This is a genomic window from Pseudomonas sp. NPDC089407 (assembly GCF_044900445.1).
GTDB lineage: Bacteria > Pseudomonadota > Gammaproteobacteria > Pseudomonadales > Pseudomonadaceae > Aquipseudomonas.
Genome location: NZ_JBJDNB010000037.1, coordinates 1 through 56009 on the forward strand (window position 1 = coordinate 1; position 56009 = coordinate 56009).

Annotated in this window: 55 protein-coding genes (1 of these 55 running past the window's edge); 40 read left to right on the top strand and 15 right to left on the bottom strand. The window is 62.9% G+C overall.

All coding sequences use genetic code 11. The features are described from left to right. The 14 genes from bamA to ispD all read left to right on the top strand — a co-directional run. Positions 1 to 1061, top strand: a 1061-nt coding sequence (bamA, locus tag ACI2KG_RS23700) for an outer membrane protein assembly factor BamA (RefSeq protein ID WP_404663504.1), incomplete at its 5' end; no start/stop codon positions are given. Positions 1062 to 1105: 44 nt separating this feature from the next. Continuing rightward, positions 1106 to 1609 carry an OmpH family outer membrane protein gene (locus tag ACI2KG_RS23705; protein ID WP_012270843.1) on the top strand — a complete coding sequence of 168 codons (504 nt, stop codon included), beginning with the start codon at positions 1106 to 1108 and terminating at the stop codon, positions 1607 to 1609. A 1-nt stretch (position 1610) separates the two neighbouring features. Beyond that, positions 1611 to 2666, top strand: a complete 1056-nt coding sequence (gene lpxD / locus ACI2KG_RS23710) for a UDP-3-O-(3-hydroxymyristoyl)glucosamine N-acyltransferase (protein ID WP_404663505.1) — start codon at positions 1611 to 1613, stop codon at positions 2664 to 2666. A 113-nt stretch (positions 2667 to 2779) separates the two neighbouring features. Then, positions 2780 to 3220, top strand: coding sequence for a 3-hydroxyacyl-ACP dehydratase FabZ (gene fabZ / locus ACI2KG_RS23715; protein ID WP_201203065.1), 441 nt, complete (start codon positions 2780 to 2782; stop codon positions 3218 to 3220). Then, positions 3217 to 3993 (top strand): acyl-ACP--UDP-N-acetylglucosamine O-acyltransferase, encoded by a 777-nt coding sequence (gene lpxA, locus ACI2KG_RS23720; protein ID WP_404663506.1) that lies wholly within the window; start codon positions 3217 to 3219, stop codon positions 3991 to 3993. The genes fabZ and lpxA overlap by 4 nt, the downstream gene beginning before the upstream one ends. Position 3994: 1 nt before the next feature. Then, entirely contained in the window at positions 3995 to 5122 is a 1128-nt protein-coding gene (gene lpxB, locus ACI2KG_RS23725) for a lipid-A-disaccharide synthase (RefSeq protein WP_404663507.1), read from the top strand. A 1-nt stretch (position 5123) separates the two neighbouring features. Continuing rightward, positions 5124 to 5747, top strand: a complete 624-nt coding sequence (rnhB, locus tag ACI2KG_RS23730) for a ribonuclease HII (protein ID WP_404663508.1) — start codon at positions 5124 to 5126, stop codon at positions 5745 to 5747. A gap of 190 nt (positions 5748 to 5937) precedes the next feature. Further along, positions 5938 to 9462: a DNA polymerase III subunit alpha gene (gene dnaE / locus ACI2KG_RS23735; RefSeq protein WP_400622014.1), complete on the top strand. Its 3525-nt coding sequence runs from the start codon at positions 5938 to 5940 to the stop codon at positions 9460 to 9462. A 106-nt stretch (positions 9463 to 9568) separates the two neighbouring features. Continuing rightward, complete coding sequence (locus tag ACI2KG_RS23740) at positions 9569 to 10516, top strand: acetyl-CoA carboxylase carboxyltransferase subunit alpha (protein ID WP_404663509.1); 948 nt, start codon at positions 9569 to 9571, stop codon at positions 10514 to 10516. 145 nt (positions 10517 to 10661) lie between these two features. Further along, positions 10662 to 11945 (top strand): tRNA lysidine(34) synthetase TilS, encoded by a 1284-nt coding sequence (gene tilS / locus ACI2KG_RS23745; protein ID WP_404663510.1) that lies wholly within the window; start codon positions 10662 to 10664, stop codon positions 11943 to 11945. Positions 11946 to 12214: 269 nt separating this feature from the next. Beyond that, positions 12215 to 13843, top strand: coding sequence for a CTP synthase (locus ACI2KG_RS23750; protein WP_400622006.1), 1629 nt, complete (start codon positions 12215 to 12217; stop codon positions 13841 to 13843). A gap of 199 nt (positions 13844 to 14042) precedes the next feature. After that, positions 14043 to 15332 (top strand): phosphopyruvate hydratase, encoded by a 1290-nt coding sequence (gene eno / locus ACI2KG_RS23755; protein ID WP_404663511.1) that lies wholly within the window; start codon positions 14043 to 14045, stop codon positions 15330 to 15332. A 165-nt stretch (positions 15333 to 15497) separates the two neighbouring features. After that, positions 15498 to 15779: a cell division protein FtsB gene (ftsB, locus tag ACI2KG_RS23760; protein ID WP_201203038.1), complete on the top strand. Its 282-nt coding sequence runs from the start codon at positions 15498 to 15500 to the stop codon at positions 15777 to 15779. Then, the gene (gene ispD / locus ACI2KG_RS23765; RefSeq protein ID WP_404663512.1) at positions 15776 to 16483 is read left to right on the top strand and encodes a 2-C-methyl-D-erythritol 4-phosphate cytidylyltransferase; all 708 of its coding nucleotides are present in this window, start codon (positions 15776 to 15778) and stop codon (positions 16481 to 16483) included. Before ftsB ends, ispD begins: the two co-directional genes overlap by 4 nt. Positions 16484 to 16603: 120 nt before the next feature. Here the strand turns inward: ispD and ACI2KG_RS23770 are convergent, their stop codons facing one another. Continuing rightward, positions 16604 to 17500 carry a LysR substrate-binding domain-containing protein gene (locus ACI2KG_RS23770; RefSeq protein WP_404663513.1) on the bottom strand — a complete coding sequence of 299 codons (897 nt, stop codon included), beginning with the start codon at positions 17498 to 17500 and terminating at the stop codon, positions 16604 to 16606. A 107-nt stretch (positions 17501 to 17607) separates the two neighbouring features. Here ACI2KG_RS23770 and ACI2KG_RS23775 point away from each other — a divergent pair, with 107 nt between their 5' ends. The 8 genes from ACI2KG_RS23775 to rpoS all read left to right on the top strand — a co-directional run bounded on the left by ACI2KG_RS23775 (position 17608) and on the right by rpoS (position 24921). After that, a complete protein-coding gene (locus ACI2KG_RS23775; protein ID WP_016485227.1) occupies positions 17608 to 18720 on the top strand; it encodes an S-(hydroxymethyl)glutathione dehydrogenase/class III alcohol dehydrogenase in 1113 nt (370 codons plus the stop codon). An 8-nt stretch (positions 18721 to 18728) separates the two neighbouring features. Then, entirely contained in the window at positions 18729 to 19583 is an 855-nt protein-coding gene (gene fghA / locus ACI2KG_RS23780) for an S-formylglutathione hydrolase (protein WP_172219562.1), read from the top strand. A 202-nt stretch (positions 19584 to 19785) separates the two neighbouring features. Then, on the top strand, positions 19786 to 20259 hold the full coding sequence (gene ispF / locus ACI2KG_RS23785; RefSeq protein ID WP_404663514.1) for a 2-C-methyl-D-erythritol 2,4-cyclodiphosphate synthase: 474 nt from the start codon (positions 19786 to 19788) through the stop codon (positions 20257 to 20259). Further along, a complete protein-coding gene (gene truD / locus ACI2KG_RS23790; protein WP_400621988.1) occupies positions 20256 to 21314 on the top strand; it encodes a tRNA pseudouridine(13) synthase TruD in 1059 nt (352 codons plus the stop codon). Before ispF ends, truD begins: the two co-directional genes overlap by 4 nt. Further along, complete coding sequence (gene surE / locus ACI2KG_RS23795) at positions 21302 to 22051, top strand: 5'/3'-nucleotidase SurE (RefSeq protein ID WP_201207329.1); 750 nt, start codon at positions 21302 to 21304, stop codon at positions 22049 to 22051. The genes truD and surE overlap by 13 nt, the downstream gene beginning before the upstream one ends. Before the next feature lie 35 nt (positions 22052 to 22086). After that, positions 22087 to 22725: a protein-L-isoaspartate(D-aspartate) O-methyltransferase gene (locus tag ACI2KG_RS23800; protein ID WP_404663542.1), complete on the top strand. Its 639-nt coding sequence runs from the start codon at positions 22087 to 22089 to the stop codon at positions 22723 to 22725. Positions 22726 to 22947: 222 nt separating this feature from the next. Continuing rightward, positions 22948 to 23805, top strand: a complete 858-nt coding sequence (locus ACI2KG_RS23805) for a peptidoglycan DD-metalloendopeptidase family protein (protein ID WP_201207334.1) — start codon at positions 22948 to 22950, stop codon at positions 23803 to 23805. 108 nt (positions 23806 to 23913) lie between these two features. Next, entirely contained in the window at positions 23914 to 24921 is a 1008-nt protein-coding gene (gene rpoS, locus ACI2KG_RS23810; protein ID WP_003252351.1) for an RNA polymerase sigma factor RpoS, read from the top strand. A gap of 624 nt (positions 24922 to 25545) precedes the next feature. Here rpoS and fdxA read toward each other — a convergent pair. Both fdxA and mutS read right to left on the bottom strand, forming a co-directional pair. Continuing rightward, positions 25546 to 25869 carry a ferredoxin FdxA gene (gene fdxA / locus ACI2KG_RS23815; protein ID WP_400621980.1) on the bottom strand — a complete coding sequence of 108 codons (324 nt, stop codon included), beginning with the start codon at positions 25867 to 25869 and terminating at the stop codon, positions 25546 to 25548. A gap of 140 nt (positions 25870 to 26009) precedes the next feature. Beyond that, entirely contained in the window at positions 26010 to 28583 is a 2574-nt protein-coding gene (gene mutS / locus ACI2KG_RS23820) for a DNA mismatch repair protein MutS (protein WP_400621977.1), read from the bottom strand. A 187-nt stretch (positions 28584 to 28770) separates the two neighbouring features. On the opposite strand from mutS, the gene ACI2KG_RS23825 reads away from it, so the two are divergent. The 4 genes from ACI2KG_RS23825 to recX all read left to right on the top strand — a co-directional run bounded on the left by ACI2KG_RS23825 (position 28771) and on the right by recX (position 32039). After that, complete coding sequence (locus tag ACI2KG_RS23825) at positions 28771 to 29838, top strand: hypothetical protein (protein ID WP_404663515.1); 1068 nt, start codon at positions 28771 to 28773, stop codon at positions 29836 to 29838. Positions 29839 to 29893: 55 nt separating this feature from the next. Beyond that, the gene (locus ACI2KG_RS23830; RefSeq protein ID WP_404663516.1) at positions 29894 to 30376 is read left to right on the top strand and encodes a CinA family protein; all 483 of its coding nucleotides are present in this window, start codon (positions 29894 to 29896) and stop codon (positions 30374 to 30376) included. A gap of 103 nt (positions 30377 to 30479) precedes the next feature. Next, a complete protein-coding gene (gene recA, locus ACI2KG_RS23835) occupies positions 30480 to 31547 on the top strand; it encodes a recombinase RecA (protein ID WP_201207324.1) in 1068 nt (355 codons plus the stop codon). A gap of 21 nt (positions 31548 to 31568) precedes the next feature. After that, entirely contained in the window at positions 31569 to 32039 is a 471-nt protein-coding gene (gene recX / locus ACI2KG_RS23840) for a recombination regulator RecX (protein WP_404663517.1), read from the top strand. A 327-nt stretch (positions 32040 to 32366) separates the two neighbouring features. On the opposite strand, the gene ACI2KG_RS23845 is transcribed toward recX, so the two are convergent. Continuing rightward, positions 32367 to 33485, bottom strand: a complete 1119-nt coding sequence (locus ACI2KG_RS23845) for an LOG family protein (protein WP_400621964.1) — start codon at positions 33483 to 33485, stop codon at positions 32367 to 32369. 160 nt (positions 33486 to 33645) lie between these two features. Here ACI2KG_RS23845 and ACI2KG_RS23850 point away from each other — a divergent pair, with 160 nt between their 5' ends. Then, a complete protein-coding gene (locus tag ACI2KG_RS23850) occupies positions 33646 to 33855 on the top strand; it encodes a hypothetical protein (protein ID WP_404663518.1) in 210 nt (69 codons plus the stop codon). A gap of 18 nt (positions 33856 to 33873) precedes the next feature. Here ACI2KG_RS23850 and ACI2KG_RS23855 read toward each other — a convergent pair whose 3' ends face one another. Then, positions 33874 to 34290, bottom strand: a complete 417-nt coding sequence (locus ACI2KG_RS23855; RefSeq protein WP_404663519.1) for a quorum-sensing-regulated virulence factor family protein — start codon at positions 34288 to 34290, stop codon at positions 33874 to 33876. Between the two features lie 217 nt (positions 34291 to 34507). Here ACI2KG_RS23855 and ACI2KG_RS23860 point away from each other — a divergent pair, with 217 nt between their 5' ends. The 3 genes from ACI2KG_RS23860 (at position 34508) to ACI2KG_RS23870 (ending at position 36487) form a co-directional block, all read left to right on the top strand. Then, positions 34508 to 35218 carry a tRNA-uridine aminocarboxypropyltransferase gene (locus ACI2KG_RS23860; protein ID WP_404663520.1) on the top strand — a complete coding sequence of 237 codons (711 nt, stop codon included), beginning with the start codon at positions 34508 to 34510 and terminating at the stop codon, positions 35216 to 35218. 179 nt (positions 35219 to 35397) lie between these two features. Continuing rightward, the gene (erdR, locus tag ACI2KG_RS23865) at positions 35398 to 36048 is read left to right on the top strand and encodes a response regulator transcription factor ErdR (RefSeq protein ID WP_404663521.1); all 651 of its coding nucleotides are present in this window, start codon (positions 35398 to 35400) and stop codon (positions 36046 to 36048) included. Between the two features lie 73 nt (positions 36049 to 36121). Further along, a complete protein-coding gene (locus ACI2KG_RS23870; protein WP_010952700.1) occupies positions 36122 to 36487 on the top strand; it encodes a diacylglycerol kinase in 366 nt (121 codons plus the stop codon). On the opposite strand, the gene finR is transcribed toward ACI2KG_RS23870, so the two are convergent. Further along, positions 36484 to 37410, bottom strand: coding sequence for a LysR family transcriptional regulator FinR (gene finR / locus ACI2KG_RS23875; protein WP_404663522.1), 927 nt, complete (start codon positions 37408 to 37410; stop codon positions 36484 to 36486). The two genes, ACI2KG_RS23870 and finR, sit on opposite strands and share 4 nt — an antisense overlap. Positions 37411 to 37530: 120 nt before the next feature. On the opposite strand from finR, the gene fpr reads away from it, so the two are divergent. After that, positions 37531 to 38310 (top strand): ferredoxin-NADP reductase, encoded by a 780-nt coding sequence (gene fpr, locus ACI2KG_RS23880; protein ID WP_016501130.1) that lies wholly within the window; start codon positions 37531 to 37533, stop codon positions 38308 to 38310. Positions 38311 to 38499: 189 nt separating this feature from the next. Here the strand turns inward: fpr and ACI2KG_RS23885 are convergent, their stop codons facing one another. After that, complete coding sequence (locus tag ACI2KG_RS23885) at positions 38500 to 38994, bottom strand: SprT family zinc-dependent metalloprotease (protein ID WP_404663523.1); 495 nt, start codon at positions 38992 to 38994, stop codon at positions 38500 to 38502. A gap of 131 nt (positions 38995 to 39125) precedes the next feature. Then, positions 39126 to 39725: a Yip1 family protein gene (locus tag ACI2KG_RS23890; protein ID WP_012270925.1), complete on the bottom strand. Its 600-nt coding sequence runs from the start codon at positions 39723 to 39725 to the stop codon at positions 39126 to 39128. A gap of 261 nt (positions 39726 to 39986) precedes the next feature. Between ACI2KG_RS23890 and ttcA the strand changes: the two genes are divergently transcribed. Both ttcA and ACI2KG_RS23900 read left to right on the top strand, forming a co-directional pair. Then, positions 39987 to 40811 carry a tRNA 2-thiocytidine(32) synthetase TtcA gene (gene ttcA / locus ACI2KG_RS23895; RefSeq protein WP_201207511.1) on the top strand — a complete coding sequence of 275 codons (825 nt, stop codon included), beginning with the start codon at positions 39987 to 39989 and terminating at the stop codon, positions 40809 to 40811. A gap of 4 nt (positions 40812 to 40815) precedes the next feature. Then, entirely contained in the window at positions 40816 to 41487 is a 672-nt protein-coding gene (locus ACI2KG_RS23900) for a DNA-3-methyladenine glycosylase I (RefSeq protein ID WP_404663524.1), read from the top strand. A gap of 116 nt (positions 41488 to 41603) precedes the next feature. Here the strand turns inward: ACI2KG_RS23900 and ACI2KG_RS23905 are convergent, their stop codons facing one another. From ACI2KG_RS23905 to arsC, 3 genes are read right to left on the bottom strand one after another with little or no spacing between them, the layout of a single operon-like run. After that, a complete protein-coding gene (locus ACI2KG_RS23905) occupies positions 41604 to 42017 on the bottom strand; it encodes a DUF2069 domain-containing protein (RefSeq protein ID WP_404663525.1) in 414 nt (137 codons plus the stop codon). Next, positions 42010 to 42615: an NAD(P)H:quinone oxidoreductase gene (wrbA, locus tag ACI2KG_RS23910; protein WP_025338005.1), complete on the bottom strand. Its 606-nt coding sequence runs from the start codon at positions 42613 to 42615 to the stop codon at positions 42010 to 42012. Before wrbA ends, ACI2KG_RS23905 begins: the two co-directional genes overlap by 8 nt. Further along, positions 42612 to 42965, bottom strand: coding sequence for an arsenate reductase (glutaredoxin) (gene arsC, locus ACI2KG_RS23915; RefSeq protein WP_404663526.1), 354 nt, complete (start codon positions 42963 to 42965; stop codon positions 42612 to 42614). The genes wrbA and arsC overlap by 4 nt, the downstream gene beginning before the upstream one ends. An 85-nt stretch (positions 42966 to 43050) precedes the next feature. Between arsC and ACI2KG_RS23920 the strand changes: the two genes are divergently transcribed. Continuing rightward, positions 43051 to 43515 (top strand): TlpA disulfide reductase family protein, encoded by a 465-nt coding sequence (locus tag ACI2KG_RS23920; RefSeq protein ID WP_404663527.1) that lies wholly within the window; start codon positions 43051 to 43053, stop codon positions 43513 to 43515. A gap of 118 nt (positions 43516 to 43633) precedes the next feature. On the opposite strand, the gene ACI2KG_RS23925 is transcribed toward ACI2KG_RS23920, so the two are convergent. The 4 genes from ACI2KG_RS23925 to ACI2KG_RS23940 all read right to left on the bottom strand — a co-directional run bounded on the left by ACI2KG_RS23925 (position 43634) and on the right by ACI2KG_RS23940 (position 48578). Then, positions 43634 to 44038, bottom strand: coding sequence for an META domain-containing protein (locus tag ACI2KG_RS23925; protein ID WP_400621931.1), 405 nt, complete (start codon positions 44036 to 44038; stop codon positions 43634 to 43636). Next, the gene (locus ACI2KG_RS23930; RefSeq protein ID WP_060501873.1) at positions 44035 to 44472 is read right to left on the bottom strand and encodes a hypothetical protein; all 438 of its coding nucleotides are present in this window, start codon (positions 44470 to 44472) and stop codon (positions 44035 to 44037) included. Before ACI2KG_RS23930 ends, ACI2KG_RS23925 begins: the two co-directional genes overlap by 4 nt. A gap of 31 nt (positions 44473 to 44503) precedes the next feature. Then, positions 44504 to 45493: a 2-hydroxyacid dehydrogenase gene (locus tag ACI2KG_RS23935; protein ID WP_404663528.1), complete on the bottom strand. Its 990-nt coding sequence runs from the start codon at positions 45491 to 45493 to the stop codon at positions 44504 to 44506. A gap of 331 nt (positions 45494 to 45824) precedes the next feature. Further along, positions 45825 to 48578 carry a response regulator gene (locus ACI2KG_RS23940; protein ID WP_404663529.1) on the bottom strand — a complete coding sequence of 918 codons (2754 nt, stop codon included), beginning with the start codon at positions 48576 to 48578 and terminating at the stop codon, positions 45825 to 45827. Positions 48579 to 48771: 193 nt separating this feature from the next. On the opposite strand from ACI2KG_RS23940, the gene ACI2KG_RS23945 reads away from it, so the two are divergent. The 6 genes from ACI2KG_RS23945 to mazG all read left to right on the top strand — a co-directional run. Then, entirely contained in the window at positions 48772 to 49491 is a 720-nt protein-coding gene (locus ACI2KG_RS23945; protein WP_404663530.1) for a response regulator transcription factor, read from the top strand. Between the two features lie 2 nt (positions 49492 to 49493). Beyond that, positions 49494 to 50876, top strand: coding sequence for a sensor histidine kinase (locus tag ACI2KG_RS23950; RefSeq protein WP_404663531.1), 1383 nt, complete (start codon positions 49494 to 49496; stop codon positions 50874 to 50876). A gap of 238 nt (positions 50877 to 51114) precedes the next feature. Beyond that, positions 51115 to 52014, top strand: a complete 900-nt coding sequence (gene cysM / locus ACI2KG_RS23955) for a cysteine synthase CysM (RefSeq protein ID WP_201205394.1) — start codon at positions 51115 to 51117, stop codon at positions 52012 to 52014. Next, entirely contained in the window at positions 52015 to 53373 is a 1359-nt protein-coding gene (rlmD, locus tag ACI2KG_RS23960) for a 23S rRNA (uracil(1939)-C(5))-methyltransferase RlmD (protein WP_404663532.1), read from the top strand. It abuts the gene before it with no gap. Positions 53374 to 53469: 96 nt separating this feature from the next. Beyond that, positions 53470 to 55710 carry a GTP diphosphokinase gene (gene relA / locus ACI2KG_RS23965; protein ID WP_400621913.1) on the top strand — a complete coding sequence of 747 codons (2241 nt, stop codon included), beginning with the start codon at positions 53470 to 53472 and terminating at the stop codon, positions 55708 to 55710. Positions 55711 to 55855: 145 nt separating this feature from the next. Then, positions 55856 to 56009, top strand: the 5' end (the start) of a protein-coding gene (mazG, locus tag ACI2KG_RS23970; RefSeq protein ID WP_404663533.1) for a nucleoside triphosphate pyrophosphohydrolase. 680 nt of this gene lie beyond the right edge of the window; only the first 154 of its 834 coding nucleotides appear in the window; its start codon is at positions 55856 to 55858; the stop codon falls past the right edge of the window.

Here is a 56009-nt window from a genome sequence, read left to right on the forward strand (position 1 = left end):
CCGGCCTGATCCTGGGTGGTTCGATCAGCCAGAGCAACTTCCTCGGTACCGGTAACAAGGTGTCGGTCGGCCTGACCCGTTCGGAATACCAGACCCGCTACAACTTCGGCTTCGTGGACCCCTACTTCACTGCCGACGGCGTGAGCCTGGGCTACAACGCCTTCTACCGCAGCACCGACTACGACGACCTCGACGTCGACGTGGCCAGCTATGCGGTCGACAGCTACGGTGCCGGCGTGAGCCTGGGTTACCCGATCAGCGAAACCTCGCGCCTGACCTACGGCCTGAGCGTGCAGCAGGACAAGATCAAGACCGGCAAGTACACCGTTGACGAGATCTTCGACTTCCTCGACCAGGAAGGCGACAACTTCCTCAACTTCAAGGCCTCGATCGGCTGGTCCGAGTCGACCCTGAACAAGGGTGTGCTGGCGACCCGTGGTCACTCGCAAAGCCTGACCCTGGAGTCGACCATTCCGGGTAGCGACCTGTCGTTCTTCAAGCTCGACTACCGTGGTCAGCTGTTCCAGCCGATCAACAACGATTACACCCTGCGCCTGCACACTGAGCTGGGCTATGGTGATGGTTACGGCAGCACCTCTGGCCTGCCGTTCTACGAGAACTACTTCGCAGGTGGCTTCAACTCCGTGCGTGGCTTCAAGGACAGCAGCCTGGGCCCACGCAGTACCCCGAGCCGTGGTGAAGGCAACCCGGGTGGCAAGCCCGGAACCATCGCCGACCCGGACCAGGATCCGCTGCCGTTCGGTGGTAACGTGTTGGTCCAGGGTGGTGTCGAGCTGTTGTTCCCGCTGCCGTTCGTCAAGGACCAGCGCTCGCTGCGCACCTCCGTGTTCTGGGACGTGGGTAACGTGTTCGACACCAACTGCGGCAACAAGCCTGATTGCGAAAAGGTCGGCTTCTCTGGCATGGCCAGCTCGGTCGGTCTGGGCGTGACCTGGATTACCGCACTGGGCCCGCTGAGCTTCAGCCTGGCAATGCCGGTCAAGAAGCCGGACGATGCCGATACCCAGGTGTTCCAATTCTCTCTGGGCCAGACCTTCTAAGGTCGGCCCCTGCTTAATGACAACGGTTTATCCAGGAGTGCATCGTGCGTAAATTGGCTCAACTGGCCGTAGTGGCCGCGGCGCTGGTCGCCACCCCGGCTTTCGCCGAAATGAAGGTTGCCGTCCTGAACTATCAGATGGCCCTGCTTGAATCGGATGCCGCCAAGAAGTACGCGGTCGATGCCGAGAAAAAATTCGGCCCGCAGTTGACCAAGCTGAAAAGCCTGGAAAGCAGCGCCAAGGGCATCCAGGACCGCCTGATCAAGGGCGGCGACAAAATGCAGCAGCAGGAGCGTGAGCGCCTGGAGCTCGAGTTCAAGCAAAAGGCCCGTGACTTCCAGTTCCAGTCCAAGGAGCTGAACGAAGCCAAGGCCGTTGCTGACCGTGACATGCTCAAGCAACTGAAGCCGAAGCTGGATGGCGCTGTCGAAGAAGTGATCAAGAAGGGCGGTTTCGACCTGGTCCTCGAGCGTGGCGCGGTCATCGATGTCAAACCTCAGTACGACATCACCCGCCAGGTCATCGAGCGCATGAACCAAGCCCGTTGATATGAGTGTGACCATGACGTTAGGCCAGTTGGCCGAGGCCCTCGGCGCTACCCTCAAGGGGCCCGAGGCGCTGCAGATTACCGGGCTGGCCACCTTGCAAGAGGCTGGCCCCGGTCAGTTGAGCTTCCTCGCCAACCCGCAGTACCGCAAATACCTGGATAACTGCCAGGCGGGTGCGGTATTGCTCAAGGCTGCGGATGCCGAAAGCTTCGCCGGCAATGCCCTGATCGTGGCCGACCCGTACCAGGCGTATGCGCGTATTTCCCATCTGTTCGACCCCAAACCCAAGGCTGTGGCGGGAATCCATCCCAGCGCCGTGGTGGCTGAGGACGCGCAGGTGGACGCCAGCGCCAGTATCGGGCCGTTCGCGGTTATCGAAAGCGGTGCGCGCATCGAGGCAGGCGTCAGTATCGGCGCACAGTGCTTCATCGGTGCGCGTTGCGTTGTCGGTGAGGGCGGCTGGCTGGCGCCGCGGGTGACGTTGTATCACGACGTCACCATTGGCAAGCGTGTGGTCATACAGTCGGGTGCGGTGATCGGTGGCGAAGGCTTCGGTTTTGCCAACGAGAAGGGCATCTGGCGCAAGATCGCCCAGATTGGCGGCGTCACCATTGGTGATGACGTGGAAATCGGCGTCAATACAGCTGTTGACCGTGGTGCGCTGTCCGACACGCGGATTGGCGACGGGGTCAAGCTCGACAACCAGATCCAGATCGCCCACAACGTTCAGATCGGTGACCACACCGCCATGGCCGCTTGCGTGGGCATCTCGGGCAGTACACGCATCGGCAAGCACTGCATGCTGGCCGGCGGCGTGGGCCTGGTGGGGCATATTGATGTTTGCGACAACGTATTTATTTCCGGCATGACCATGGTAACCCGTTCGATCACCGAACCCGGTTCCTATTCATCCGGCACAGCCATGCAGCCGTTGGCTGACTGGCGCAAGAGCGCTGCGCGCATTCGCCAGCTCGATGACATGGCCAAGCGCCTTCAGCAGCTGGAAAAACGCGTCGATACCGTGACCTCAGGTGGCCTGCCGACATCAGAAGGCTGATACCATTCCCTGAGCAAGAGTGAACAGTCGCTAGCTGGCTCCTCTTTGGATTGCAAAAGGAGCGTACGGTCAGCACCTGCGCTCCCTATTCTTATTACAGGCTTCCCCCCGAAATGATGGACATCAACGAGATTCGCGAATACCTGCCTCACCGTTACCCGTTCCTGCTGGTGGACCGTGTGACGGATCTGGACTTCGAGGCCCAGAGCATTCGTGCCTACAAGAATGTCAGCATCAATGAGCCGTTCTTCAATGGCCACTTCCCGGGTCATCCAATCATGCCGGGCGTCCTGATCATCGAAGCCATGGCCCAGGCGGCCGGTATTCTTGGTTTCAAAATTCTTGATGCCAAGCCGGCCGATGGCACCCTGTATTACTTCGTCGGTTCCGACAAGCTGCGTTTCCGTCAGCCGGTACTGCCGGGTGACCAGTTGGTGCTGGAAGCCAAGTTCCTCAGCCGCAAACGCATGGTATGGAAGTTTGAATGCCGCGCCCTGGTGGACGGCAAGCCGGTGTGCTCGGCAGAAATCACCTGCGCGGAACAGACCCTATGAATTCGATTGATCCTCGGGCCATTATCGATCCGTCGGCCAAGCTAGCCGATGGCGTCGAGGTCGGCCCTTGGTCGATCGTTGGCCCTGATGTAGAGGTCGGGGAGGGCACCGTCATCGGCCCGCATGTTGTGCTCAAGGGGCCGACCCGTATCGGCAAGCACAACCGCATCTTTCAGTTTTCCTCGATTGGCGAAGACACCCCTGACCTCAAGTACAAGGGTGAGCCAACACGCCTGGTGATTGGCGACCACAATGTGATCCGTGAAGGGGTGACCATTCACCGCGGAACCGTTCAGGACCGCGCCGAAACCACCGTGGGCGACCATAACCTGATCATGGCCTATGCCCACATCGGCCACGACAGCGTCATCGGCGACCACTGCATCCTGGTCAACAACACCGCATTGGCCGGCCATGTGCATGTGGGTGACTGGGCAATCCTCTCCGGTTATACCCTGGTGCACCAGTATTGCCATATCGGTGCTCACGCGTTTTCCGGTATGGGCACGGCTATCGGCAAGGATGTTCCGGCGTTCGTTACCGTGTTCGGTAGCCCGGCCGAAGCCCGCAGCATGAACTTCGAAGGCATGCGCCGCCGCGGTTTCAGCGACGAGGTGATCCATGTGCTGCGCCGTTGCTACAAGATTGTCTATCGTCAGGGCCTGACCGTCGAAGACGCGCTCAAGGAACTGGCCGAGCCTGCCGCGCAACACCCTGAGGTCGAGCTGTTCCGCCAGTCGATCGTGAACTCTGCACGCGGCATTACCCGCTGATATGGCCCAGCTTTGCGTAGCGCTGGTCGCCGGTGAGGCCAGCGGCGACATTCTGGGTTCAGGTTTGATGCGTGCCCTCAAGGCACGCCACCCTGATGTACGGTTTATCGGCGTTGGCGGCCCCCTGATGGAAGCCGAAGGCCTGCACTCTTATTTCCCGATGGAACGCCTGGCGGTCATGGGCCTGGTCGAAGTGCTGGGTCGCCTGCGCGAACTGCTCAAGCGGCGCAAGTTGCTGATCCAGACCCTGATCGACGAAAAGCCGGATGTATTCATCGGTATCGACGCCCCTGACTTTACCCTCAACATCGAGCTGAAACTGCGCCAGGCGGGGATCAAGACCGTGCATTACGTCAGCCCGTCGGTCTGGGCCTGGCGGCAGAAGCGTGTGCTGAAGATTCGTGAAGGCTGCGACCTGATGCTGACACTGCTGCCGTTCGAGGCGCGGTTCTATGAAGAGCAAGGCGTGCCGGTGCGTTTTGTCGGCCACCCGCTGGCTGACACCATCCCGCTGCAAGCTGACCGCCCGAGCGCGCGTGCCGCGCTGGGGCTTGGCGAAGGGCCGGTGGTGGCACTGATGCCGGGCAGCCGGGGTGGCGAAGTAGGGCGCCTGGGTGCGTTGTTCCTCGATGCTGCCGAGCGTTTGAGCCAGCAGGTGCCGGGCGTGCGCTTCGTGCTGCCCTGCGCCAACGCTGCGCGGCGCGCCCAGGTTGAACAGATGCTCGAAGGCCGGCAATTGCCGCTGACCCTGCTCGATGGCCAGTCGCACCAGGCGCTGGCAGCCTGTGACGCGGTGTTGATCGCCTCGGGTACCGCCACCCTCGAAGCGTTGCTGTACAAGCGGCCGATGGTGGTGGCCTACCGCCTGGCGCCGCTGACCTACTGGATTCTCAAACGCCTGGTAAAAAGCCCCTACGTATCGTTGCCGAACCTGCTGGCCCAGCGTGAACTGGTGCCCGAGCTGCTGCAGGACGACGCCACCAGCGAAGCCTTGGCCAATACCCTGGCACCGCTGGTGCGTGATGGTAGCCAGCAAACCGAGCGTTTCGACGAAATTCACCGCACCCTGCGCCGCGACGCCTCCAACCAGGCGGCCGAGGCGGTACTGGCGCTGCTCAAGGACCGCTGACATGCAAATTGGACTGGACTTCAACCTGGTCGAAGACCTGGTCGCCGGTGTCGACGAAGTGGGCCGTGGCCCGCTGTGCGGCGCGGTGGTGACGGCGGCGGTAATCCTGGACCCGGCGCGGCCAATCCTCGGCCTGAACGACTCGAAAAAACTCACTGAAGCCAAGCGTGAGGCCTTGTTCGACGAGATCTGCGAAAAGGCCCTGAGCTTCTGCATCGCCCGCGCCGAGGTTGATGAAATCGACCGCCTGAACATCCTGCAGGCCACCATGCTGGCCATGCAGCGCGCGGTCGAAGGCCTGCACGTTACGCCAAAGCTGGCCCTGATAGACGGTAACCGCTGCCCGAAACTGGCGGTACCGGCAGCGCCGGTGGTCAAAGGGGATAGCCAAGTGCCGGCCATTGCAGCCGCTTCGATCCTGGCCAAGGTAACCCGTGACCGCGAGATGAGCGCTTTCGAGCTGATCTACCCGGGGTATGGCATGGGTGGGCACAAGGGTTACCCGACGCCGGTGCACCTTGAGGCACTGGCGCGGCTTGGGCCTACGCCCATTCATCGGCGTTCCTTCGCCCCGGTGCGGGCGGCCTGGGAAGCACGTGAAGGTGTCATCGAGTCCCTGATCTGAATCCCCGGGGCCGCTTTGCGGCCCAATCGCCGGCAAGCCAGCTCCCACAGGGTCCCTACTGTCCCTGACGCCTGCGCGGTCCTTGTGGGAGCTGGCTTGCCGGCGATTGGGCTGCAAAGCAGCCCCAAAGTCCCCCCTCATTTAAGCTACAATCCCGCCCTTGTCGTTCAGCACTGCTACAGGATCTTCCATGTCGGTTCCCTTCGTTCACCTGCGCGTCCACTCCGAATTCTCGCTGGTCGACGGCCTGGTGCGGATCAAACCGCTGGCCAAGGCGCTGGCCGGGATGAACATGCCGGCGGTGGCCATCACCGACCAGAGCAACATGTGCTCGCTGGTCAAGTTCTACAAGACCGCCATGGGCGCCGGCATCAAGCCGATCTGCGGTGCCGACCTGTGGCTGGCCGGTGCCGACCCGGAAGCGCCGCTGTCGCGAATCTGCTTCTTGGCCATGGACCCCCAGGGCTACCGCAACCTCACCGAACTGATTTCGCGTGGTTGGACCGACGGCCAACGCAACGGCCTGGTGATCCTGCAGCGTGAATGGATTGCGCCTGCCAGCGAGGGCCTGATTGCCCTGTCTGCCGGTAAAGAGGGCGATATTGGCATGGCCCTGCTGTCGGGGCGTGACGATGAAGCGGCAGCGCTGTTGCAAGACTGGATGGGCATGTTCCCCGAGCGCTTCTACGTCGAAGTGCAGCGCACCAACCGCGCCCGCGACGAGGAGTACGTGCACGCTGCCGTGGCCCTGGCCGACAAGTTTGGCGCGCCACTGGTAGCCACCAACGATGTGCGCTTCCTCAAGCAGGCCGACTTCGACGCCCACGAAACCCGCGTGTGCATTGGTGAAGGTTGGACCCTCGACGACCCGCGCCGCCCGCGTGGCTACAGCGACCAACAGTACCTGAAGTCGGCCGAGGAAATGGCCGAGCTGTTCAGCGACCTGCCCGATGCCATTGCCAACACCGTCGAGATCGCCAAGCGTTGCAACATCCAGGTACAGCTGGGCAAGTACTTCCTGCCCGACTTCCCCACGCCCAACGGCATGGGCATCGACGATTACCTGCGGCATGTGTCCCACGAAGGCCTGGAAGAGCGCTTGGCGGTGCTGTGGCCGAAAGACACCACACCCAACTACGAAGAAAAGCGTCAGGTATATCTGGACCGCCTGAAGTTCGAGCTGGACATCATCATCCAGATGGGCTTCCCCGGTTACTTCCTGATCGTTATGGACTTTATCAAGTGGGCCAAGAACAACGACGTGCCGGTAGGCCCGGGCCGAGGTTCGGGTGCCGGCTCGCTGGTGGCCTACGTCCTGAAGATCACCGACCTCGACCCGCTGGCCTATGACCTGCTGTTCGAGCGCTTCCTCAACCCTGAACGGGTATCCATGCCCGACTTCGACGTCGACTTCTGCATGGACGGCCGTGACCGGGTGATCGACTACGTGGCCGAGGCTTATGGCCGCAACGCGGTCAGCCAGATCATCACCTTCGGTACCATGGCTGCGAAGGCGGTGGTGCGTGACGTGGCGCGGGTGCAGGGCAAGTCCTACGGCTTGGCTGACCGCCTGTCGAAGATGATCCCGTTTGAAGTGGGCATGACCCTGGAGAAGGCTTACGAGCAGGAAGAAATCCTGCGCGACTTCCTTAAAGGCGATGAAGACGCCCGTGAAATCTGGGACATGGCCCTGAAGCTGGAAGGCGTGACCCGGGGTACCGGCAAGCACGCCGGTGGTGTGGTCATCGCCCCGACCAAGCTCACCGACTTTTCGCCGATCGCCTGTGACGAAGAAGGCGGCGGCCTGGTAACCCAGTTCGACAAGGACGACGTCGAGGCCGCCGGCCTGGTGAAGTTCGACTTCCTTGGCCTGCGTACCCTGACCATCATCAAGTGGGCGATGGAGATCATCAACCGCGAGCAGGCCAAGCAAAACCTGCCCGACCTGAACATCGACTTCATCCCGCTGGACGACCGCAAGACCTACGAGCTGCTGCAGAAGGCCGAAACCACGGCAGTTTTCCAGCTTGAATCGCGCGGCATGAAGGAGCTGATCAAGAAGCTCAAGCCCGACTGCCTGGAAGACCTCATCGCACTGGTGGCATTGTTCCGCCCGGGCCCGCTGCAATCGGGCATGGTGGACGACTTCATCAACCGCAAGCACGGCCGCGCCGAACTGGCCTACCCGCATGCCGACTACCAGTACGAAGGCCTCAAGCCGGTACTGGCACCGACCTACGGCATCATCCTGTACCAGGAACAGGTGATGCAGATTGCCCAGGTCATGGCCGGCTATACCCTGGGCGGCGCCGACATGCTGCGCCGGGCAATGGGTAAGAAAAAACCCGAGGAAATGGCCAAGCAGCGCGGTGGTTTCATCGAAGGTTGCGTTGCCAACAATATCGATGCGGACCTGGCCGGTAACATCTTCGACCTGGTAGAAAAGTTCGCCGGTTACGGCTTCAACAAATCCCACTCCGCCGCCTACGGCCTGGTGTCGTACCAGACCGCCTGGCTGAAAACCCACTACCCGGCGCCGTTCATGGCGGCGGTACTGTCGGCGGACATGCACAACACCGACAAGGTGGTGGTGCTGGTCGAGGAAGTGCGCAGCATGAAGCTGCGCCTCGACGCGCCGGACGTGAACTTCTCCGACTTCAAGTTCACTGTCAACAACGACGGCCGGATCGTCTACGGCCTGGGCGCCATCAAGGGCGTCGGTGAAGGCCCGGTCGAGGCAATTGTCGAGGCCCGCGCCCAGGGCGGCCCGTTCAAGGACCTGTTCGACTTCTGTGAGCGCATCGATCTCAAACGGGTCAACAAGCGTACCCTCGATGCGCTGGTGCGCAGCGGCGCGCTGGACCGCCTGGGCCCGCACTTCCATGATGAGATCAAGGCCTACCAGGCCAACATCGACATCAACCGGGCGACCCTGCTCTCGGCGCTGGGCGAAGCCATCAAGGCCGCCGAGCAGGCCGCGCATACCGCTGATAGCGGCCACGTCGACCTGTTCGGTAGCATGTTCGACGCCGTGGATGTGGATGTTTACGCCAACCACCGCAAGGTGCGCGAGCTGACCCTGAAGGAGCGCCTGAAGGGCGAAAAGGACACCTTGGGCCTGTACCTCACCGGTCACCCGATCGACGAGTACGAGACCGAGATCCGCCGCTTTGCCCGCCAGCGCATCATCGACCTAAAGCCGTCACGCGAAACCCAGACCATCGCCGGCATGATCATTGCCCTGCGGGTAATGAAGAACAAGAAGGGCGACAAGATGGGCTTTGTCACCCTGGATGACCGCTCCGGGCGTATCGAGGCATCGCTGTTTGCCGACGCCTACATCGCGGCACAGTCCTTGCTGCAGAACGACGCCATGGTGGTGGTCGAGGGCGAAGTCAGCAATGACGACTTCTCCGGTGGCCTGCGCCTGCGGGTGAAGCAGGTAATGACCATGGAGGACGCACGCACCAAGCTGGCCGAGAGCCTGCGCCTGAAGGTGGCGCACGAAGCGCTGAAGGGCGACCGTCTCAAGTGGCTGGGTGAGCTGATCACCCGCCATCGCGGTGCGTGCCCGATCACCCTGGAGTACACCGGCAGCGACGCCAAGGCCATGCTGCAGTTCGGTGAGCAGTGGGCGATCGACCCGGCGGACGGGTTGATTCAGGCGCTGCGTGACCAGTTCGGGCGTGAGAACGTCTTCCTGCAATATCGTTGAACCGACAAAAATTTAATCTCGACCTGAATGCGCCTGATCCCTTAAGGTAGGGCGCCAAACGGATCAACCGGCCGGCCGCCTGGCCGTAGACCCAAGACGGATGACTATGAACCCGAATTTTCTCGATTTCGAACAGCCGATTGCCGACCTGCAAGCCAAGATCGAAGGCCTGCGCCTGGTGGGCAACGACAATTCGCTGAACATCAGCGATGAAATTGCCCGTCTGCAAGACAAGAGCAACACCCTGACCGAAAGCATCTTCGGCAACCTGACCAGCTGGCAGATCGCCCGTCTGGCCCGCCACCCACGTCGTCCTTACACCCTGGACTACCTGGAGCACATCTTCACCGAGTTCGAAGAGCTGCACGGCGACCGCCACTTCTCTGACGACGCCGCCATCGTGGGCGGTACCGCACGCCTGGACGGCAAGGCGGTCATGGTCATCGGCCACCAGAAGGGCCGCGAAGTGCGCGAAAAGGTACGCCGCAACTTCGGTATGCCGCGCCCTGAAGGCTACCGCAAGGCCTGCCGCCTGATGGAAATGGCCGAGCGCTTCAAGATGCCGATCCTGACCTTCATCGATACCCCGGGCGCCTACCCGGGTATCGACGCCGAAGAGCGCAACCAGAGCGAGGCGATTGCCTGGAACCTGCGTGTGATGGCGCGCCTGAAAACCCCGATCATCGCCACCGTGATCGGTGAGGGTGGTTCCGGCGGTGCGCTGGCCATCGGCGTGTGCGACCAGCTGAACATGCTGCAGTATTCGACCTACTCGGTGATCTCGCCGGAAGGCTGTGCTTCGATCCTGTGGAAGACGGCCGACAAGGCGGCTGACGCGGCCGAAGCCATGGGCATCACCGCCGAGCGCCTGAAGAGCCTGAACATCGTCGACAAGGTCATCCAGGAGCCGCTGGGCGGCGCCCACCGTGACCCGGCCACGATGTCGGAAAGCATCCGCGCCGACCTGGTGCAGCAACTGGACATGCTCGGCAAGTTCGACAACGACGCGCTGCTGGCCCGCCGTTACGAGCGCCTGATGAGCTACGGCCTCTGATACATCCACGGGGCCGCTGTGCGGCCCATTCGCCGGCAAGCCAGCGCCCACAAGAGTCAGCGTCAACGCGGACAATGTGGGAGCTGGCTTGCCGGCGAATGGGGTGCAAAGCACCCCCGGCCATCTCAAGCCAAGTGAGGAACAGATGATCAACCTCACCCCCTGGCTCAACGCCCCCACCTGGTACATCGCCTTCTCCGGTGGCCTCGACTCCACCGTCCTCCTGCACCTGCTGGCCGACTACGCCCGCCACCACACAGCCCCCCCGCTGCACGCCATCCACGTCCACCACGGCCTGCAAACCGCCGCCGACGCCTGGCCCGCCCATTGCCAGGCCATCTGCGCCAACCTCGGCATCCAACTGCAGGTCATCCACGTCCAGGTCACCCCCGGCGCCAGCCTCGAACAGGCCGCCCGTGACGCCCGCTATGCCGCCTTCAAACAAACCCTCGGCCCAGGCGACATCCTGTTCACCGGCCAGCACCGCGACGACCAGGCCGAGACCCTGCTGTTTCGTTTGCTACGTGGCGCCGGCCTGCGTGGCCTGGCGGCGATGCCGGGGCAACGGGTGCTAGGGCAGGGTAGCCTGGTCAGACCATTGCTGGCTTGTTCCCGCCAGCAACTGCAGGGGTACGGCGCGGCCCATGGCTTGGCCTGGATCGAAGACCCGTCAAACGCTGACACACAGTTCGCCCGTAACTATTTGCGCGGTGAAGTGCTCCCGCAATTGCAGCAACGTTGGCCGCAGGCCAGCCAGAACCTCGCCCGTGCCGCAGGGCACCTGGGCGAGGCGCTGGGCTTGCTGGACGAAGTTGCCCGAGACGACCTGGCGCTCGCGGAGGAGGGGGCACCCGTGGCTTGGGCTGGGCTGGATTCTCTCGACCTGGCCACGCTCACGGCACTGTCGCCGGCCCGTCAGCGCAATGCCCTGCAATACTGGCTGAGCCAACGCACCCGCCTGCCCGACACCCGGCATTGGGCCGGTTGGGCGGACCTGCGCGATGCCGCCGTCGATGCCCAGCCGGTCTGGCGCTTGGCCGATGGGCAACTGCTGCGCAGCCATGGGCGCATCTGGTGGTTGAGTGGCGACTGGCTGCAGCCGCCCGCTGGTCAGTTGGCCTGGGTCGATCCCACCCAGCCTTTGCCGCTGCCCGGTAACGGTACCGTGCGTCTTGATGGCGCAGCACCGCTGGGCGGGTTGCGCATTGCCTACCGCCAGGGCGGCGAAATTGTCGAGCTTGCCGGCCGTGGCCGGCGCGACCTCAAGCGCCTGCTCAATGAGCTGCACGTGCCGCATTTCCTGCGCGCGCGCCTGCCGCTGCTGTATCACGGCGAGCGCCTGCTGGCGGTGGCCAACCTGCCGGGCCTGGTGCAGGCGGATTGCCAGCTACATTGGCAGTTACCGACGAACGCGCAAGGTTTGAGCTGAAGGGTACATTCCGGTAGACTACCCTCCCTTCTTGATACAACTTCTGTGGGTTCCTCGAAAACACAGCAGTTGCCGATTACCAAGCAGTTTTTTGCTGGGCTGATTCTGGAAATGACGAGCGAGCTCCATGCCGGGGATACCCCTGGTCTGTACAGACGCGGCAGTTTTTCGAGATGCACTGTGATTGACGCAGGTGATCGGGGGCTTCGGCCTTCCTTCGCTTTCTCCGGCGGCGCTGGCCGCCTTAACGCAGACTTCTAGGGTTTTTCATGACGCGCTACATATTCGTCACGGGCGGTGTTGTTTCTTCATTGGGGAAAGGCATTGCCTCGGCTTCCCTGGCGGCCATCCTGGAAGCGCGGGGCCTGAAGGTCACCATGCTCAAGCTGGATCCGTACATCAACGTCGATCCGGGCACCATGAGCCCGTTCCAGCATGGTGAAGTGTTCGTCACCCACGATGGTGCCGAGACCGACCTCGACCTGGGCCACTACGAGCGGTTCATCCGCACCACCATGACCCAGAACAACAACTTCACCACTGGCCGTATCTACGAGCACGTGCTGCGCAAGGAGCGCCGTGGTGATTACCTGGGCGCGACCATCCAGGTCATCCCGCACATCACCGACGAAATCAAGCGTCGCATCATCAAGGGCGCCGGCGATGCCGACGTGGCCCTGGTGGAAATCGGCGGTACCGTGGGTGACATCGAGTCGCAGCCGTTCCTCGAGGCAATTCGCCAGCTGCGTGTCGAAGTGGGCTCCAAGCGCGCCATGCTGATGCACCTGACCCTGGTCCCGTACATCGCCACCGCTGGCGAAACCAAGACCAAGCCGACCCAGCACTCGGTCAAGGAGCTGCGCTCCATCGGCCTGCAGCCAGACGTGCTGATCTGCCGCTCCGACCACCCGGTCGATGCCTCGTCGCGTCGTAAGATCGCGCTGTTCACCAACGTTGAAGAGCGTGCGGTGATTTCGCTGGAAGACGTCGACACCATCTACAAGATCCCGGGCGTGCTGCATGCACAGGGCCTGGACGACTTCGTCGTCGAGCGCTTCGGCCTGCAGTGCAATGGTGCCGACCTGTCCGAGTGGGACAAGGTCGTCGATGCCAAGCTCAACCCTGAGCAGGAAGTGACCATCGCCATGGTCGGCAAGTACATGGAGCTGCTGGATGCGTACAAGTCGCTGATCGAAGCGATGAGCCACGCCGGCATCACCAACCGTACCAAGGTCAACCTGCGTTACATCGACTCGGAAGACATCGAGAACCAGGGCACCAGCCTGCTCGAAGGCGCCGATGCCATCCTGGTGCCAGGCGGTTTCGGCCTGCGTGGCGTGGAAGGCAAGATCACTGCGGTGCAATACGCCCGTGAGAACAAGGTGCCCTACCTGGGTATCTGCCTGGGCATGCAGGTCGCGGTCATCGAATTCGCCCGCAACGTGGTGGGCTGGAAAGACGCCAACTCCACCGAGTTCGACCGCAACAGCGGCCACCCGGTCGTTGGCCTGATCACCGAGTGGGCCGATGCCACCGGTGCTGTGGAAACCCGCGACGAGGCTTCCGACCTGGGCGGCACCATGCGCCTGGGCGCACAGGACTGCCAACTGGCTGCCGGTTCCAAGGTGCACGACTGCTACGGCAAGGATGTGATCACCGAGCGTCACCGTCACCGTTACGAGGTCAACAACAACCTGCTGCCGCAGCTGGTTGAGGCTGGCCTGGTAATCTCGGGCCGTTCCGAAGACGGCGCGCTGGTCGAAGTGGTCGAGTCCAAGGACCACCCATGGTTCGTCGCCTGCCAGTTCCACCCGGAGTTCACCTCCACCCCGCGTGACGGTCACCCGCTGTTCAGCGGCTTCGTCAAGGCGGCCCTGGCCCAGAAGAACAAGGCCTGATTATTTCAGGTCTTTGATGAGTTTTCCGACGGTTAAGTCCGCGCAAGGCTCATTTCTCGGGTAAAGTACGCCCCGATCTACCCCTGACCGCTCGGTCAGGGGTTGCTTTTGCCAGGCCTGCCTGCTGCGTCCCTGCCTGGTGAAAGGCAAGAATTCCCTAAGCTGCGTTGTTTTCGTCAATTCTGGAGTGCTTACAACAATGGCAAAAATCGTCGACATCAAAGGTCGTGAAGTTCTCGACTCGCGTGGCAACCCCACCGTGGAAGCCGATGTACTGCTCGACAACGGCATCATCGGCAGCGCTTGCGCGCCGTCCGGTGCTTCCACCGGCTCGCGCGAAGCGCTGGAGCTGCGTGATGGCGACAAGAGCCGTTACATGGGCAAGGGCGTGCTGAAGGCCGTTGGCAACATCAATGGCCCGATCCGTGAGCTGCTGCTGGGCAAGGACCCTTCCGACCAGAAGGCCCTGGACCGCGCCATGATCGAACTGGACGGTACCGAGAACAAGGCCAAGCTGGGCGCCAACGCCATCCTGGCTGTTTCCCTGGCTGCCGCCAAGGCTGCTGCCCAGGATCAGGACCTGCCGCTGTACGCACACATCGCCAACCTGAACGGCACCCCGGGCCAGTACTCGATGCCCGTGCCGATGATGAACATCATCAACGGTGGCGAGCACGCCGACAACAACGTCGACATCCAGGAGTTCATGGTGCAGCCGGTTGGCGCCAAGACCTTCTCCGATGGCCTGCGCATGGGTACCGAAATCTTCCACCACCTCAAAGCCGTGCTGAAGGCCCGTGGCCTGAACACTGCCGTTGGTGACGAAGGTGGCTTTGCCCCGAACCTGGCTTCCAACGAAGACGCCCTGGGCGCCATCGCCGAAGCCGTTGAAAAAGCCGGCTACAAGCTGGGCACCGACGTGACCCTGGCCTTGGACTGCGCGGCTTCCGAATTCTACGAAGACGGCAAGTACAACCTGTCCGGCGAAGGCAAGTCGTTCGACGCCGAAGGCTTCGCTGACTACCTGAAAGGCCTGACCGAGCGCTTCCCGATCATCTCGATCGAAGACGGCCTGGACGAGTCCGACTGGGCTGGCTGGAAGATCCTCACCGACAAGATCGGTGAAAAAGTCCAGCTGGTTGGCGACGACCTGTTCGTGACCAACACCAAGATCCTCAAAGAAGGCATCGAGAAGGGCATCGGTAACTCGATCCTGATCAAGTTCAACCAGATCGGCTCGCTGACCGAAACCCTGGAAGCCATCCAGATGGCCAAGGCTGCCGGCTACACCGCAGTGATCTCGCACCGCTCCGGTGAAACCGAAGACTCGACCATTGCCGACCTGGCCGTGGGTACCGCTGCTGGCCAGATCAAGACCGGTTCGCTGTGCCGTTCCGACCGCGTTTCCAAGTACAACCAGCTGCTGCGTATCGAAGAGCAGCTGGGCGCCAAAGCGGTTTACCGTGGTCGTGCCGAGTTTCGCGGCTAAGCAAGAGATGGTAAAAAGGCAGCAGCCGGAGTTGTAGGAACGTTCTTACTGAACTTTCCTACATTCCAACGGGTTTCTGTCAACGAAGCCTGGCCTCGGCCAGGCTTCGTGCTATTCGAGGCCCCGTAAAATGTGCACGGCAGCCTTTTTAACCTGGATAACGTGATGCGCAGTCCCTATTGGGTGTTCCTTATTCTGCTCCTGTTGCTGGGGGGCCTGCAGTACCGCCTGTGGGTGGGCAACGGCAGCCTGGCGCAAGTGACCGAGCTGAAGCAGCAGATTGCTGACCAGCACGCCGAAAACGAGCGCTTGCTCGAGCGCAATCGCGTGCTCGATGCCGAAGTGCTGGAGCTGAAAAAAGGCATGGAGACCGTTGAAGAGCGGGCTCGCCATGAATTGGGGATGGTCAAAGAGGGTGAAACCCTCTTCCAGTTGCCACAGAAATGATCGATACCTTGCCGGCCTTCTGGGCCGTGATTCCTGCGGCGGGCGTTGGTGCCCGCATGGCTGCCGACCGCCCCAAGCAGTATCTGGAGCTGGCCGGGCAGACCCTTCTCGAGCACAGCCTCGACTGTTTTCTTGGCCACCCGGCGCTAAAAGGCATGGTGGTCAGCATTGCCGAAGACGACCCGTACTGGCCCGGCCTGCGCTGCGCCAGCGACCCGCGCATCCAGCGCGCGGCGGGTGGGCGCGAGCGCGCCGACTCGGTACTTAACGCCTTGTTGCTGCTGCATGCCCAAGGGGCGGCAGACAGCGACTGGGTGTTGGTGCACGATGCCGCGCGGCCGAACCTGGCGCGTAGCGACCTGGACAAGTTGTTGGCTGAACTGGCGGACGACCCGGTGGGGGGGCTGCTGGCCGTGCCGGCGCGTGACACGCTCAAGCGTGCCGACAGCAAGGGCCGGGTCAGCGCTACTGTGGACCGCAGTACCATCTGGCAGGCCTATACGCCGCAGATGTTCCGCCTTGGGGCCCTGCACCGGGCACTGGCTGAATGCCTGGTGTCGGATGTGCGGGTGACCGATGAAGCATCGGCCATCGAATGGTCCGGTCAGGCGCCACGGCTGGTCGAAGGGCGTAGCGACAACATCAAGGTGACCCGGCCGGAAGACCTGGAGTGGTTGCGTCAGCGTTGGTCTGGTAGACGCTGAAATCGCCGGGACCGCTACGCGGTCCTTTCGCGACACAAGGCCGCTCCTACAGGGGATCGCGGTCTCATGTAGGAGCGGCCTTGTGTCGCGATCGGGCCGCAGAGCGGCCCCAGCTTTCCTTCAGGCCAACCGATACTCCGGCAACCCCGCCAACCCTTCCTTCAGGTAATCCACCAGGCGCCTCACCTTCGGCGACAAATGCCGCTGCTGCGGATACAGCGCCCAAACCGCAGTATTCGGCGGTTGATGCCCTTCCAGCAGCGACACCAGCGCACCGCTGTGCAGGTGCTCCAGCACGTAATAGTCCGGCAACTGGCACAAGCCGATCCCCAGCAGCGCCGCATCCAGCACCGCCTGCCCGCTGTTACAGCGCCAGTTGCCTTGCACCCGCTGGCTGATCTCGCGGCCGTCCTGCTGCAGCGCCCACACGTCCGAACTGCCTACCAGGCAATTGTGCCGGGCCAGTTCCGACAGGCTGTGTGGCCTGCCATAACGCTCCAGGTAGGCCGGCGAGGCGCACAGGTGCATGCGCCGTGGCGCCAGGCGCGTGGCCACCAGCCGCGAGTCGGCCAGCCGGCCGAGGCGGATGGCCAGGTCCATGCCTTCATGCAGCAGGTCGAGGGTGTGGTTGCTCAGTTCCACATCCACCCGCAACTGCGGGTACAAGGCCATGAACCGCGTTACCAGTGGCACGATGAAACGCTCGCCATAAGCCACCGCACAGGTCATGCGCAGCAGGCCCTTGGGCTCGCTGGCCAGGTCGCCCATGGCACGCAAGGCTTCCTCGCGGCCATCCTGCAGGCGCTGGCAATGCTGCAGAAAAGTCTGCCCGGCCTCGCTCAGTGTCACCCGGCGAGTACTGCGATAAAGCAGGCGCGTTTGCAGGCGCTCCTCCAGTCGGGCGATCTGCCGGCTGATATGCGACGAAGAAACCCCCAGGCGTTCAGCGGCAGCGGTGAACTGGCCCGACTCGGCAACGGCGACGAATTCATCAATGCCTTCCCAGCGGCTGCTCATTGATTATCCCTGTGTAGCAATAATGTTTTGTCTTTGCCCTGATTATTCACCAAAAGGTACTGAATTACACTGTCAGCCTGAATCGACACTCTGTCTGGAGACCTTTGATGATCAAGTCCCGTGCTGCTGTAGCCTTCGAAGCCAAGAAACCCCTGGAAATCGTCGAAGTCGACGTGGCCATGCCCAAGGCAGGTGAAGTGCTGCTGCGCGTGGTCGCCAGCGGTGTCTGCCACACCGACGCCTACACCCTGTCCGGTGCCGACCCGGAAGGCATCTTCCCGTCGATTCTCGGCCACGAGGGCGGTGCAATCGTCGAAGCGGTAGGCGAGGGCGTGACTTCGGTTGCCGTGGGTGACCACGTGATTCCGCTGTACACCCCGGAATGCGGCAAGTGCAAATTCTGCCTGTCGGGCAAGACCAACCTGTGCCAGGCCATCCGCGCCACCCAGGGCAAGGGCCTGATGCCGGACGGCACCACGCGCTTCTCCTACAAGGGCCAGCAGCTGTTCCACTACATGGGTACCTCGACGTTCTCCGAGTACACTGTGCTGCCGGAAATCTCGGTGGCCAAGATCCAGAAAGAAGCACCGCTGGAAAAGGTCTGCCTGCTGGGCTGCGGCGTTACCACCGGCATCGGTGCGGTGCTCAACACCGCCAAGGTCAAGCCGGGTGACACCGTGGCCATCTTCGGCCTCGGCGGCATCGGCCTGTCGGCCGTGATTGGTGCGGTCAAGGCCAAGGCCGCGCGCATCATCGCCATCGACATCAACCCGGCCAAGTTCGAGATCGCCCGCCAGCTGGGTGCCACCGACTGCATCAACCCGAAAGACTACGACCGCCCGATTCAGGAAGTGATCGTTGACCTCACCGACGGTGGCGTGGACTTTTCTTTCGAGTGCATCGGCAACGTGCAACTGATGCGCGCCGCCCTGGAATGCTGCCACAAGGGCTGGGGTGAGTCGGTGATCATCGGTGTGGCCGGTGCCGGCCAGGAAATCGCTACCCGTCCGTTCCAGTTGGTGACTGGCCGCGTCTGGCGCGGTTCGGCGTTCGGCGGCGTGCGTGGCCGCAGCGAGCTGCCAAGCTACGTGGAAATGTCCGAGAAGGGCGAGATTCCGCTGGATACCTTCATCACCCACACCATGGGCCTGGAGGACATCAACAAGGCTTTCGACCTGATGCATGAAGGCAAGAGCATCCGCAGCGTAATCCACTTCTGAGGTACGCCATGAGCCTGGATAACATCTCCTGCCAGAAAAGCTTCGGCGGCTGGCACAAGCGTTACCGGCATCACTCCAAGGTGCTGGGTTGCGACATGGTATTTGCCGTGTACTTGCCGCCGCAGGCCGAGCAGGGCGAGAAGCTGCCGGTACTGTACTGGCTGAGCGGCCTGACCTGCACCGATGAGAACTTCATGCAGAAGGCCGGCGCTCAGCGCCTGGCCGCCGAGCTGGGGCTGATCATCGTTGCCCCCGACACCAGCCCGCGTGGCGAGCAGGTGCCGGGCGACCCTGATGGCGCCTGGGACTTTGGCCTGGGTGCCGGCTTCTACCTTAATGCCACCCAGCAACCCTGGGCCCAGCACTACCGCATGCACGACTATGTGGTGCAGGAGTTGCCGGCGCTGATCGAGGCGCACTTTCCGGCCTCGGCCGAGCGCAGCATCAGCGGCCATTCCATGGGTGGGCATGGTGCGTTGGTGTGCGCCTTGCGCAACCCGGGGCGTTATCGCTCGGTGTCGGCGTTCTCGCCGATCAGCAACCCGATGGATTGCCCGTGGGGCGAAAAAGCCTTCAGCCGTTACCTGGGTGAAGACCGTGCACGCTGGCGTGAGTGGGATGCCAGCGTGCTGCTGGCCGAGACACCGGCTGGCGAGTGCCCACCGTTGCTGGTGGACCAGGGCGACCGTGATGACTTCCTCGAAAAGCAGCTCAAGCCTGAAGCGCTGGAGCAGGCGGCACGCAAAGGCGGCCATGAGCTGACCCTGCGCCTGCAGCCTGGCTATGACCACAGCTACTACTTCATCGCCAGCTTCATTGAAGAGCACCTGCGCCACCATGCGGTGGCGCTGGGGCGGGTATAACGCATCGCTGCGTTATCGCCATGTAGGAGTGGCCTTGTGTCGCGATCGGGCCGCGCAGCGGCCCCGGCAATATCTGCGTTGACGCTGAATTCCGGGGGCTGCTGCGCACCCCGATCGCGACGCAAGGCCGCTCCTACATGGCGGCCCCAATGGCGGCTAAAGCAGGTAGAATCACGCCCTGACAAATTCAGGGCGTTTTCTTATGCGTATTGGCCACGGCTACGATGTGCACCGTTTCTGCGACGGTGATTTCATTACCTTGGGCGGGGTGCGTATCCCGCACAAATTCGGCCTGCTGGCCCATTCCGATGGCGATGTGCTGCTGCACGCCCTGAGCGATGCCTTGCTTGGCGCAGCTGCGCTGGGTGACATCGGCAAGCATTTCCCCGACACCGACCCGCAATTCAAGGGCGCCGACAGCCGCGTGCTGCTGCGTCACGTGGTCGCTGTCGTCAAGGCCAAGGGCTGGAAGGTCGGCAACGTCGATGCCACCATCGTCGCCCAGGCGCCGAAAATGGCACCGCACATCGAAACCATGCGCCAGCTGATCGCCGAAGACCTGCAGGTCGAGCTCGACCAGGTCAACGTCAAGGCCACCACCACCGAGAAACTGGGCTTCTGTGGCCGCGAGGAGGGTATTGCCGTGCATGCGGTCACCCTGCTGCTGCCAGCATGACCGAACTGGAACTGCTGGGCCCGCGCGCATCGGGCGAAGCACTGGGCACCGCCGTCCTCAAGGCAGTGGCTGAAGACTTCCAGGTCGACGAAGTGCTCGACATCCCGCTGTCGGGCCAGGGTGAGCACCTGTGGCTGTGGGTCGAGAAGCGTGACCTGAACACCGAAGAGGCTGCACGCCGCCTGGCCCGCGCCGCTGGCGTGCCGGTGCGCAGCATCAGCTACGCCGGGCTCAAGGACCGCCAGGCGCTGACCCGCCAGTGGTTCAGCCTGCACCTGCCAGGCAAGGCCGACCCGGACCTGTCGCGTGCCGAGGACGCCACCCTGCGAGTGCTCAAGCAGGTGCGTCACCAGCGCAAGCTGCAACGTGGCGCGCATTCGGCCAATGGCTTCACCCTGCGCCTGACTGCCCTGGCCGCCGATCACCAGGCCCTGGATGCGCGCCTGGCGCAGCTCAAGCAAGAGGGTGTGCCCAACTATTTCGGCACCCAGCGTTTCGGCCACGGCGGTGGCAACGTCCACGACGCCCTTGATTGGGCCGCGCGCAAGGCGTTGCCCGAACAGCGCAACGTACGTTCGCGGCTGCTGTCGGCCGGGCGCAGCTACCTGTTCAACCAAGTGCTGGCGGCACGTGTCGCCGAAGGCAGCTGGAACCAGGCCCAGGTCGGCGACCTGCTGGCATTTACTGACAGCCGCAGCTTCTTCCCGGCCGGCGAGGCGGAATGTGCCGACCCGCGCCTGGCGATTCTCGACCTGCACCCGACTGGCCCGATGTGGGGCGAGGGTGCATCGCCTGCCGCCGGTGCCACGGCGCAGCTGGAAAACACCGTCGGCGCACGCCAGCCGGCACTTTGCCAGTGGTTGGCCCAGGCGGGCATGGATCACGAACGGCGCATTCTGCGGCTCCCTATTGGCGGCCTGACGTGGCATTATCCCGAGCCTGATATCCTGCAACTGGAATTCGTCCTGCCGGCCGGATGCTTCGCCACCGTGGTGGTGCGTGAAGTCGTGGATCTGGTGTCGGCAGGGCAGACGGACAGCCCATGCGTATTCTGATTTCGAACGACGACGGTGTTACCGCACCCGGCCTCGCCGCGCTGCACGCTGCGCTGGCGGATTACGCCGAGTGCGCGGTAATTGCCCCGGAACAAGACAAGAGCGGCGCCAGCAGTTCGCTGACGCTGGACCGGCCACTGCACCCGCAGACCCTGGCCAATGGCTTCATCAGCCTCAACGGCACGCCGACCGATTGCGTGCACCTGGGGCTCAATGGGCTGTTGCCGCATACGCCGGACATGGTCGTGTCGGGGATCAACCTTGGCGCCAACCTGGGTGACGACGTGCTGTATTCGGGCACGGTTGCCGCAGCGCTGGAAGGCCGCTTCCTCGGTGGCACCTCGCTGGCGTTTTCGTTGTTGTCGCGCCTGCCGGACAACCTGCCGACGGCGGCCCATATCGCCCGTCGCCTGGTCGAGGCACAGTCGCGCCTGGCGTTGCCGCCACGCACCGTACTCAACGTCAACATCCCCAACCTGCCCCTGGAGCACATCCGCGGCATCCAGCTTACCCGCCTCGGGCACCGGGCGCGGGCGGCGGCGCCGACCAAGGTGGTCAACCCGCGTGGCAAGGAAGGCTACTGGATCGCGGTGGCCGGTGATGCCGAGGATGGCGGCCCGGGTACCGACTTCCATGCGGTGATGCAAGGTTACGTCTCGATCACCCCGCTGCAGCTCGACCGCACCTTCAGTGATGCCTTCGAGCAGCTCGACGGTTGGCTGGAGGGCCTGCTCTGATGCGCGAGGACGATATGCTGCGGCGCGGCATCGGCATGACCTCCCAGCGTACCCGGGAGCGTCTGATCCAGCGCCTGTGCGAAGAGGGCGTGTCGAACACCAAGGTGCTCGACGTGATCCGTCGCACGCCGCGCCACCTGTTCGTCGACGAGGCACTGGCACACCGCGCCTATGAAGACACCGCGCTGCCGATCGGCCACAACCAGACCATCTCGCAGCCGTTCATGGTTGCCCACATGAGCGAGCTGCTGCTTGAGGCCGGGCCATTGGACAAGGTGCTGGAGATCGGTACCGGCTCCGGCTACCAGACGGCGATCCTGGCCCAGCTGGTCGAGCGGGTGTTTTCGGTGGAGCGTATCAAGGTGCTGCAGGACCGGGCCAAGGAGCGCCTGGTGGAGCTGAACCTGCGCAACGTGGTGTTCCGCTGGGGCGACGGTTGCGAGGGCTGGCCGGCGCTGGCGCCTTACAACGGCATCATCGTCACTGCCGTGGCGCCAGAAGTACCACAGGCCCTGCTCGACCAGTTGGCCCCCGGTGGCCGCATGGTTATCCCGGTGGGGCAGGCGGGCGAAGCGCAGCAACTGATGCTGATCGTGCGTGAGGAGCATGGATTCTCCCGTCGCGTGCTGGGTGCCGTGCGCTTCGTGCCGTTGCTCAATGGGCCGTTGGCCTGAACTGCGCCGATTTGAGCCGGGCGCTATTTTTGCGCCGCCGGCGAATTCTTGCTGCATGGCCCTGTCTATCTGGCGGGGCGAAGTGTTAGCCCACGGCGTGCATCGCGGCTTTGCAACCGCCTTTTGCATCAGCCTGCCAATACCGGCTGGCTTGGTTATAATTGCAACAATATTGCATTTCTTGTCTTCATATCGTTTTTCGGCACCATGAGGGGAGCGCGGGTGGGTCACACAGTCATTCGGCAGCGCAAGGACGGGTCGGGTTTCAAGCTTCTGGTGATTGCATTGGCCATGGGCACGCTTCTGGTGGGTTGCTCGAGCACCAGCAGCACCAGCGCGCGGGTGGTCGACCGCAACAACAGCGCACCCAAGCGCCCGGCAGTGACGTCGGGGCAATACATCGTCAAGCCTGGCGATACCCTGTTCTCCATCGCCTTCCGCTATGGCTGGGACTACAAGGAGCTGGCCGCACGCAACGGCATCGCGGCGCCTTATACCATCCGCCCGGGCCAAGCGATTCGTTTCAGCAGCGGCTCTGGCAGCAGTACCACGGTGGTGTCCAGCCCGTCCTCTTCAAGCCGCACCACGGTCACGCGGCGGCCTGTGGGCAGCACGGTCACCACGCCTGCCAGCACCAGCAAACCGGCTACACCGGCTGCGTCCACCAGCGCCCCGGTGGCTGCGACCGTGCCGGCTGCAGAGCGCGCGGTAGGCGGCTGGACCTGGCCCGCCAACGGCGTGCTGATTGGAAAATTTGCTTCAAACGGTAGTTTGAATAAAGGCATTGATATCGCCGGTGATTTGGGACAGCCTGTTTTTGCTGCGTCTGATGGTGCGGTGGTTTACGCCGGGAGTGGTTTAAGGGGCTACGGCGAGCTGATCATCATCAAGCACAGCGACACCTACGTCAGTGCCTACGGCCACAACCGCAGGCTGTTGGTTCGGGAGGGGCAGCAGGTCAAGGCAGGGCAGTCGATTGCTGAAATGGGGTCTACGGGCACTGATCGGGTGAAGCTGCATTTCGAGATTCGCCGCCAGGGTAAACCCGTCGATCCGCTCCAGTTCCTGCCACGTCGTTGACCGTTGTGCCTTGCCTGTTCCTGTGACGTAGAGGGGACAGGCTCAAGCGCTGCCAGGGATAAAGGTGCCGCTCGAGTCTGAGTTCGAACTCAGCAAAGGACTATAACAATGGCTCTCAGTAAAGAAGTGCCGGAGTTTGACATCGACGATGACGTCCTCCTGATGGAGACGGGTATCGTTTTGGAAACGGATGTGGTGTCAGACGAACCTGCTGTATCTTCGGTTCGGACGAGGGCCAAGTCGGGCTCTTCGCTCAAGCAACACAAGTACATCGATTACAGCCGGGCGCTCGATGCCACCCAGCTGTATCTCAACGAGATCGGCTTCTCGCCGCTGCTGTCGCCGGAAGAGGAAGTGCACTTTGCGCGCCTGTCGCAAAAAGGCGACCCTGCCGGCCGCAAGCGCATGATCGAAAGCAACCTGCGCCTGGTTGTAAAAATTGCCCGTCGTTACGTGAACCGTGGCCTGTCGCTGCTCGACCTGATCGAGGAGGGCAACCTGGGGCTGATCCGTGCGGTCGAGAAGTTCGACCCGGAGCGTGGTTTCCGTTTTTCGACCTATGCGACCTGGTGGATTCGCCAGACCATCGAACGGGCGATCATGAACCAGACCCGCACCATTCGCCTGCCGATTCACGTGGTCAAGGAACTGAACGTCTACTTGCGCGCTGCCCGCGAGCTGACCCAGAAGCTGGACCACGAACCCTCCCCAGAAGAAATCGCCACCCTGCTGGAGAAGCCAGTCGCCGAGGTCAAGCGCATGCTCGGCCTGAACGAGCGGGTGTCTTCGGTGGACGTGTCGCTCGGCCCGGATTCGGACAAGACCCTGCTCGACACCCTGACCGACGACCGCCCGACCGACCCGTGCGAGCTGCTGCAGGACGACGACCTGTCGCAGAGCATCGACCAGTGGTTGGGTGAGTTGACCGACAAACAGCGTGAAGTGGTGGTGCGCCGCTTTGGCCTGCGCGGGCATGAGAGCAGCACCCTGGAGGATGTTGGCCTGGAGATCGGCCTGACCCGTGAACGGGTGCGGCAGATCCAGGTGGAAGGGCTCAAGCGCTTGCGCGAGATCCTGGAGAAGAACGGCCTGTCCAGTGAGTCGTTGTTCCAGTAGCGAAGGCTGTAATGCAAAACGCCCCGATGACCTCGGGGCGTTCTTGTATGTGTCTTTTGAGATTGCTGGGGGCGCTGTGCGCCCCGATCGCGACACAAGGCCGCTCCTACAGGGGATCGCGACCATGCAGGCAATCGCGGCCCCTGTAGGAGCGGCCTTGCGTCGCGATGGGCTGCAAAGCAGCCCCAAAAATCTGCCCGGCAACACACATGTCGAATGTGTACCGCGCTACCCCAGTAACATCGCGTGTAAGCCTTTGCTTACTTGTTTTGTAAGCTATCTATGCAATCTTCAGTAAATCAATGCCGTTTCCAGATGCTGCATTTTCACAACTCATTGAAAAGCATGGTGTATTCAGCCGTGTGCAAATGTGTCCCTGGCAATACCTTGTAAGGTCCGGCGCTTGCCCGCCCGGCTGAACCCGCTAGTATTCGAACTGTGCACAGGGACATGCACAGGCTTTCAGGATGAACGCCAGGGACATCGCAAGAAGCGATTTCATCAGGATGATGTTTGGGACAAGCAGGGACTACGGAAAAAAATGTGGGCGGGTCAAACCGCCCCTTTTTTTGCCCGCAGAAAAACAAAAAAGGCCCCGAGGGGCCTTTTCGCGTCTGGGCGCTATCAGCGCTCCAGGTCGGCAATCTTGCCCGTCTTGCCATCCCACTCTGCAGCGTCCGGCAGGGCATCTTTACGCTCGGTGATGTTCGGCCAGACTTCCGCCAGTTCGGCGTTCAGCTCGATGAAGTTCTCCATGCCCGAAGGCACTTCGTCTTCCGAGAAGATGGCTTGCGCTGGGCACTCCGGCTCGCACAGGGCGCAGTCGATGCACTCGTCCGGGTGGATGACCAGGAAGTTCGGGCCTTCGTAGAAGCAGTCCACCGGACAGACTTCCACGCAGTCGGTGTATTTGCATTTGATGCAGTTGTCGGTGACGACGAAGGTCATTTCTAATTCTCTCCTCAGGCGACGGCGGCGGCCCTTCCTCTCGGGGCCGCGCGGTTTACGGGTATGTGGCTGCAGGCCAGGCTAATAACCTGCAGCACCAGCAAACCGCGGCGGATTCTACCAGCTTGTAATGGGCGCCGTTATAACAGGTTCTTTAGTTGATATAGCATTTCGATAGCTTGGCGCGGGGTCATGTCGTCCAGCTGCAATTTGCCCAGCTTCTCGATGGCCGGGTGTGGCAGGCTGGCGAACAAGTCGCTCTGGTGCGGCACCTGTGGCGCGTCCTTGGCCTTTTGGGCCGGGGGTTGCTCATGGGGCAGGCTGTTGGTTTCCAGTCGCCCCAGGTGTTCGCGGGCACGCTGGATCACCACGGTCGGCACGCCGGCCAGTTGTGCCACGGCCAGGCCGTAGCTCTGGCTGGCAGGGCCAGGCAGTACGTGGTGCAGGAACACGATGCGTTCATTGTGCTCGGTGGCGTTCAGGTGCACGTTGGCCACCAGCGGCTCGCTTTCCGGCAGTACGGTAAGCTCAAAGTAGTGGGTGGCGAACAGCGTGTAGGCGCGCAATTGGGCCAGGCGCTCGGCGGCGGCCCAGGCCAGCGACAGGCCGTCGAAGGTACTGGTGCCACGCCCCACTTCGTCCATCAGCACCAGGCTGCGGTCGGTGGCGTTGTGCAGGATGTTTGCGGTTTCGCTCATCTCGACCATGAAGGTCGAGCGCCCGCCGGCCAGGTCATCGCTGGAGCCGATACGGGTGAAAATGCGGTCGACCAGTGACAGCTCGCAACTGGCTGCCGGCACGAAGCTGCCGATATGGGCCAGCAGCACGATCAGGGCCGTCTGGCGCATATAGGTGGACTTACCACCCATGTTCGGGCCGGTGATGATCAGCATGCGCGTGCTGTTGTCCAGGCCCAGGTCATTGGCCACGAAGGGCGTGGTCAGTACCTGTTCCACCACCGGGTGGCGGCCCTGCTCGATACGCAGGCAGGGCTCGTCGACGAAACGCGGGCAGTTCAGGTCGAGGTTCAGCGCGCGCTCGGCCAGGTTGCTGAGCACGTCCAGTTCGGCCAGGGCGGCGGCGCTGTCCTGCAGCGGCGCCAAGTGGCTGATCAGGGTTTCCAGCAGGGCGTCGTAGAGCATTTTCTCGCGGGCCAGGGCGCGGCTCTTGGCCGACAGCGCCTTGTCCTCGAACGCCTTCAGCTCCGGGGTGATGAAGCGCTCGGCGCCTTTCAGGGTCTGGCGGCGGATGTAGTCACCCGGCGCCTGTTCGGCCTGCTTGGTCGGCAGTTCGATGAAGTAGCCATGCACGCGGTTGTAGCCGACCTTGAGGTTGGCCAGGCCGGTGCGGGCCTTCTCGCGGGCTTCCAGGTCGATCAGGAACTGGCCGGCGTTTTCGCTGATCGCCAGCAGGTCGTCCAGTTCGTTGTCGTAACCGGCCTTGAGCACGCCGCCATCGCGGATCACTGCCGGCGGGTTGTCGATGATCGCCCGCTCCAGCAGGCTGGCCAGCTCCGGATAGGTGCCGGTGATGGCCGCCAGGCGCGCGAGGTGTGGCGCCTCCAGCTCGGTCATGGCGTTTTGCAGTTCCGGCAGCGCACCCAAGGCATCGCGCAGGCGCGCCAGGTCACGTGGGCGGGCGTTGCGCAGGCCGATACGGGCGAGGATACGCTCGATGTCGCCAATTTCTTTCAACTGCGGCTGCAGCTTTTCAAAACGGTAGCCGTCGAGCAGGCAGCGGATCGAGTCCTGACGTGCCTGCAGTACCTTGAGGTCGCGCAGCGGGCGGTTCAGCCAGCGGCTCAGCAGGCGGCTGGCCATGGCGGTCTGGCAGCGGTCGACCACCGATTGCAGAGTGTTGTCGCGCCCGCCGGCCAGGTTCACGTCCAGTTCCAGGTTGCGCCGGCTGGCGCCATCAAGGATCACCGTGTCGTCCAGCCGCTCATGGCGCAGGCTGCGCAGGTGCGGCAGGGCGGTGCGCTGGGTTTCCTTGGCGTAGGTCAGCAGGCAGCCGGCGGCGCCGATGGCCAGGGTCAGCTTGTCGCAGCCGAAGCCCTTGAGGTCTTTGGTCGCAAACTGCTGGCACAGGGCCTTGCGCGCCGAATCGCGGTCGAAGTCCCACGGCGCGCGGCGGCGGGCGCCCGGGCGCTTCTCGGCCGGGAGGTCGCGTGGCCAGTCGTCGGGTATCAACAGTTCTACCGGGTTCAGGCGCTCGAGTTCGGCCAGCAGGTTTTCCCAGCCCTTGATCTCCTGCACGCTGAAGTTGCCGCTGGTGATGTCCAGCACGGCCAGGCCGAACAGGCGCTCGTCACCAAGCAGCGCGGCAATCAGGTTGTCGCGGCGTTCGTCGAGCAGCGCCTCGTCACTGACCGTACCGGGGGTGATGATGCGCACCACCTGGCGTTCCACCGGGCCCTTGCTGGTGGCAGGGTCGCCAATCTGCTCGCAGATCACTACCGACTCGCCGAGCTTGACCAGCTTGGCCAGGTAGCCTTCCAGCGAATGGAACGGAATCCCGCACATGGGGATGGACTGGCCGGCCGACTGGCCGCGCGCGGTCAGGGTGATGTCCAGCAGTTTCGCGGCTTTTTTTGCATCTTCGTAGAAGATTTCGTAGAAGTCGCCCATGCGGTAGAACATCAGCTGGTCCGGGTGCTGGTTCTTCAGCTTCCAGTACTGCTGCATCATCGGGGTGTGTGCGGAGAGATCAGACATTCAGGGCCTTACAGCGGGTGATCTGGTTGGCGAGGGTAAACCGGCAATGGTACAGGCTTTTTCCGCGAGATGCAGGCGCCGGCAATGGGGCATGTGTGCGCAGCCCGGCGGGCAATGGTGGAGCTGAATCGTGTTACCCACTAGAATGCGCGGCCCTCGACGAACGCCACCAGCCGTGACCCGCACGATGAATGTGTCCAGCCCAGTTCCCCATGTAAAGCAACAGCTGATCTACCTCCTTTATGGCGAGCGCCGGATCTATCAACTGGAGGCCAAACTCAGCATCCTCACTGCCCTTGCGCGCTGCAAACCGGCGGAGTTGCCGGTGATCCGTGTGCTCACCGACCAGCCACAGGCCTTTGTCGGTTGGCCAGTGGAGGTGATCACCCTGGACCAACAAACCCTGCAGACCTGGACCGGTGACGGTGGCTACACCCATCGACGCAAGGCCTGCGCCATTGCCCAGGCGGGGCAGTGGGCCGACAAGACGGTGTTTATCGATACCGACACAGTGTTCTTGCAGTCGCCGCTTAAGCTGTTCAGCCAAGTCGATGCCGGGCAGTTTCTGGTCGACGAGGTGGAGGCGAACTGGGCCGAGGCTTCGTGCAGCAACGACTACCTGCGTTTCAGTGCCGGGCTGGCCGAGTCGGGCAATGCCCCGGCCGATGATTTGCGGTTGTGCAACAGCGGTGTCATGGGCTTTACCCGCTGTAATGTGGGTATTGCCGAGCGCGCCATCCCCCGTATCGATGCCTGGGCTCCCTACGCCGGTGGCCTGCACACCATCGAGCAGATCGCCTTTTCCTTCGAACTGCACGGGGCGAAGGTCAATGAAGCGCGTGGCATGATCAGCCATTATTTTGCGATGAAGCAATACGTGCATGCCGTGTTGGAGATTTTCTTTGCCCGGCATGGCGAGCATTTTCATTCGAAAATGCCGGGCCTGGCCCTGCAGGTGCCGGCGCATCGCCCAGTGCCGTCATGGCTGGCCCGGCTTTCGGTGAAATGGAGGCTCAAGCGGGTGCCGCGCGAGCTGCGGGGTATCGGCCGCAAGCTGTTGTACGGCAGCGTGATGAGCAGTGACGACTACCAGCGCGCGTGCAAGGTGATCTGGTGGCGTTCGGCAATCGAAGACATGCGCAAGCTGGAGGGTTTCGACTGGAACGAGGAATGGCCTGAAGGGCTGCCGCGCCTGGGCCGGCGCGACGAGCGCGCGTTCAGCGAAATTGCCCGGGGCAGCCTGCAGGTTTCCTGAGCCAGGGCGTGGGGCAGGGTGATAGGGTAGAGGGCCGCCTTCAAGGAGCCCCGACATGGACCCGATCACCACGCTTGCCACCCGCCTGGGTGAGCACCTGCGCCGCTTCAATGCGCAGGTGACCACTGCCGAATCCTGCACGGGCGGTGGCATTGCCGAAGCCATCACCCGCATACCCGGCAGCTCGGCCTGGTTCGAGGCCGGTTACATTACCTACTCCAACGCCCAGAAAACCCGCCAGCTGGCGGTGCCCGAGGCGTTGTTCGGCCAGGTGGGGGCGGTTAGCCAGGAAGTGGTCGAGGCCATGGTCCGCGGTGCCCAGGCGGCCAGCGGGGCGCGCTTTGCCGTGGCAGTGAGCGGCGTGGCCGGGCCGGACGGTGGTTCGCCGGCCAAGCCGGTGGGCACCGTATGGCTGGCCTGGGGCGACGGCAACCGGGTGTTCAGCGAGCGGCGGCAGTTCGACGGTGACCGCGAGGCGGTGCGCCGACAGACGGTGATCGCCGCGTTAGACGGCTTGTTACAGCTTGGTGCCGAGTAAATCGACGACAGGGGTTTGCGCGAGCGCTTGCCTGTGGAATAATACTGGCTACTTATACAGGTATTGCGGCCGTCAGGGCCACGTCGAACACGTGAGGATTTCAATGGACGACAACAAGAAGCGCGCCTTGGCTGCGGCCCTGGGTCAGATCGAACGTCAATTCGGTAAAGGCGCGGTCATGCGCATGGGGGATCAAGAGCGTCAAGGCATCCCGGCCATCTCCACCGGCTCCCTGGGCCTGGACATCGCCCTGGGCATTGGCGGCCTGCCAAAAGGCCGTATCGTCGAGATCTACGGCCCGGAATCATCGGGTAAGACCACGCTGACCCTGTCGGTCATCGCCGAAGCCCAGAAAAACGGCGCCACCTGCGCCTTCGTCGACGCCGAGCACGCCCTCGATCCTGAGTACGCCGGCAAGCTGGGCGTGAACGTCGACGACCTGCTGGTTTCGCAGCCGGATACCGGCGAACAGGCCCTGGAAATCACCGACATGCTGGTGCGTTCCAACGCGGTTGACGTGATCATCGTCGACTCCGTGGCTGCCCTGGTACCCAAGGCCGAGATCGAAGGTGAAATGGGTGACATGCACGTGGGCCTGCAGGCTCGCCTGATGTCCCAGGCGCTGCGCAAGATCACCGGTAACATCAAGAACGCCAACTGCCTGGTCATCTTCATCAACCAGATCCGTATGAAGATCGGCGTGATGTTCGGTAGCCCGGAAACCACCACCGGTGGTAACGCCCTCAAGTTCTACGCCTCGGTACGTCTGGATATCCGCCGTACTGGCGCAGTCAAGGAAGGCGACGAGGTGGTCGGTAGCGAAACCCGCGTCAAGATCGTCAAGAACAAGGTCTCGCCTCCGTTCCGCCAGGCCGAGTTCCAGATTCTCTACGGCAAGGGTATCTACCGTAACGGCGAGATCATCGACCTGGGTGTATCGCAAGGTCTGGTCGAGAAGTCCGGTGCCTGGTACGCCTATCAGGGCAACAAGATCGGCCAAGGTAAAGCCAACGCTGCCAAGTACCTGGCTGAAAACCCGGCTATTGGTGCCGAGATCGAGAAGCAGATCCGTGACAAGCTGTTGAAGTCCGGTGCTGTTGCTGAAGCCGGTAAGGCTGCTGCGGCCGAGGCCAATGCTGACGACGTGGCTGACGCTGAAGCCGGTTATTGATTGCGCGGTAGATAGCTGAACATGTCCGCCGTACTCGACACCCCCGTCGCCATCCGGCGGACAGCCATGGACCTGCTTGCGCGACGTGAGCATGGTCGCGTCGAGCTGACGCGCAAGTTGCGTCAGCGAGGCGCTTCGGATGAGCTGATCGAGCCTGAGCTTGACCGGCTGACCGAAGAAGGGCTGCTGAGTGAAGCCCGCTACCTGGAAAGCTTCATCCGCTACCGTTCCGGCTCTGGCTATGGCCCTGCGCGCATTCGCGAAGAGCTTGGTCAGCGCGGCTTGGCGCGTGCTGACATTGAGCAGGCACTGCGCGAGAGTGAGGTGGACTGGGGCGAACGTCTGTGTGATGTATGGCAGCGCAAGTTTGCCGGGCAACGCCCGCACGACCCGCGCAGCCGTGCCCAGCAGACCCGCTTCCTGGCTTACCGGGGCTTCCCCATGGATATGATCGGCCGCTTGCTCAGTGGGCGAGATCTGGACGATTACTGAAGCGCACCGAGTTGGGTTTTTCGCAGGCACGCTCGCTCCCATAGCAATTGCACTGGCTTCAGGCTCACACGATCCCTGTCTGTAAGAGATCACCCTCCGGGCTGCGCGGCCGCGCAGGGAACTCTGCCAGCAAGCCCGCCGCATTCGGTGTGGGAGCCGCGCTTGCCGGCGATGGCCAAAGCCATAGATTACTCGCAATCCGTCAGAAGGCTTCGTCTGCATTGGGGCCGCTTCGCAACCCATCGCCGGCAAGCGCGGCTCCCACAGAGACCGGGTCAACTCCAAACGTTACGTTTTGGTCCATGAGAGCGGCTTGGGCAAGCACCCTCAGCTGGCCTTCAACGCCTCCCTGGCCCGTTGGGTGGTATGCATGGGCTGCGGTTTGGCCCAGTTCTCTGGCAGGTTTATAAAGTCCACCAGCTCGCGCAGACGCCCTTGGTCTCGGCCATTGAAGGCGAATGACAAGCGGGTCAGGTGGCTGTAATTACCCACCTCATGTTCGGCACTGCTGTCCGGTTGCTGGTGATATTTGCCACTCAAGCGCAAATCGGCAAAGCCTTCCTGAATGTCATACAGCGCTGCCTCGCTCAGGGCGTGGTGCATGCGGATCACGAACTGGCTCTTCAGCCAGCGGCTGGAATGGTAGTTGCTGTAGAACTGGTTGATTTCCTCCACCGCCTCGTCAGCACTGTGCACCAGGCGCACCAGCTTCAGGTCGCTGGGCAGGATGTAGCGATTCTCTTCCAGCTGGCGGCTGATGAAGTCCAGGCAGTCACGCCAGAAGCTGCCGCCAGGTGAGTCCAGCAGTACCACGGGTACCAGTGGGCTCTTGCCGGTCTGGATCAGGGTCAGCACTTCCAGCGCTTCATCGAGGGTGCCGAAGCCACCCGGGCACAGCACCAGGGCGTCGGCTTCCTTGACGAAGAACAGCTTGCGGATGAAGAAGAAATGGAACGGCAACAGTTTGTCGGTGCCGTCAACAGTGGGGTTGGCATGTTGTTCGAAGGGCAGGGTGATGTTGAAGCCCAGGCTATGTGCGCTGCCGGCACCTTCGTGCGCTGCGGCCATGATGCCACCCCCCGCGCCAGTGATGACCATCAGGTCGGACCGCGCCAGGGTGGCGCCCAGTTCGCGGGCCAATGCGTACATCGGGTGTTCCAGCGGGGTGCGCGCCGAGCCGAACACGGTCACCTTGCGTCGGCCCTTGTAGCGCTGCAGGGTGCGGAACGAATGGTCCAGTTCACGCAAGGCCTGCAGGGTGATCTTGGCGCTCCAGCGGTCGCTGTCGTCGTGGGCCATGCGCAGGATGGTCAGCATCATGTCGCGGTAGAGCGGCAGGTTGGGGCTGTCTGGCGCCACCAGTTGCAATTGTGCGTCGATGTGGCTGAGGTCGATGTTGTTGTCGCGAAAATGGCTAAACAGCAGTTCATTCGATGGGTAAGGCATGCAACGTCTCCTTCTGCACCAATACCTCTGACCTCAATCTAGACCCTTGCGGCCGATTGTGCCGGGCTGTTTGCCAGCGCCGCCCGTCGGCATGCGGCCACCGGCGATGCGGGTTTGGTTAACTGGTAAAGCGAAACGTGTCGGTGCAGGAGGTGGCGGTATGCATCGCTTGACCATCGAAGTGGACTGGCCGCTTTACCAGCAGCTGGTAAATGCAGCCCAAGTGCACCACCTGAGCCTGGAAGCCGAGTGCCAACGCAGGCTGGCGGGGCTGGAGTGCCAGTCGCGCTACTTGCAGGCGCTACTGGCCGAGATGCGCGCCGAAGCCGCTGAGGGGCATTGGCGCGCCTGTGAAGACGAGAAAGCCTAGGGTGAGAGGCAGTGCTTACTACTTCTTGTTGCCGGCTACACAACTGGCATTGTCGAACGCCTGGTCCATGACTGGCTGGTTGGTCTTGTACACCGTGAAGCGGTAGACCATTACGGCACCCTTGGACATCAGGTTGCGGAAGCCATTATTGCGGCACACGCTGTCACCGAGCTGGCTACGCACCTGCTCAGGGTTGGCCTGCATGCGCTCGGCATGGCTCTGGCGCACGCTCAGGTGGTTGACCAGTGCCTTGCCTTCCACGGTATAGCCCTGGTCGAGGATGTCCTCGTTGATCGCGCGCGGGGTACCGACGCTGCTTTCTTTGGCGACTTTCTCCAGCATCTTGTTCAGGTCGTAATCCTGCTTGGAAGCCGCCTGGGCTGCCAGCGGCAGGGCGAGCATCAGGCTCAGGGCGGGGGCGATAAGGCGCAGCATGAATCTCTCCTGGTTCGATGACTGGCGCTTTGACATGCGCGCGTCGACGGTGTTCCGTAAAGTCGTGCGGGCGTGTGAACCGGGCACGGCAACACCCGATTATAAGGACCTGCCCGCCGCCTGCACAGCAATCGCCCGCTGTTCTGGTAGACTGGCGGCCTTGTTTTCCCAGAGTCATCCTTGTGCCCATTTCCAACCTGTCCCGAGGCCTGCCGGTATGAGCCATGCGGTAGCGCGCCTGCGCGCCGAACGGCTGGCCCGCAGCATCAAGCCTTTTATCGCCCGTGGCTCGCGTGCCGAGCGCTGCGCCGATTGTCGGGTCATCGCCACCCACTGCCTGTGTGCCTGGAAACCCCGGGTGCAGGCAGATTCGGGCGTGTGCCTGCTGATGCACGACACCGAGCCGCTGAAGCCGACCAACACCGGCTGGTTGATTGCCGACCTGATCGAGGACACCTCCGCCTTCGGCTGGCTGCGTACCTCGGTTGACGAGCGCCTGCTGACGCTGCTCGACGATCCGCACTGGCAGCCCTACATTGTCTTTCCGGGCGAGTTCGTTGCCCAGGAGCGGGTGGTTAGCGAAGTGGTGCGCGAGCCGGGCAAGCGCCCGCTGTTCATCCTGCTGGATGCGACCTGGACCGAAGCGCGCAAGATGTTCCGCAAAAGCCCGTACCTGGACCGCTTCCCGGTATTGAGCCTGCAAGCCGAGCAGATGTCGCGCTACCGCCTGCGCCGTTCCAAGCGCGACGATCACTTCTGCACGGCAGAAGTCGCGGCCATGTGCCTGGACCTGGCTGGCGACAGCCTGGCTTCGCAGGCGCTGGATGCCTATCTGGATGTGTTCAGCCTGCATTACCTGAGCGGCAAGCGGCGCCTGCCGCTGGACGAGCAGGACGACACCCACCAACGTTTGCATACCTTCCTATAGTCCAAGGGGCACGAGCCCAGCTTTGGTTCATAATGACGGGGCTGGCAGCCAGGGTGGGCGAGACGGCAGGGCGATTGGCTTGACCACCCTTGACCGTGCTCGGCATCCTTGGCGCCGATTCCCCGCCGGGCGCTTCCCTTACCCCCGAGTGCCTGGCATAGAACAGGATCCTTAGATCGATGGCCACTTACGAAATCCTGATTGCCGATGACCACCCACTGTTCCGTGGCGCCCTGCGCCAGGCCGTTACCCTCGGCCTGGGCCCGGATGTACGCCTGGTCGAAGTCGCAAGCATTGCCGAACTGGAAACCCGCCTGAGCGAAAAAGCCGACTGGGACCTGGTGTTGCTGGACCTGAACATGCCGGGTGCCTACGGCTTTTCCGGGCTGGTGCTGCTGCGCGGGCAATACCCGCAGATCCCCGTGGTGATGGTTTCGGCGCAGGAAGAGGCCGCCGTGGTGGTCAAGTCCCGCGAATTTGGCGCCAGTGGTTTCATTCCCAAGTCCAGCCCCCTGGAGGTGATCCAGGAGGCCGTGCGCAAGGTGCTCGACGGCGAGGTCTGGTGGCCGCCGCAGGCGTTTGAAAAGGTTGATGTCTCGGCCGAAGCCAAGGCCGCCAGCGAGGGCCTGGCCAGCCTCACGCCACAGCAGTTCCGGGTGCTGACCATGGTCTGCGAAGGCCTGCTGAACAAGCAGATTGCCTATGAGCTGAGCGTGTCAGAAGCGACCATCAAGGCCCACGTGACTGCGATTTTCCGCAAGCTGGGCGTGCGTACCCGCACCCAGGCCGCGCTGCTGCTGCAACAACTTGAATCGGTTGCCAGCAACTGACTGCGCGTGGCTTCACGCTTTTTTGACCCGCGCCGGTCTAGTCTGCTGGCCTTTCTGTTGTGAAGTGACTCACATGACATCGCCATTCAAGGGCCAGACCGGCCTCAAACGTATCTTCAACGCCGCTGGCTACTCGCTGGATGGCCTGCGCGCCGCCTTCAAGGGCGAGGCCGCGTTCCGCCAACTGGTACTGCTCAACGTGCTGTTGATCCCGATTGCCTTCTGGTTGCCGGTCAGCCGCGCAGAGCGGGCGATCATGATCGCTGTGTGCCTGCTGGGGCTGATTGTAGAGCTGTTCAATTCGGCAGTGGAGGCGGCCATCGACCGCATTTCGCTGGAGCGTCACCCGCTGTCGAAAAACGCCAAGGACATGGGCAGCGCCGCGCAACTGGTGGCATTGACCATGGTGGCGCTGGTGTGGGGCGTGATCCTGCTTTAAGCGATCGGCGGCAGCACGATTTCATCACTGCGGGTAAAGCCCGCAGTGAAGTTGCGGCACAACTCGAGAAATTCGCGCATGGCCGAGGTCTGGTACTTCTGCTTGTGCCAGATGAAGTAGAACTGGCGCATCAGGTCCAGCTCCGGGGTTTCCACCGGTACCAGGCTGCCACGGCGGAACGCGTCGCGCAGGGCCAGGCGTGAAATGCAGCCAATACCCAGGCCCGATTCCACCGCACGCTTGATCGCTTCGGTGTGTTCCAGCTCCAGGCGGATGTTTAGGTTGGCACGGTGATGGCGCATGGCCTGGTCGAAGGTCAGGCGTGTGCCCGAACCTTGTTCACGCAGGATCCACGCCTCTTGCGACAGGCTTTCGATATCGGCACGGCCCAGCTTGGCCAGCGGATGCTGTGGCGCGCAGAACACCACCAGTTCGTCCTCGACCCACGGCTGCACTTCCAGGTCGGGGTGGCTGCAGTCACCTTCGATTAGACCCAGATCAATTTCGTAATGGGCCACCTGTTGCACGATATGCGCAGTGTTCTGTACATGCAGCTTTACCTGGCTTTCCGGGTGGGTCTGCATGAAGCTGCCGATCAGCAAGGTGGCCAGGTAGTTGCCGATGGTCAGCGTGGCGCCGACCGCCAGCGAGCCGAAACCGGACTTGCCGTTGAGCAGGTCTTCGATTTCCTTGGCCTGGTCGAGCAGGGCTACGGCTTGTGGCAGCAGTTGATGGCCCAGGGCATTAAGGGCCAGGCGCTTGCCGGCACGGTCGAACAGCTGGCAGCTCGATTGCCGCTCCAGTTCGGTGATGGAAGTGCTGGCGGCCGACTGCGACAACGCCAGCAGGCTGGCGGCCCGTGAGACGCTTTGATGCTGGGCGACGGCGACGAAGACTTGCAGCTGACGAAGTGTAAATCGCATATCGATATAACCGATAACACATATCTTGATAATCCAGTTAACAGATATTGTCGCTGCCCCTAAACTATCGCGCAACTGTGCGTGTTGCACGCGCTGCGTTTTTCTTCAGGAGCCCCATCAATGAGCAACATGAACCACGAACGTGTCCTCAGTGTGCACCACTGGAACGACACCCTGTTCAGCTTCAAGTGCACCCGCGACCCGGGCCTGCGCTTCGAGAACGGTCAGTTCGTGATGATCGGCCTGCAGCAGGAAAGCGGCCGTCCGCTCATGCGTGCCTACTCCATCGCTTCGCCGAACTGGGAAGAGCACCTGGAGTTCTTCAGCATCAAGGTGCCGGATGGCCCGCTGACCTCGCAGCTGCAGCACCTGAAGGAAGGCGACGAGATCATCATCAGCAAGAAGCCTACCGGCACCTTGGTACTGGACGACCTGAACCCAGGCAAGCACCTGTACCTGCTGAGCACGGGCACTGGCCTGGCGCCGTTCATGAGCGTCATCCAGGACCCGGAAACCTACGAGCGCTTCGAAAAAGTGATCCTGGTGCACGGCGTGCGCTACGTGAACGAAGTGGCCTACCGTGAGTTCATCACTGAGCACCTGCCGCAGAACGAGTTCTTCGGTGAGTCGGTGCGCGACAAACTGATCTACTACCCGACCGTGACCCGCGAGCCGTTCGAGAACCAGGGCCGCCTGACCGACCTGATGCGCAGCGGTAAGCTGTTCAGCGACATCGGCCTGCCACCGATCAACCCGCAGGATGACCGTGCGATGATCTGCGGCAGCCCGAGCATGCTCGACGAAACCAGCGAAGTGCTGGACAGCTTCGGCCTGAAAGTCTCCGCCCGTATGCGTGAGCCGGGTGACTACCTGATCGAGCGTGCCTTCGTCGAGAAGTAAGGCGCAGGCAGGTACGAAGAAGGCGACCCCAGGGTCGCCTTTCTCATGCCTGGGATTTTTTTGTATTGCCTGTTCCGGCCCTATCGCCGGCAAGCCAGCTCCCACAGGTATGGCACAGCATTCGAAACCTGTGCTGTACCTGTGGGCGCTGGCTTGCCGGCGATAGGGCCGGTGCAGGCTAAAGCCGGTCTATTCGACCCGCGTCTCACCGCTGTACACCAATATCTCCCGGCAGCGCTTGCACAGGTAACGCCGCCCCTGGCGCACCAGCTTGTGCCGCTGCGCAGTAAACGGGAAGTCGCTTTGCGGGCACGGGCAGCGGTAGATGTAGCGGATCACCACACGCCGTTGCACTTCGTAGTTATGGCAACGATTGGGTGCAAGGTCGTAGACACCGCGCATGATCAGCTGCCACTCCTCGCCGTGGGCCTGAATGCCGTCGCCGAACAGCTGATGGGCAATCAGGTGCGCCACCTCGTGAGCCACGGTCTGGCGCAAGAAGTCTTCCTTGTTTTCGAGATAAAGCTGCGGGTTGAAGCGGAGCTTGTTTTCATGAAGATGAGCGACACCGGCTTTTTGTCCGCGTAACCTGAAGCTGACTTCCGGGCGCGGGAAGGGGCGTTTGAAAAAGGTTTCGGCTTGCTGGTAACAGGTTTCGACGCGTTGTTTGAGCAGCTCGGGCATGGCGGGATGGTTCTCCTGACCGGGTATTATGCCGCAACCACAGGCAGCCTGCCGAGCCACCGGTCAGCGCACAGCCAGAAGCCGCCTTGCGGCGGCCCCTGGTTGATGCCCCAGTGTTGGTTGAGTCTTTTTTAGTTGGTATAGACGGGCCCCACGCCCAGTCCCCAGATAATCACCGTGGCGGCCATGATCGCCACCAGTACCACAAGGCCCACCGCCAGTACCGAGCTGGAGAACAGGAAGCCTTCGTCGGACGGTATGTTCATGAAGGTCGGCAAGCCGACATACAACAGGTACACCGTGTAGCAGATGGCGGCAGTGCCGATGAGCATGCCCAGCCACAAGTGCGGGTACAGCGCCGCCAGGCCACCGATGAACAATGGGGTGGCGGTATAGGTGGCAAACGCGATGCACTGCGCCATGGACGGGTTGGCATCGTAGGTGCGGGCCATCCAGTGGATGAATGCGCCCATTACCGCCACCCCGGCGAGCATCGCCAGGTACGACATGATGCTCATCCAGATGGCGCTTTCCATGGTCAACATCACGGCTGGCCGGTCGCCGATCACCCAGCCCACCTGGGTGGTGCCGATAAACGCGGAAATGGCGGGGATCGCCGCCAGGATCAGCGTGTGTGTCAGGTACATGTGGCTGATGGTTTCTTCTTCGCCACGGATTTCCCGCCATTCCTGGTCGGGATGGGTAAAAAGCCCCACAACGTGATGAATCATGCCGTCACTCCTCTCAATGTTGCCAAACGCCCCCCAGATGGAGCGCAAGCGGCCCGAGGCCCGAACACCAAAGCAAGCGGTAATGTGGCCTTATGTCGCAGTATAGGAAGCCGTTACCGGCATAAACCGTGCTTTTTAGAGCAAATTGCGCTGTCGGTCGGGCTGCTGATTACATTGAAGTCTTTATCGGAATGCCTACAGCAGCGGCGCGTTTGTGCGTAAAATAGCCGCCTTTTGTCACACCTCGCGGATCCAAGCGCTATGGGCACCCTCTCGGTCAACCAGAACAAACTGCAAAAACGCCTGCGTCGTCTCGCCGGCGAAGCCATCACCGACTACAACATGATCGAGGATGGCGACAAGGTCATGGTCTGCCTGTCCGGCGGCAAGGACAGCTACACCATGCTCGACGTTCTGTTGCACCTGCAGAAGGTGGCACCGATCAAGTTCGAGATCGTCGCGGTGAACATGGACCAGAAACAGCCGGGCTTCCCCGAGCATGTGCTGCCGGCCTACCTCAAGGAACTGGGTGTCGAGTACCACATCGTCGAGAAGGACACCTACTCGGTGGTCAAGGAGCTGGTACCGGAGGGCAAGACCACGTGCTCGCTGTGCTCGCGCCTGCGCCGTGGCACCCTGTACACCTTCGCCGACGAGATCGGTGCGACCAAGATGGCACTGGGGCACCACCGCGACGACATCGTTGAAACCTTTTTCCTCAACATGTTCTTCAACGGCGCGCTCAAGGGCATGCCGCCGAAGCTGCGCGCCGACGATGGCCGCAACGTGGTGATCCGCCCGCTTGCCTACTGCCACGAAAAGGACATCCAGGCCTACTCGGACATGAAGCAATTCCCGATCATCCCGTGCAACCTGTGCGGCTCGCAGGAAAACCTGCAACGCCAGGTGGTCAAGGACATGTTGGTGGAGTGGGAGCGCAAGCACCCGGGCCGTACCGAGAGCATTTTCCGCGCCATGCAGAACGTGGCGCCGTCGCAGTTGGCCGACCGCAACCTGTTCGACTTCACCAGCCTGAAGATCGACGAGAGCGCTACCCCACGCTTCCTCGACGTGGTGAACATCTGAGCCTATGCGCGATTACCCGTGGCTGCATGAGTATTGCCTGAACCGCTTTGGCTCGGCCCAGGCCCTGGAGGCCTTTTTGCCGCAGCCGCGTACGCCGGCACAGTTGCGCGACATCAGCGACGACCGCTACCTGTCGACCCTGGCCCTGCGCGTGTTTCGCGCCGGGCTCAAGCACAGCCTGGTGGATGCCAAGTGGCCGGTGTTCGAGCAGGTGTTCTTCGGCTTCGACCCGGAGAAGGTGGTGCTGATGGGCGCCGAGCACCTCGAGCGGCTGATGCAGGATGAACGCATCATCCGCCACCTGGGCAAGCTCAAGAGCGTGCCGCGCAATGCGCAGATGGTGCTGGATATCGCCAAGGCGCATGGCAGCTTTGGCGCGTTTGTCGCCGACTGGCCGGTGACCGATATCGTTGGATTGTGGAAGTACCTGGCCAAGCACGGCAACCAGCTCGGCGGGTTGTCGGCGCCACGGTTTTTGCGCATGGTTGGCAAGGATACGTTTATCCCGACCGATGACATGGCGGCAGCATTGATCGCGCAGAAGGTGATCGACAAGCAGCCGACCAGCCAGCGGGATTTGGCGTTGGTGCAGCAGGCGTTCAACCAGTGGCATGCCGAGAGTGGGCGGCCGCTGTGCCAGTTGTCGGTGATGCTGGCGCATACCGTCAACCATTGAGATTGCTGGGGCCGCTGTGCGGCCCAATCGCGACACAAGGCCGCTCCTACAGGAATATGCGGTCCCCTGTAGGAGCGGCCTTGTGTCGCGAAAGGGCCGCAAAGCGGCCCCAAAATTCACGCCCCTTCGCCCGCCAGGCGCCGCTCATGCTGGAACTTCCAGCGCACAAACAGTAGCGCGGCAATGAACAGCCCCAGGCTGACCAGCACTTCAACCCAGCCAAACACCGCCCGCGTCGGGTCGAACGCTGCCAGCACGCCCTTGATGAAATAGATATTCACCACAAAGCAGGCCCAGGCATGCGCCCGGGCGCTGCCCAGCAGCATGCCCGGCAGCAGCAACAACAGCGGCACCAGTTCGATCGCCAGGATCACCTCGACCCGCGCCCCATGCAGGTTGGCGAACCACAGGTTGTTCACCACCAGCAGGGCAATCAGGCCAAAGAAAAACGCCAGGCTCAGCGCCCGCGTCAGGCGCAAGCGCGGTGCCAGCCAAGCCAGCGGCGGCAACACCTTGGGCTTTCTAGCCACGCGCGGCCTCCAGGGCCTTGGCCGTGGTCGCCAGGCGTTGGCCAAGGGCGCGGCACAGGGCGATTTCGTGCTGGTCGAGTTCACGCTTGCCATCAGCGCCGGCGTGGTGGCTGGCGCCATATGGGGTGCCGCCGCCGCGGGTCTCGAGCAATGCCGACTCGCTGTAGGGCAGGCCCATCACCAGCATGCCGTGGTGCATCAGCGGCAGCATCATCGACAGCAGGGTGGTTTCCTGGCCGCCGTGCAGGCTGGCGGTAGAGGTGAACACGCCCGCTGGCTTGCCGACCAGTTCACCGCCCAGCCACAGGCTGCTGGTGCCATCGAGGAAGTACTTCAGCGGCGCCGCCATGTTGCCGAAGCGGGTCGGGCTGCCCAGCACCAGGCCGGCGCAGTGGCGCAGGTCGTCCAGGGTGGCGTACAGCGCGCCGCTGGCCGGAATGTCCGGGGCTACTGCCTCGCATTCCGTGGAGATTGCCGGCACCGTGCGCAGGCGTGCCTCCATGCCGGCCAGCTCGATGCCGCGGGCGATGTGCCGGGCCATCTCGCTGGTCGAACCATGGCGGCTGTAATACAGCACCAGAATGTAGGGCTGGCTCACGGCAGGATCTCCAGCACGTTTTCTGGCGGGCGACCGATCACGGCCTTGTCACCGACCACCAGAATCGGCCGCTCGATCAGCTTGGGGTACTGGGCCATGGCATCGATCAGTTGTGCATCGGTCAAGGCCGAGTCGGCCAGGTTCAGTGCTTTGTATTCGTCCTCGCCCGTGCGCAGCAGCTGCCGTGCGCTGATGCCCAGCTTGCCTAGCAGGGCCTTGAGGGTGGCGGCGTCGGGCGGGGTTTCAAGGTAGCGCACGATGGTCGGTGCCAGGCCGCGGGCTTCGAGCAGTTCCAGCGCGCCGCGGGATTTTGAGCAGCGCGGGTTATGATAGAGCGTGAGGTCGGTCATGTCGGGTCGCATCCAGCTGGTTGTGGCGGCTATTCTAACCGCAGCGACTGACCAATTTGCTTTAAAACTCGAGAAGGATTGACCCATGGCAAGGCGTCTGGCAGCAGTACTGGCCATCACCGCGAGCCTGTTGCTCGGTGGTTGCGGTGCCGATTATGGCGTGGACCAGCACGGTAATACGGTTAAGGCCGAACAGATCGACGGACACTGGCTGGTGCTCAATTACTGGGCCGAATGGTGCGGGCCGTGCCGTACCGAAATCCCGGAACTGAACACAGCGGCCAAGCAGTGGGCGGCCGATGGCATCAAGGTGGTGGGGGTGAACTTCGATGGCTTGCAGGGCCAGGACCTGAAACAGGCTTCTGAAACCCTGGGCATCGGTTTTACCGTACTGGCCCAGGACCCGGCAGAGCGCTATGACCTGCCGCGCAGCGAAGCGTTGCCGGTGACCTACATCATCGATGACAAGGGCAAGGTGCGCGAACAGTTGCTGGGTGAGCAGACCCTGGAAGGGCTGCAGGCGAAGATCAAGGCCCTGAAAGGCGCCTGACATATTTTGGGGCTGCTCCGCAGCCCATCGCGACACAAGGCCGCTCCTACAGGTGATCGCGTACCTCTGTAGGAGCGGCCTTGTGTCGCGATGGGCCGCAAAGCGGCCCCGGCATTCTTCAGCCTTCTTCAGGCCAGAAGCGCAGCGGCTTGCCCTCGGCCGGCCAGAAGCGCATCTGCTCCACCGGCGAGACATCCCAGCGCTGCACCGTTTCCAGCGCCTGCAGGAAGCGTTTTTCCTGCTCCATCAACGCTGGCGCACACAGCTTGCGGGTCTTGCCGACCTTGCCGAAGCTCAGGTGTTCGCCGTCCAGCGTGTATGGCGCAAACCAGTGGTTGCAGCCGCCATTGCCATAGGCGCGGCCGTCGCTGGCCAGGGTCAGGGTCAGGTGGCTGTAGTCGATCAACGGGCGTTCGCCAATCCACTCCAGTACATAGCTGCGTTCTTGCTGCAGCTTCGAAGGTTCGGCGGCACAGCCGAGCAGGCCGGCGGCAATCAGCGCGCCGGTCAGCAGATTTTTCACTCGGCGCTCTCCTGGCAACGCGGGCACAGGTGCTTGTCGCCACGGCTTGCCCAGCCCAGCTCGGCGATACGCGCGCTGGCAGCAGGCTGGCGGGCTTGTTTGCCGAGCTTGGCGTCTACTGCAAACTCGAAGTCCAGCACGGCGTCGCAGCTGTCGCACTCGACCTGCCAGGTGAGGATTTCCAGCTCGTTGAACACCGGGCCGCTGGCCACGGCAACCCACTGGCCACGCGGGTTGATCAGGTGGCGCACGCTTTCCACGGTCAGGCGCATGGACAAGTCTTTGCTGCCCTTGAGGGTAACCAGCAGGGTGTCGCCTTTGTGCATGGAGCCGCCATTGCCAGTGACCTGGTAACGGCCCGGCACCAGGGCACGGCACTCGATCAGGGTGTGTTGCGGGTTGAAAAGGGTGTAGCGGAAATCGTGCTCGACCATGGGTCCTCCAGAAATGCCGCGTATCCTAGCACTAACCCATCACCAGATTCTGTGGATTGCCTGCCGCCCAGCGGTTGATGTTGTCCAGCGTGGTCGCGGCAATGGCGTCCAGCGCCTCTCGGGTAAGGAAGGCCTGGTGCGCGGTGATGATCACGTTGGGGAAGGTCAGCAGGCGGGCTAGCACATCGTCCTGCAGGGGCAGGTCGGAGCGGTCCTCGAAGAACAGCTGGGCTTCTTCTTCGTAGACGTCCAGGCCCAGGTAGCCAAGCTGGCCGCTTTTCAGCGCGTCGATCAGCGCCGGGGTATCGACCAGTGCGCCGCGGCCGGTGTTGATCAGCATGGCACCGGGCTGCAACTGGGCCAGGCTCTGTGCATTGATCAGGTGCCGGGTGTGCTCGGTCAGCGGGCAGTGCAGGCTGATGATGCGGGCCTCGCGCAGCAGTTCGGGCAGCGGCAGGTAGCGTGCGCCCAGGGCCAGCAGCTCGGGGTTGGGGGAGGGGTCGTAGGCCAGCAGCTGGCAGCCGAAACCGGCCATGATCCGGGCGAAGGCAGCGCCGATCTGGCCGGTGCCGACTACCCCGACGGTTTTGCCGTGCAGGTCGAAGCCGGTCAGGCCGTGCAGGGTGAAGTCCCCTTCGCGGGTGCGGTTGTAGGCACGGTGCAGGCGACGGTTGAGGGCCAGGATCAGCGCCACGGCGTGCTCGGCCACGGCGTGCGGCGAGTAGGCCGGCACGCGGACAACGGCCAGGCCCAGGCGCTGGGCAGCGGCCAGGTCGACGTGGTTGTAGCCGGCCGAGCGCAAGGCAATCAGGCGCGTGCCACCGGTGGCCAGGCGCTGCAGCACTGCGGCGTCGAGTTCGTCATTGATGAAGGCGCAAACCACCTCAAAGCCATCGGCCAGGGCGGCGGTGTCGACTGTCAGGCGGGCGGCCTGGAAATGCAGGTCCAGGCGGGTGCCGCTGGCGGCCCGGGTGAAGCTTTCCTGATCGTAGTGCTGGCTGCTGAACAACAGGGCGCGCATGGTGGGGCTCCTTTGTGGTGCATGGCTGGGGTTGATTAGTGACTGTGAGATCGAGCGCCGCCCGCGCGGCGCTTCGCGGGGCAAGCCCGCTCCCACAGTCTGTTTCGGGCCAATCACTCCTGTGAGCTCACCGCTGACCGCCTTGTTTGTTCCATTCGATATCGGCTGCGCCACTGCTTTTCATCAATCTCAAGCCATGCACCCAGGGTGCGCGCGCCAAAAGCACAGGGATAATTGGCCCGAAACAGATGTGGGAGCGGGCTTGCCCCGCGAAGCGCCGCGCGGGCGGCGCTCGATCTCACAGGCACCACAGGTGTCAAACTGGACCCCATCAGGCACTCCCCCGCGCCTGTTCAGCCAGGCGATTGATCGCCGCATCCAGTTCATCCAGCGCCTGCTGCGCCTGCGGGTTCTCCTGCTTGAGCAAGGTCTCGCTGCGCTGGCACGCCGCACGCAGCTGCGGTACGCCGCAATAGCGCGAGGCGCCGTTCAGGCGGTGTACCTGTTCGATCAGGCCGTTGCGGTCGTCAGCCTCGCGGGCGGCGCGTATGGCATCGCGGTCGGCATCCAGCGAGGCCAGCAGCATGCTCAGCATGTCGGCGGCGAGGTCGGCCTTGCCTGCGGCCAGGCGCAGCCCTTCTTCGGGGTCGAGCACCTTCAGTTCATCGCTGTTGCCCAGTTGCTCGGCTTGCGCCAGCTGCGGTGCGCCGAGACTGAGGCCGGTCCATTTCATCACCACCTGGGCCAGTTGCCGCTCGCTGATCGGCTTGGTCAGGTAGTCGTCCATGCCGCCGTGCAGCAACGCGCGTTTCTCATTGGCCATGGCATGGGCGGTGAGGGCAACGATCGGCAGCGGGTTGCCGCTTTGGGTGTTTTCCCACCGGCGGATCTGTTCGGTGCAGGCGCGGCCATCCATGCCGGGCATTTGAACGTCCATCAGCACTAGGTCGAACGGTTCGTCCTGCACGGCCTGTACGGCCGCATAACCATTGTCGACGGCCAGCACCTCGGCACCCAGGTCTTCGAGCAGGGTCTGCACCAGCAGCAAATTGGCGGCGTTGTCGTCGACACAGAGGATTTTCGGCTGACGCTGGCCATTGAGGCTGTTGACCTCGCTCAGCGGGCGGCGTGGTTGCACCAGCTCCAGCAGCAGGCGCCGCAGTTTGCGCGTGCAGGTGGGCTTGGACAGCAGCTGGCCATGGCCATTGGGCAGGTAGGGGTGGTACAGGGCCTGCTCGGTGGTTGGGCACAGCACCACGCACTGGCAATGGTAGCGTTCGAGCTGCTGGTGATAATGGCCCAGTTGCTCGGGCGACAGGTTGCCCAGGTTGGCGCCGAGCACGGCCAGCTCAAACGGCTGGCCGGCCTGGCTGGCCGCTTGTACGCCTTGCAGCAACTGGTCGAAGGAGGCGAACACGCTGACACTCAGGCCGCAATCCTCCAGCTGATGCTCCAGCGCCTGGCGGGCCAGTTCGTGGCCATCGACGATGGCGGCGCGGCGGCCTAGCAACGGTTGCATCGGCAGCTCCTCGATATCATCGTGGGCCTTGGGCAGGTTCAGGCTGATCCAGAACTGCGAACCTTCGCCCGGGGTGCTGTCGACGCCGATTTCGCCGCCCATCTGTTCGATCAGGCGCTTGGAAATTACCAGCCCCAGGCCGGTGCCGCCAGGCTGGCGAGCCAGCGAGTTGTCGGCCTGGCTGAAGGCTTGGAACAGCGTGCGCACATCTTGCGGTGACAGCCCGATGCCGGTGTCCTGCACGCTGATGCGCAACTGGGCGAAGTCCTCATGCTCGTCGTCGAGCATGGCGCGCACGACGATGGTGCCTTCGCGGGTGAACTTGATGGCATTGCTGACCAGGTTGGTGAGGATCTGCTTGAGCCGCAGCGGGTCACCGATCAGCGAAGACGGCGTGTCGCGGTAGACCAGGCTGAGCAGTTCCAGCTGCTTGGCATGGGCGGCCGGGGCAAGGATGGTCAGGGTATCCTGGATCAGGTCGCGCAGGTTGAACGGGATGCTGTCGAGGACCAGCTTGCCGGCCTCGATCTTGGAAAAGTCGAGGATCTCGTTGATGATCCCCAGCAAGTTGTCGGCAGACTTCTCGATGGTGCTCAGGTAGTCCAGCTGGCGCGGCGTCATCTCGCTTTTCTGCAGCAAGTGGGTAAAGCCGAGGATGCCGTTGAGCGGGGTGCGGATCTCGTGGCTCATGTTGGCCAGGAATTCCGACTTGATACGGCTGGCCTCCAGTGCCTCCTTGCGCGCCATGTCCAGCTCGATGTTCTGGATTTCGATGGTTTCCAGGTTCTGGCGCACGTCTTCGGTGGCTTGGTCGATGCTGTGCTGCAGCTCTTCATGGGCGTTCTGCAGGGTTTCGGCCATGCGGTTGATGCCGCGCGCCAGTTCGTCAAGCTCATGGCTGCCCATGGTCGGCAGGCGTGCTTCGAGGTGGCCGTCCTTGAGCTGGTTGACTACGTGCTTGATGCGCTCGATGGGGCCGTTGATGGTGCGGCTCATGCGCATTGCCAGCAGGCCGCTGAGCACCAGGCAGGCGAGGATCAGCAACAGGCTGGTGAACAGGTTGCGGTAGCCGCGCAGCAGGGTGCCATCGTGCGACAGCTCGATCTCGACCCAGCCCAGCAGGCGTTCGGCTTCAGCCGGCACGGCATCGGTGGCCAGGTCACGATGGTGACCGAACACCGGCATCAGGTAACGGGTAGCGTCATTGCCGCTGCGTTGCAGCAACTGGGTGCCGCTGCCGCCGCTGGGTGGCTGGTTGAGCATGCTCGGGCCGGCATGGGCCAGGCGCGTGCGGTCCGGGGCCAGGAAGGCGACCGCGCGCACATCGCTTTGCTCCAGGGTTTGCGCGGCAATGCGCTCCAGTTGTGCAGGCGCCAGCCGAGCCATGGCCGGCGCAGCCAGCGGCGCCAGCTGTTCGGCGATCATCTTGCCGCGCTGCAGCAACTGGGTGCGCAGGTCGTTCTGCTGCAGCCAGGTAAAGTAACTGCCCAGCACCAGGGCCATCAGGCCAGCCGGCAACAGCGCCAGCAGCAGGACCCGGCTGCGGATTCCCAAGCGATCGAGCACACTCGCCTCCTGTGATGTGCCTGGATGCCGTCAAGCGCTGACGGCCAAGCCGCGAAGTTACTCCGCCTGCCGCACCATTGCACCTCTTTAGTACGTGTTTTGCGCCGATGCCGGGGCATTGGTCGCAGGGCGGTTGCCTGGTGGCCTCTTGATGCTCAATAATTGCGCAATTGAGAATGCATGGCAGTTGCCAATGAATCCTGTAGTTATTCACAACTCCAATATCCTCGCCATCGAAGATGATCCGGTACTGGGTGCCTACCTGCACGAAGAGCTGCAGCGCGGCGGCTTTCAGGTAACCTGGTGCCGCAATGGCCTGGAGGGCCTGGAAACGGCTGGGCGCCAAGTGTTCGATGTGGTGCTCATGGATATCCTGCTGCCCGGGCTGAACGGCCTTGACGCCCTGGCGCAGTTGCGCAAGCGCAGCGCCACGCCGGTGATCCTGATGTCGGCGCTGGGCGCCGAAGCAGACCGCATCAGCGGTTTTCAGCGCGGGGCCGACGACTACCTGCCCAAACCGTTCAGCATGGCCGAGTTGCAGGTGCGCATCGAGGCCATCCTGCGCCGTGTGGCGCTTGAGCGGCGCCATCAAGCCCCGCTGGAACAGGCCGGTGCTGGCGAGCTGCAGTTCGACGAAGGGCTGTGTGACGTGCGCCTGGATGGCCAACTGGCCGGCTTGACCCCCAGCGAGTACCGCTTGCTCGAGATTCTCAACCGCAACCTGGATGACGTGTTGAGTAAACCGTTCCTTTACCAGCACGTGTTGCAGCGTGGCTATTCACGGCATGACCGCAGCCTGGACATGCATGTCAGCCAGATCCGCCGCAAGCTCAAAGGTATCGGCTATCACGAGCGGCAGATCCGCACGGTGTGGGGCAAGGGCTACGTGCTCAGTGCCAGCGAGGCTGAGTAGCCATGCTCGACCGCCACTCGCTGTTCTGGAAGCTGGCCATCCTGCTGGTGGGCTTCTGCCTGCTGATGATCGGCCTCAGCTACACCTGGGGCCGGCACATGGAAACCCAGAACGCCTTCCTTTCGGAGCCCGCCCGCCAAGCGTTGCGTGGCTATGCCAGTGAGGCCGAGCAGGCCTGGCGCAGTGGCGGGCGGGCAGGGCTGGACCAGTGGGTAGCGGCGATGCACCAGCGTGAACGTGGCTGGGTGGGCGTGCTCGACATCAACCTGAGGCCGCTCGACAGCGCCACCCTCAACCCGCAGATCATGCAGCGGCTGACCCGCCTGCGCGGGGTCGACTGGCCGATGAGCCGGCGCAGTGTCGACCAGCCGTGGGTACGCATACCGTTTCCAGGGGCACCGGAGCAGGGCATGCTGGTGATCGAACTGCCGCAGCGCTTCAACCCCGACCAGCACCGCTTGCTGTGGCGCATCGTCACCAACGGCATCATCCCCGGCCTGTTCACCTTGCTGTTGTGCGTAGGTCTGTACCGCATGCTGATCGTGCCGCTGAATCATCTTCGCGAGCAGGCCAATGCCTGGCGTGCCGACCAACTGTCGGCACGCCTGGATTCGCGCACCATCGCCCGGCATGACGAACTGGGTGAACTGGCCCGCGCCTTCGACCAGATGGCCGAGCGGCTGCAGGGCACGGTGGCCATGCAGCAGCAGTTGCTGCGCGACCTGTCTCACGAAATGCGCACGCCACTGAGCCGCCTGCGGGTGGCCTGCGACGGTGAAACCGACCTGCAACGCTTGCGCGAGCGGCTGACCCGCGAAGTGGACGGCATGCAGCAGCTGGTCGAAGACACCCTGCAACTGGCCTGGCAGGATGCCGAGCGCGCACCGATGAACCTGGAACCGATCGAGGTTCAGGCCTTGTGGGAGCTGCTGGCCGAGAATGCCAGCTACGAGAGCGGCTGGTCGCCCACGCGGTTGCGTTGCGAAGTGCCGAATGATTGCTGGGTGCAGGGGAACCTCAACCACCTGGCCCAGGCGCTGGAGAACATGTTGCGCAATGCCATTCGTCACTCGCCCGCCGAGGGTGTGGTGCGGTTGGGTGGGCAACGTGAGGGCAGTTACTGGTGGCTGTGGCTGGAAGATGAAGGGGGTGGGGTGGCCGAAGAGGACCTGGAGCGGATTTTTGCACCGTTCTCGCGGCTGGATGGTTCGCGGCCGGGGGATGGTGGTTTTGGGCTGGGGCTGAGCATTGCCCGCAGTGCCATTCAGCGCCAGGGCGGTACCTTGTGGGCGCAGAATGGCAAGCGCGGGCTGCGGTTGTGGATGAGGCTGCCTATACATGTGCCGGCCTCTTCTGCAGCACTGAAGCCAGCGCGGTCCCTGTAGGAGCGGCCTTGCGTCGCGATGGCTCGCGCAGCGGCCCAGGGTTTCAAGCTTCGCAGCCTATATTGCCGGGGCCGCTGCGCGGCCCATCGCGACACAAGGCCGCTCCTACACGGACCCAGCACGCAGACACAGACTGCTATATAGCTTGTAGCTATAGCCACCACAGATTGCGTGATATGGCCGCGAAGGGTTTGCCGGTATGATAGGCGCCCCTGCCGTCCGGATTGTGAAATACGCCATGACCTTGCAGTACCCAACCATCGCCGATTGCGTCGGCAATACGCCTCTGGTTCGCCTGCAGCGCATCGCTGGCGAAACCAGCAATACCCTCCTGCTCAAGCTCGAAGGTAACAATCCCGCCGGCTCGGTGAAGGACCGCCCGGCACTGTCGATGATCACCCGCGCTGAACTGCGTGGCCAGATCAAGCCCGGCGACACGCTGATCGAAGCCACCTCCGGCAACACCGGCATCGCCCTGGCGATGGCGGCGGCGATCAAAGGCTACAAGATGATCCTGATCATGCCCGACAACTCCACCGCCGAACGCAAGGCGGCCATGACCGCCTACGGTGCCGAGCTGATCCTGGTGACCAAGGAAGAGGGCATGGAGGGCGCCCGTGACCTGGCCGAGAAGCTGCAGGCCGAAGGCCGTGGCTTGGTGCTCGACCAGTTCGCCAACGGCGACAACCCGATCGCCCACTACAACAGCACCGGCCCGGAGATCTGGCAGCAGACCCAGGGCAGCATCACCCATTTCGTCAGCTCCATGGGCACCACCGGTACCATCATGGGCTGCTCGCAGTACCTCAAGGAACAAAACCCGGCGGTGCAGATCATCGGCCTGCAACCGATGGAAGGCTCTGCCATTCCGGGTATCCGCCGCTGGCCCGAGGAATACCTGCCGAAAATCTTCGACGCCACCCGCGTCGACCGCGTGGTCGACATGTCGCAGCAGGAAGCCGAAGACACCACCCGCCGCCTTGCCCGCGAAGAGGGCATTTTCTGCGGCGTGTCTTCCGGTGGTGCGGTCGCAGCCATGCTGCGCCTGTCCCGCGAGGTGGAAAATGCCACGATGGTCGCAATTATCTGCGACCGCGGCGACCGTTACCTGTCCACCGGCCTGTTTGACCCGAGCTAAATGTCCAAGAAAAAATCCAACAGCGGCCTGCGCTTCCAGCCGGCCGGCGGTAACCGCAGCCCCCAGGTCCCAGTGGGCAAGAAGCAGCGCCTGGATATCGAGCGCCTCGCCGGTGACGGCCGTGGCATCGCCTTCCTTGAAGGGCGCACTTGGTTCGTCAGTGGCGCCCTGGCGGGTGAAGCCGTGGAGGCACGCGTGCTCAATGCCCGCGGCAAAGTGGTCGAAGCCCGCCTGGAGCGGGTGTTGCAAGCCAGCCCCGAGCGCCGTGAAGCGCCGTGCCGCCACTATGACCGCTGCGGTGGCTGCAACTTGCAGCACCTGCCACACGATGCGCAACTGGCGCTGAAACAGCGCACCCTGGCCGAGCAATTGCAACGGGTGGCTGGCGTTCAACCTGAAGAATGGGCAGCACCGCTGAGCGGGCCGGAATTCGGTTACCGGCGCCGGGCCCGGGTGGCCGTGCGCTGGGATATCAAGGCACGCCAGCTGGAAGTCGGCTTTCGCGCCGAAGCCAGCCAGGCCATCATCGCCATTGACGATTGCGCCGTGCTGGTACAGCCCTTGCAGTCGATTCTGCGTCACTTGCCGACCGTGCTGCGCTCGTTGAGCAAACCGCAGGCGCTGGGCCATGTGGAACTGTTCAGCGGCACTGCCGAAGCAGTGCTGGTGCGCCATGTGGCGCCGCTGCCGGCAGAGGACCTGGCCAGGCTGCAGGCTTTCTGCGAGCAGGCCAATGCCCAGCTTTGGCTGCAAGGCGAAGGTGAGCCGGCGCCGCTGGAGCCGGCCGCGCAACTGGGTTTTGCCCTGGCACCGTGGCAGCTGGAACTGGCCTGGCGCCCGGGCGACTTCGTGCAGGTCAATGCCCAGGTCAACACGGCAATGATCGAGCAGGCGTTGGCCTGGCTCGCACCGCAGGCCGACGAACGCGTGCTGGACCTGTTCTGCGGCCTGGGCAACTTTGCCCTGCCGCTGGCTCGCCAGGCGCGCGAAGTGGTGGCCGTAGAAGGTGTGCAGGCCATGGTCGATCGCGCTGCGGCCAATGCCCGAAACAACAATGTGCATAATGCACGGTTTTTTCAGGCCGATTTATCGCAGCCTTTGGCAGGCACCGGATGGGCCGCCGAGGGCTTTTCTGCGGTACTCTTGGATCCACCGCGCGACGGTGCTTACGAGGTGGTGCAAGGCATCGCCCGCCTCAAGGCCAGCAGGCTGGTCTATGTATCGTGCAACCCGGCCACGCTGGCGCGAGACGCGCAGGTGCTGGTCGGCCAGGGGTACCGGTTAAAAAGGGCCGGGATTCTCGACATGTTTCCTCAAACGGCACATGTCGAGGCCATGGCGTTATTCGAAGCGGGCTAGCTGACTGGCCCCTTGGTGCGGCCGCCACGGAAGGGTGGCCACACGGTGATCGCCAGCGCACCCGCGTGGTGTGCTGTATGGAAAGGTAAAACAAAGATGGTACAGGTGAGAGTGCACCAGCCGGTCAACACTGACGGCAGTATCAATCTCGAAGCATGGTTGGACCATGTGGTAAGCGTCGATTCGGCACTGGATCGCGCAGCGCTTAAAGAGGCCTGCGAGTTTGCCCATGAGGTAGAGAAAAAGGGTAACCCGGCCAAGCATTCCTGGGCGGACGGTACGTCCAGCTTCCAGGCAGGGCTGGAGATCGCCGAAATCCTCGCCGACCTCAAGCTCGACCAGGATTCGCTGGTGGCAGCGGTCATCTACCGCTCGGTGCGTGAAGGCAAGGTGACCCTGGCCGAAATCAGCCAGCGTTTTGGCCCGGTGGTGTCGAAGCTGATCGACGGCGTGCTGCGCATGGCCGCCATCAGTGCCAGCCTCAGCCCGCGGCAGTCGCTGGTGCTGGGCTCGCAGGCGCAGGTCGAGAACCTGCGCAAGATGCTCGTGGCCATGGTCGACGACGTGCGCGTGGCGCTGATCAAGCTGGCCGAGCGTACCTGTGCGATCAGGGCGGTAAAGGCGGCCGATGAAGAAAAGCGCCTGCGGGTCGCCCGTGAGGTGGCTGATATCTACGCGCCATTGGCGCACCGCCTGGGCATCGGCCACATCAAGTGGGAGCTGGAAGACCTGTCCTTCCGCTACCTCGAGCCTGACCAGTACAAACAGATCGCCAAGCTGTTGCATGAGCGCCGGCTGGACCGCGAGCGCTTCATCAGCGACGTGATGAACCAGCTGCAGAACGAGCTGCTGGCTACTGGCGTGAAGGCCGACATCAGCGGCCGGGCGAAACATATCTATTCGATCTGGCGCAAGATGCAGCGCAAAGGCCTGGAGTTCAGCCAGATCTACGATGTACGCGCCGTGCGTGTGCTGGTGCCGGAGATCCGCGACTGCTACACCGCGCTGGGCATCGTCCACACCCTGTGGCGGCACATCCCCAAGGAGTTCGACGACTACATCGCCAACCCCAAGGAGAACGGCTACCGCTCGCTGCACACCGCGGTGATCGGGCCGGAGGGCAAGGTGCTGGAAGTGCAGATCCGTACCCACGGCATGCACGAGGAAGCCGAGCTTGGCGTGTGCGCCCACTGGCGTTACAAGGGCACCGACGTCAAGCCCAGCTCCAACCATTACGAAGAGAAGATTTCCTGGCTGCGCCAGGTGCTGGAATGGCACGAAGAACTGGGCGACATCGGGGGCCTGGCCGAGCAGTTGCGGGTCGATATCGAGCCGGACCGGGTCTATGTGTTTACCCCGGACGGCCATGCCATCGACCTGCCCAAGGGCGCCACGCCGCTGGACTTCGCCTACCGCGTGCACACCGAGATCGGCCATAACTGCCGTGGCGCCAAGATCAATGGCCGTATCGTGCCGTTGAACTACAGCCTGCAGACGGGCGAACAGGTCGAGATCATCACCAGCAAGCACGGCAACCCTAGCCGCGACTGGTTGAACTCCAACCTGGGTTATGTCACCACCTCGCGGGCGCGGGCCAAGATCGTTCACTGGTTCAAGCTGCAGGCGCGCGACCAGAACGTGGCCGCCGGCAAGACCTTGCTCGAGCGCGAACTCAGCCGCCTGGGCCTGCCGCAGGTGGACTTCGAGCGCCTGGCCGAAAAAACCAACGTCAAGACCGCCGAGGACATGTTCGCCTCGCTCGGTGCTGGCGACTTGCGCCTGGCCCACCTGGTCAACGCTGCCCAGCAGTTGCTCGAGCCCGAGCGCATCGAGCAGATCGAACTGGTGCCGCGCAAACCTAGCGGCCCGCGCACCGGCAAGCGTGGCGATATCCAGATCCAGGGGGTCGGCAACCTGCTGACGCAGATGGCCGGCTGCTGCCAGCCGCTGCCGGGCGATGCGATTGTCGGCTATATCACCCAGGGCCGCGGTGTGAGCATCCACCGCCAGGATTGCGCCTCGGTGCTGCAGCTGGCGGGCAAGGAACCGGAGCGCATGATCCAGGTGAGCTGGGGGCCGATCCCGGTGCAGACCTACCCGGTCGACATCGTCATCCGCGCCTACGACCGCCCGGGCCTGCTACGCGACGTTTCGCAGGTACTGCTGAACGAAAAGATCAACGTGCTGGCGGTGAACACCCGCTCGAACAAGGAAGACAACACCGCGCTGATGTCGCTGACCATCGAGATTCCAGGCCTGGATGCGCTGGGGCGCCTGCTGGGGCGCATCTCGCAGTTGCCGAACATCATCGAGACGCGGCGTAATCGTACCCCTTGATAATCTGGATTGGGGCCGCTGTGCGGCCCATCGCCGGCAAGCCAGCTCCCACAAGTACTGCACAGGGCTTGAAACCTGCGCGATGTCTGTGGGAGCTGGCTTGCCGGCGATCGGGGGCAAAGCCCCCGCCGAGGAATCGCTGACCATGACCTACACCCTCGAAGACCTGCTGCACCTCATGGCCCGCCTGCGCGACCCGCAGTACGGCTGCCCGTGGGACCTGCAGCAGAACTACGCGAGCATCGTCCCGCACACCCTCGAAGAGGCCTACGAAGTCGCCGACACCATCGAGCGCGGTG

Bases quoted from the DNA above. Each gene is read 5' to 3' on its own strand.
- lpxD (WP_404663505.1), top strand. From the start codon at position 1,611: ATGAGTGTGACCATGACGTTAGGCCAGTTGGCCGAGGCCCTCGGCGCT.
- fabZ (WP_201203065.1), top strand. From the start codon at position 2,780: ATGATGGACATCAACGAGATTCGCGAATACCTGCCTCACCGTTACCCG.
- lpxA (WP_404663506.1), top strand. From the start codon at position 3,217: ATGAATTCGATTGATCCTCGGGCCATTATCGATCCGTCGGCCAAGCTA.
- lpxB (WP_404663507.1), top strand. From the start codon at position 3,995: ATGGCCCAGCTTTGCGTAGCGCTGGTCGCCGGTGAGGCCAGCGGCGAC.
- rnhB (WP_404663508.1), top strand. From the start codon at position 5,124: ATGCAAATTGGACTGGACTTCAACCTGGTCGAAGACCTGGTCGCCGGT.
- dnaE (WP_400622014.1), top strand. From the start codon at position 5,938: ATGTCGGTTCCCTTCGTTCACCTGCGCGTCCACTCCGAATTCTCGCTG.
- ACI2KG_RS23740 (WP_404663509.1), top strand. From the start codon at position 9,569: ATGAACCCGAATTTTCTCGATTTCGAACAGCCGATTGCCGACCTGCAA.
- tilS (WP_404663510.1), top strand. From the start codon at position 10,662: ATGATCAACCTCACCCCCTGGCTCAACGCCCCCACCTGGTACATCGCC.
- ACI2KG_RS23750 (WP_400622006.1), top strand. From the start codon at position 12,215: ATGACGCGCTACATATTCGTCACGGGCGGTGTTGTTTCTTCATTGGGG.
- eno (WP_404663511.1), top strand. From the start codon at position 14,043: ATGGCAAAAATCGTCGACATCAAAGGTCGTGAAGTTCTCGACTCGCGT.
- ftsB (WP_201203038.1), top strand. From the start codon at position 15,498: ATGCGCAGTCCCTATTGGGTGTTCCTTATTCTGCTCCTGTTGCTGGGG.
- ispD (WP_404663512.1), top strand. From the start codon at position 15,776: ATGATCGATACCTTGCCGGCCTTCTGGGCCGTGATTCCTGCGGCGGGC.
- ACI2KG_RS23770 (WP_404663513.1), bottom strand. From the start codon at position 17,500: ATGAGCAGCCGCTGGGAAGGCATTGATGAATTCGTCGCCGTTGCCGAG.
- ACI2KG_RS23775 (WP_016485227.1), top strand. From the start codon at position 17,608: ATGATCAAGTCCCGTGCTGCTGTAGCCTTCGAAGCCAAGAAACCCCTG.
- fghA (WP_172219562.1), top strand. From the start codon at position 18,729: ATGAGCCTGGATAACATCTCCTGCCAGAAAAGCTTCGGCGGCTGGCAC.
- ispF (WP_404663514.1), top strand. From the start codon at position 19,786: ATGCGTATTGGCCACGGCTACGATGTGCACCGTTTCTGCGACGGTGAT.
- truD (WP_400621988.1), top strand. From the start codon at position 20,256: ATGACCGAACTGGAACTGCTGGGCCCGCGCGCATCGGGCGAAGCACTG.
- surE (WP_201207329.1), top strand. From the start codon at position 21,302: ATGCGTATTCTGATTTCGAACGACGACGGTGTTACCGCACCCGGCCTC.
- ACI2KG_RS23800 (WP_404663542.1), top strand. From the start codon at position 22,087: ATGACCTCCCAGCGTACCCGGGAGCGTCTGATCCAGCGCCTGTGCGAA.
- rpoS (WP_003252351.1), top strand. From the start codon at position 23,914: ATGGCTCTCAGTAAAGAAGTGCCGGAGTTTGACATCGACGATGACGTC.
- fdxA (WP_400621980.1), bottom strand. From the start codon at position 25,869: ATGACCTTCGTCGTCACCGACAACTGCATCAAATGCAAATACACCGAC.
- mutS (WP_400621977.1), bottom strand. From the start codon at position 28,583: ATGTCTGATCTCTCCGCACACACCCCGATGATGCAGCAGTACTGGAAG.
- ACI2KG_RS23825 (WP_404663515.1), top strand. From the start codon at position 28,771: ATGAATGTGTCCAGCCCAGTTCCCCATGTAAAGCAACAGCTGATCTAC.
- ACI2KG_RS23830 (WP_404663516.1), top strand. From the start codon at position 29,894: ATGGACCCGATCACCACGCTTGCCACCCGCCTGGGTGAGCACCTGCGC.
- recA (WP_201207324.1), top strand. From the start codon at position 30,480: ATGGACGACAACAAGAAGCGCGCCTTGGCTGCGGCCCTGGGTCAGATC.
- recX (WP_404663517.1), top strand. From the start codon at position 31,569: ATGTCCGCCGTACTCGACACCCCCGTCGCCATCCGGCGGACAGCCATG.
- ACI2KG_RS23845 (WP_400621964.1), bottom strand. From the start codon at position 33,485: ATGCCTTACCCATCGAATGAACTGCTGTTTAGCCATTTTCGCGACAAC.
- ACI2KG_RS23850 (WP_404663518.1), top strand. From the start codon at position 33,646: ATGCATCGCTTGACCATCGAAGTGGACTGGCCGCTTTACCAGCAGCTG.
- ACI2KG_RS23855 (WP_404663519.1), bottom strand. From the start codon at position 34,290: ATGCTGCGCCTTATCGCCCCCGCCCTGAGCCTGATGCTCGCCCTGCCG.
- ACI2KG_RS23860 (WP_404663520.1), top strand. From the start codon at position 34,508: ATGAGCCATGCGGTAGCGCGCCTGCGCGCCGAACGGCTGGCCCGCAGC.
- erdR (WP_404663521.1), top strand. From the start codon at position 35,398: ATGGCCACTTACGAAATCCTGATTGCCGATGACCACCCACTGTTCCGT.
- ACI2KG_RS23870 (WP_010952700.1), top strand. From the start codon at position 36,122: ATGACATCGCCATTCAAGGGCCAGACCGGCCTCAAACGTATCTTCAAC.
- finR (WP_404663522.1), bottom strand. From the start codon at position 37,410: ATGCGATTTACACTTCGTCAGCTGCAAGTCTTCGTCGCCGTCGCCCAG.
- fpr (WP_016501130.1), top strand. From the start codon at position 37,531: ATGAGCAACATGAACCACGAACGTGTCCTCAGTGTGCACCACTGGAAC.
- ACI2KG_RS23885 (WP_404663523.1), bottom strand. From the start codon at position 38,994: ATGCCCGAGCTGCTCAAACAACGCGTCGAAACCTGTTACCAGCAAGCC.
- ACI2KG_RS23890 (WP_012270925.1), bottom strand. From the start codon at position 39,725: ATGATTCATCACGTTGTGGGGCTTTTTACCCATCCCGACCAGGAATGG.
- ttcA (WP_201207511.1), top strand. From the start codon at position 39,987: ATGGGCACCCTCTCGGTCAACCAGAACAAACTGCAAAAACGCCTGCGT.
- ACI2KG_RS23900 (WP_404663524.1), top strand. From the start codon at position 40,816: ATGCGCGATTACCCGTGGCTGCATGAGTATTGCCTGAACCGCTTTGGC.
- arsC (WP_404663526.1), bottom strand. From the start codon at position 42,965: ATGACCGACCTCACGCTCTATCATAACCCGCGCTGCTCAAAATCCCGC.
- ACI2KG_RS23920 (WP_404663527.1), top strand. From the start codon at position 43,051: ATGGCAAGGCGTCTGGCAGCAGTACTGGCCATCACCGCGAGCCTGTTG.
- ACI2KG_RS23930 (WP_060501873.1), bottom strand. From the start codon at position 44,472: ATGGTCGAGCACGATTTCCGCTACACCCTTTTCAACCCGCAACACACC.
- ACI2KG_RS23935 (WP_404663528.1), bottom strand. From the start codon at position 45,493: ATGCGCGCCCTGTTGTTCAGCAGCCAGCACTACGATCAGGAAAGCTTC.
- ACI2KG_RS23945 (WP_404663530.1), top strand. From the start codon at position 48,772: ATGAATCCTGTAGTTATTCACAACTCCAATATCCTCGCCATCGAAGAT.
- ACI2KG_RS23950 (WP_404663531.1), top strand. From the start codon at position 49,494: ATGCTCGACCGCCACTCGCTGTTCTGGAAGCTGGCCATCCTGCTGGTG.
- cysM (WP_201205394.1), top strand. From the start codon at position 51,115: ATGACCTTGCAGTACCCAACCATCGCCGATTGCGTCGGCAATACGCCT.
- rlmD (WP_404663532.1), top strand. From the start codon at position 52,015: ATGTCCAAGAAAAAATCCAACAGCGGCCTGCGCTTCCAGCCGGCCGGC.
- relA (WP_400621913.1), top strand. From the start codon at position 53,470: ATGGTACAGGTGAGAGTGCACCAGCCGGTCAACACTGACGGCAGTATC.